The organism is Rhodococcus sp. C26F, assembly GCF_053345925.1.
Genome location: NZ_JBKFBA010000001.1, coordinates 332,443 through 388,522, shown reverse-complemented (window position 1 = coordinate 388,522; position 56,080 = coordinate 332,443). Strand labels below are relative to the sequence as shown.

The 56,080-nt window shown below is 67.8% G+C and carries 57 protein-coding genes and 1 pseudogene (1 of these 58 cut by a window edge); 29 read left to right on the top strand and 29 right to left on the bottom strand.

Translation table 11 applies throughout. The features are described from left to right. From dnaB to rpsF, 5 genes are all read right to left on the bottom strand, one after another. Positions 1–650, bottom strand: partial view of a replicative DNA helicase gene (dnaB, locus tag ACLBYD_RS01790; protein WP_447815172.1) — the 5' portion only. The gene continues 2,551 nt to the left of window position 1, outside the view; 650 of the gene's 3,201 nt are visible here — the first part of the coding sequence; it begins with the start codon at positions 648–650; the stop codon falls past the left edge of the window. Between the two features lie 493 nt (positions 651–1,143). After that, positions 1,144–1,599 (bottom strand): 50S ribosomal protein L9, encoded by a 456-nt coding sequence (rplI, locus tag ACLBYD_RS01785; RefSeq protein WP_026061132.1) that lies wholly within the window; start codon positions 1,597–1,599, stop codon positions 1,144–1,146. 17 nt (positions 1,600–1,616) lie between these two features. Beyond that, positions 1,617–1,859, bottom strand: a complete 243-nt coding sequence (rpsR, locus tag ACLBYD_RS01780) for a 30S ribosomal protein S18 (protein ID WP_006550800.1) — start codon at positions 1,857–1,859, stop codon at positions 1,617–1,619. 41 nt (positions 1,860–1,900) lie between these two features. After that, a complete protein-coding gene (locus ACLBYD_RS01775; RefSeq protein WP_006550801.1) occupies positions 1,901–2,419 on the bottom strand; it encodes a single-stranded DNA-binding protein in 519 nt (172 codons plus the stop codon). Positions 2,420–2,483: 64 nt separating this feature from the next. Continuing rightward, positions 2,484–2,771, bottom strand: a complete 288-nt coding sequence (gene rpsF, locus ACLBYD_RS01770; protein WP_006550802.1) for a 30S ribosomal protein S6 — start codon at positions 2,769–2,771, stop codon at positions 2,484–2,486. A 154-nt stretch (positions 2,772–2,925) separates the two neighbouring features. On the opposite strand from rpsF, the gene ACLBYD_RS01765 reads away from it, so the two are divergent. Genes ACLBYD_RS01765 through ACLBYD_RS01755 form a run of 3 tightly spaced genes read left to right on the top strand, consistent with a single transcriptional unit; the run spans position 2,926 to position 5,260 of the window. Then, positions 2,926–4,266 (top strand): glycosyltransferase 87 family protein, encoded by a 1,341-nt coding sequence (locus ACLBYD_RS01765; RefSeq protein ID WP_447815170.1) that lies wholly within the window; start codon positions 2,926–2,928, stop codon positions 4,264–4,266. After that, positions 4,266–4,853, top strand: a complete 588-nt coding sequence (locus tag ACLBYD_RS01760) for a GNAT family N-acetyltransferase (protein ID WP_447815169.1) — start codon at positions 4,266–4,268, stop codon at positions 4,851–4,853. Before ACLBYD_RS01765 ends, ACLBYD_RS01760 begins: the two co-directional genes overlap by 1 nt. 26 nt (positions 4,854–4,879) lie before the next feature. Then, positions 4,880–5,260: a DUF2752 domain-containing protein gene (locus ACLBYD_RS01755; protein ID WP_447815356.1), complete on the top strand. Its 381-nt coding sequence runs from the start codon at positions 4,880–4,882 to the stop codon at positions 5,258–5,260. A 3-nt stretch (positions 5,261–5,263) separates the two neighbouring features. On the opposite strand, the gene ACLBYD_RS01750 is transcribed toward ACLBYD_RS01755, so the two are convergent. The 3 genes and pseudogenes from ACLBYD_RS01750 to ACLBYD_RS01740 all read right to left on the bottom strand — a co-directional run. After that, positions 5,264–5,821 (bottom strand): hypothetical protein, encoded by a 558-nt coding sequence (locus ACLBYD_RS01750; protein ID WP_447815168.1) that lies wholly within the window; start codon positions 5,819–5,821, stop codon positions 5,264–5,266. Positions 5,822–5,942: 121 nt separating this feature from the next. After that, positions 5,943–7,559 (bottom strand): WD40 repeat domain-containing protein, encoded by a 1,617-nt coding sequence (locus tag ACLBYD_RS01745; protein ID WP_447815167.1) that lies wholly within the window; start codon positions 7,557–7,559, stop codon positions 5,943–5,945. Between the two features lie 790 nt (positions 7,560–8,349). Continuing rightward, a pseudogene (locus ACLBYD_RS01740) lies at positions 8,350–9,561 on the bottom strand (nSTAND1 domain-containing NTPase); the annotation flags it as partial. 305 nt (positions 9,562–9,866) lie between these two features. Between ACLBYD_RS01740 and ACLBYD_RS01735 the strand changes: the two are divergent. Then, positions 9,867–10,148 carry a LuxR C-terminal-related transcriptional regulator gene (locus ACLBYD_RS01735; protein WP_447815166.1) on the top strand — a complete coding sequence of 94 codons (282 nt, stop codon included), beginning with the start codon at positions 9,867–9,869 and terminating at the stop codon, positions 10,146–10,148. Positions 10,149–10,363: 215 nt separating this feature from the next. Here the strand turns inward: ACLBYD_RS01735 and ACLBYD_RS01730 are convergent, their stop codons facing one another. The 5 genes from ACLBYD_RS01730 to ACLBYD_RS01710 form a co-directional block, all read right to left on the bottom strand. After that, on the bottom strand, positions 10,364–10,846 hold the full coding sequence (locus ACLBYD_RS01730; protein ID WP_258260033.1) for an RNA polymerase subunit sigma-24: 483 nt from the start codon (positions 10,844–10,846) through the stop codon (positions 10,364–10,366). Between the two features lie 27 nt (positions 10,847–10,873). Next, positions 10,874–12,466 carry a glycosyltransferase family 87 protein gene (locus ACLBYD_RS01725; RefSeq protein WP_447815165.1) on the bottom strand — a complete coding sequence of 531 codons (1,593 nt, stop codon included), beginning with the start codon at positions 12,464–12,466 and terminating at the stop codon, positions 10,874–10,876. 9 nt (positions 12,467–12,475) lie between these two features. Next, positions 12,476–15,178: a transglycosylase domain-containing protein gene (locus ACLBYD_RS01720; RefSeq protein WP_447815355.1), complete on the bottom strand. Its 2,703-nt coding sequence runs from the start codon at positions 15,176–15,178 to the stop codon at positions 12,476–12,478. A gap of 547 nt (positions 15,179–15,725) precedes the next feature. Then, positions 15,726–15,884 (bottom strand): hypothetical protein, encoded by a 159-nt coding sequence (locus ACLBYD_RS01715; RefSeq protein WP_301848211.1) that lies wholly within the window; start codon positions 15,882–15,884, stop codon positions 15,726–15,728. Between the two features lie 33 nt (positions 15,885–15,917). Further along, positions 15,918–16,340: a DUF5318 domain-containing protein gene (locus ACLBYD_RS01710; RefSeq protein WP_172414849.1), complete on the bottom strand. Its 423-nt coding sequence runs from the start codon at positions 16,338–16,340 to the stop codon at positions 15,918–15,920. 232 nt (positions 16,341–16,572) lie between these two features. Between ACLBYD_RS01710 and ACLBYD_RS01705 the strand changes: the two genes are divergently transcribed. Together ACLBYD_RS01705 and ACLBYD_RS01700 are read left to right on the top strand one after the other, a co-directional pair. Beyond that, entirely contained in the window at positions 16,573–17,130 is a 558-nt protein-coding gene (locus ACLBYD_RS01705) for a PadR family transcriptional regulator (RefSeq protein ID WP_016694961.1), read from the top strand. After that, complete coding sequence (locus ACLBYD_RS01700) at positions 17,123–18,223, top strand: inositol-3-phosphate synthase (protein WP_447815164.1); 1,101 nt, start codon at positions 17,123–17,125, stop codon at positions 18,221–18,223. Before ACLBYD_RS01705 ends, ACLBYD_RS01700 begins: the two co-directional genes overlap by 8 nt. A gap of 74 nt (positions 18,224–18,297) precedes the next feature. Here the strand turns inward: ACLBYD_RS01700 and ACLBYD_RS01695 are convergent, their stop codons facing one another. The 3 genes from ACLBYD_RS01695 to ACLBYD_RS01685 are packed head-to-tail and all read right to left on the bottom strand — an operon-like array spanning position 18,298 to position 21,375. Then, positions 18,298–19,056 carry an SDR family oxidoreductase gene (locus tag ACLBYD_RS01695; protein ID WP_447815163.1) on the bottom strand — a complete coding sequence of 253 codons (759 nt, stop codon included), beginning with the start codon at positions 19,054–19,056 and terminating at the stop codon, positions 18,298–18,300. Beyond that, complete coding sequence (locus tag ACLBYD_RS01690; RefSeq protein WP_447815162.1) at positions 19,053–20,126, bottom strand: phosphotransferase family protein; 1,074 nt, start codon at positions 20,124–20,126, stop codon at positions 19,053–19,055. Before ACLBYD_RS01690 ends, ACLBYD_RS01695 begins: the two co-directional genes overlap by 4 nt. A 16-nt stretch (positions 20,127–20,142) precedes the next feature. After that, positions 20,143–21,375, bottom strand: a complete 1,233-nt coding sequence (locus tag ACLBYD_RS01685) for an acyl-CoA dehydrogenase family protein (protein WP_447815161.1) — start codon at positions 21,373–21,375, stop codon at positions 20,143–20,145. A gap of 153 nt (positions 21,376–21,528) precedes the next feature. On the opposite strand from ACLBYD_RS01685, the gene ACLBYD_RS01680 reads away from it, so the two are divergent. Continuing rightward, positions 21,529–22,044 carry a TetR/AcrR family transcriptional regulator gene (locus ACLBYD_RS01680; protein WP_447815353.1) on the top strand — a complete coding sequence of 172 codons (516 nt, stop codon included), beginning with the start codon at positions 21,529–21,531 and terminating at the stop codon, positions 22,042–22,044. Positions 22,045–22,137: 93 nt separating this feature from the next. Here the strand turns inward: ACLBYD_RS01680 and ACLBYD_RS01675 are convergent, their stop codons facing one another. From ACLBYD_RS01675 to ACLBYD_RS01645, 7 genes are all read right to left on the bottom strand, one after another. Next, positions 22,138–24,270, bottom strand: coding sequence for a transglycosylase domain-containing protein (locus ACLBYD_RS01675; protein ID WP_447815160.1), 2,133 nt, complete (start codon positions 24,268–24,270; stop codon positions 22,138–22,140). A gap of 142 nt (positions 24,271–24,412) precedes the next feature. After that, complete coding sequence (locus ACLBYD_RS01670; RefSeq protein ID WP_006550829.1) at positions 24,413–24,604, bottom strand: hypothetical protein; 192 nt, start codon at positions 24,602–24,604, stop codon at positions 24,413–24,415. Beyond that, positions 24,601–25,422 (bottom strand): carbohydrate ABC transporter permease, encoded by an 822-nt coding sequence (locus tag ACLBYD_RS01665; RefSeq protein WP_033098494.1) that lies wholly within the window; start codon positions 25,420–25,422, stop codon positions 24,601–24,603. Before ACLBYD_RS01665 ends, ACLBYD_RS01670 begins: the two co-directional genes overlap by 4 nt. Before the next feature lie 83 nt (positions 25,423–25,505). Next, positions 25,506–26,423, bottom strand: a complete 918-nt coding sequence (locus ACLBYD_RS01660) for a carbohydrate ABC transporter permease (protein ID WP_064851656.1) — start codon at positions 26,421–26,423, stop codon at positions 25,506–25,508. Positions 26,424–26,568: 145 nt separating this feature from the next. Continuing rightward, positions 26,569–27,852: an ABC transporter substrate-binding protein gene (locus tag ACLBYD_RS01655; RefSeq protein ID WP_447815159.1), complete on the bottom strand. Its 1,284-nt coding sequence runs from the start codon at positions 27,850–27,852 to the stop codon at positions 26,569–26,571. Positions 27,853–28,009: 157 nt separating this feature from the next. Further along, positions 28,010–29,083: an ABC transporter ATP-binding protein gene (locus ACLBYD_RS01650; RefSeq protein ID WP_060652503.1), complete on the bottom strand. Its 1,074-nt coding sequence runs from the start codon at positions 29,081–29,083 to the stop codon at positions 28,010–28,012. 47 nt (positions 29,084–29,130) lie between these two features. Further along, a complete protein-coding gene (locus tag ACLBYD_RS01645; protein ID WP_447815158.1) occupies positions 29,131–30,585 on the bottom strand; it encodes an alanine/glycine:cation symporter family protein in 1,455 nt (484 codons plus the stop codon). Between the two features lie 97 nt (positions 30,586–30,682). Here ACLBYD_RS01645 and ACLBYD_RS01640 point away from each other — a divergent pair, with 97 nt between their 5' ends. The 12 genes from ACLBYD_RS01640 (at position 30,683) to ACLBYD_RS01585 (ending at position 37,825) form a co-directional block, all read left to right on the top strand. Next, the gene (locus ACLBYD_RS01640) at positions 30,683–31,492 is read left to right on the top strand and encodes a DUF2786 domain-containing protein (protein WP_447815157.1); all 810 of its coding nucleotides are present in this window, start codon (positions 30,683–30,685) and stop codon (positions 31,490–31,492) included. Continuing rightward, entirely contained in the window at positions 31,489–32,016 is a 528-nt protein-coding gene (locus ACLBYD_RS01635) for a TIGR04338 family metallohydrolase (protein WP_447815156.1), read from the top strand. The genes ACLBYD_RS01640 and ACLBYD_RS01635 overlap by 4 nt, the downstream gene beginning before the upstream one ends. Before the next feature lie 297 nt (positions 32,017–32,313). After that, on the top strand, positions 32,314–32,994 hold the full coding sequence (locus ACLBYD_RS01630) for a hypothetical protein (RefSeq protein WP_447815155.1): 681 nt from the start codon (positions 32,314–32,316) through the stop codon (positions 32,992–32,994). Positions 32,995–32,999: 5 nt separating this feature from the next. Beyond that, positions 33,000–34,358: an SRPBCC family protein gene (locus ACLBYD_RS01625; protein ID WP_447815154.1), complete on the top strand. Its 1,359-nt coding sequence runs from the start codon at positions 33,000–33,002 to the stop codon at positions 34,356–34,358. Beyond that, positions 34,355–34,765, top strand: a complete 411-nt coding sequence (gvpJ, locus tag ACLBYD_RS01620; RefSeq protein ID WP_024102484.1) for a gas vesicle protein GvpJ — start codon at positions 34,355–34,357, stop codon at positions 34,763–34,765. Before ACLBYD_RS01625 ends, gvpJ (ACLBYD_RS01620) begins: the two co-directional genes overlap by 4 nt. After that, complete coding sequence (locus ACLBYD_RS01615; protein WP_447815152.1) at positions 34,765–35,577, top strand: GvpL/GvpF family gas vesicle protein; 813 nt, start codon at positions 34,765–34,767, stop codon at positions 35,575–35,577. The genes gvpJ (ACLBYD_RS01620) and ACLBYD_RS01615 overlap by 1 nt, the downstream gene beginning before the upstream one ends. Positions 35,578–35,579: 2 nt before the next feature. After that, positions 35,580–35,834, top strand: coding sequence for a gas vesicle protein GvpG (locus ACLBYD_RS01610; RefSeq protein WP_016693989.1), 255 nt, complete (start codon positions 35,580–35,582; stop codon positions 35,832–35,834). 4 nt (positions 35,835–35,838) lie between these two features. Beyond that, positions 35,839–36,135 carry a gas vesicle protein GvpO gene (gene gvpO, locus ACLBYD_RS01605; RefSeq protein ID WP_060652497.1) on the top strand — a complete coding sequence of 99 codons (297 nt, stop codon included), beginning with the start codon at positions 35,839–35,841 and terminating at the stop codon, positions 36,133–36,135. Beyond that, positions 36,132–36,530, top strand: a complete 399-nt coding sequence (gene gvpJ / locus ACLBYD_RS01600; RefSeq protein WP_060652496.1) for a gas vesicle protein GvpJ — start codon at positions 36,132–36,134, stop codon at positions 36,528–36,530. The genes gvpO and gvpJ (ACLBYD_RS01600) overlap by 4 nt, the downstream gene beginning before the upstream one ends. Next, positions 36,523–37,311, top strand: coding sequence for a GvpL/GvpF family gas vesicle protein (locus ACLBYD_RS01595; protein WP_447815151.1), 789 nt, complete (start codon positions 36,523–36,525; stop codon positions 37,309–37,311). Before gvpJ (ACLBYD_RS01600) ends, ACLBYD_RS01595 begins: the two co-directional genes overlap by 8 nt. Continuing rightward, entirely contained in the window at positions 37,308–37,535 is a 228-nt protein-coding gene (locus ACLBYD_RS01590) for a gas vesicle protein (RefSeq protein WP_447815149.1), read from the top strand. Before ACLBYD_RS01595 ends, ACLBYD_RS01590 begins: the two co-directional genes overlap by 4 nt. Further along, positions 37,532–37,825 carry a gas vesicle protein K gene (locus ACLBYD_RS01585; protein ID WP_016693994.1) on the top strand — a complete coding sequence of 98 codons (294 nt, stop codon included), beginning with the start codon at positions 37,532–37,534 and terminating at the stop codon, positions 37,823–37,825. The genes ACLBYD_RS01590 and ACLBYD_RS01585 overlap by 4 nt, the downstream gene beginning before the upstream one ends. A 10-nt stretch (positions 37,826–37,835) precedes the next feature. Here ACLBYD_RS01585 and ACLBYD_RS01580 read toward each other — a convergent pair whose 3' ends face one another. Both ACLBYD_RS01580 and ACLBYD_RS01575 read right to left on the bottom strand, forming a co-directional pair. Then, a complete protein-coding gene (locus ACLBYD_RS01580; RefSeq protein ID WP_447815148.1) occupies positions 37,836–38,972 on the bottom strand; it encodes an acyl-CoA dehydrogenase family protein in 1,137 nt (378 codons plus the stop codon). A 10-nt stretch (positions 38,973–38,982) separates the two neighbouring features. Further along, the gene (locus ACLBYD_RS01575; protein WP_088896931.1) at positions 38,983–40,152 is read right to left on the bottom strand and encodes an acyl-CoA dehydrogenase family protein; all 1,170 of its coding nucleotides are present in this window, start codon (positions 40,150–40,152) and stop codon (positions 38,983–38,985) included. 102 nt (positions 40,153–40,254) lie between these two features. On the opposite strand from ACLBYD_RS01575, the gene ACLBYD_RS01570 reads away from it, so the two are divergent. The 4 genes from ACLBYD_RS01570 (at position 40,255) to ACLBYD_RS01555 (ending at position 45,191) form a co-directional block, all read left to right on the top strand. Further along, positions 40,255–40,881, top strand: coding sequence for a TetR/AcrR family transcriptional regulator (locus ACLBYD_RS01570; protein WP_159417147.1), 627 nt, complete (start codon positions 40,255–40,257; stop codon positions 40,879–40,881). 10 nt (positions 40,882–40,891) lie between these two features. Next, positions 40,892–41,686: an LLM class F420-dependent oxidoreductase gene (locus tag ACLBYD_RS01565; RefSeq protein ID WP_447815147.1), complete on the top strand. Its 795-nt coding sequence runs from the start codon at positions 40,892–40,894 to the stop codon at positions 41,684–41,686. A 63-nt stretch (positions 41,687–41,749) separates the two neighbouring features. Beyond that, positions 41,750–42,982: an alpha/beta fold hydrolase gene (locus ACLBYD_RS01560; protein WP_447815146.1), complete on the top strand. Its 1,233-nt coding sequence runs from the start codon at positions 41,750–41,752 to the stop codon at positions 42,980–42,982. A 130-nt stretch (positions 42,983–43,112) separates the two neighbouring features. Then, complete coding sequence (locus tag ACLBYD_RS01555; protein ID WP_447815145.1) at positions 43,113–45,191, top strand: PhoX family protein; 2,079 nt, start codon at positions 43,113–43,115, stop codon at positions 45,189–45,191. 49 nt (positions 45,192–45,240) lie between these two features. On the opposite strand, the gene ggh is transcribed toward ACLBYD_RS01555, so the two are convergent. Next, positions 45,241–46,578, bottom strand: coding sequence for a glucosylglycerate hydrolase (gene ggh / locus ACLBYD_RS01550; protein WP_447815144.1), 1,338 nt, complete (start codon positions 46,576–46,578; stop codon positions 45,241–45,243). Between the two features lie 120 nt (positions 46,579–46,698). Continuing rightward, on the bottom strand, positions 46,699–47,868 hold the full coding sequence (locus ACLBYD_RS01545; protein WP_447815143.1) for an LLM class flavin-dependent oxidoreductase: 1,170 nt from the start codon (positions 47,866–47,868) through the stop codon (positions 46,699–46,701). Positions 47,869–48,034: 166 nt separating this feature from the next. Between ACLBYD_RS01545 and ACLBYD_RS01540 the strand changes: the two genes are divergently transcribed. The 4 genes from ACLBYD_RS01540 to ACLBYD_RS01525 all read left to right on the top strand — a co-directional run bounded on the left by ACLBYD_RS01540 (position 48,035) and on the right by ACLBYD_RS01525 (position 52,020). Beyond that, positions 48,035–49,351 carry an MFS transporter gene (locus ACLBYD_RS01540; RefSeq protein ID WP_447815142.1) on the top strand — a complete coding sequence of 439 codons (1,317 nt, stop codon included), beginning with the start codon at positions 48,035–48,037 and terminating at the stop codon, positions 49,349–49,351. Between the two features lie 34 nt (positions 49,352–49,385). Then, positions 49,386–50,285, top strand: a complete 900-nt coding sequence (locus ACLBYD_RS01535; RefSeq protein WP_447815141.1) for a spermidine synthase — start codon at positions 49,386–49,388, stop codon at positions 50,283–50,285. 59 nt (positions 50,286–50,344) lie between these two features. Next, positions 50,345–51,325 (top strand): pirin family protein, encoded by a 981-nt coding sequence (locus tag ACLBYD_RS01530; protein ID WP_447815352.1) that lies wholly within the window; start codon positions 50,345–50,347, stop codon positions 51,323–51,325. 74 nt (positions 51,326–51,399) lie between these two features. Continuing rightward, a complete protein-coding gene (locus ACLBYD_RS01525; protein WP_447815140.1) occupies positions 51,400–52,020 on the top strand; it encodes a class I SAM-dependent methyltransferase in 621 nt (206 codons plus the stop codon). A gap of 4 nt (positions 52,021–52,024) precedes the next feature. Here the strand turns inward: ACLBYD_RS01525 and ACLBYD_RS01520 are convergent, their stop codons facing one another. Then, positions 52,025–53,467: a flavin-containing monooxygenase gene (locus ACLBYD_RS01520; RefSeq protein WP_447815139.1), complete on the bottom strand. Its 1,443-nt coding sequence runs from the start codon at positions 53,465–53,467 to the stop codon at positions 52,025–52,027. A gap of 3 nt (positions 53,468–53,470) precedes the next feature. Beyond that, complete coding sequence (locus tag ACLBYD_RS01515) at positions 53,471–54,481, bottom strand: PHP domain-containing protein (RefSeq protein ID WP_447815138.1); 1,011 nt, start codon at positions 54,479–54,481, stop codon at positions 53,471–53,473. A gap of 40 nt (positions 54,482–54,521) precedes the next feature. Here ACLBYD_RS01515 and ACLBYD_RS01510 point away from each other — a divergent pair, with 40 nt between their 5' ends. Both ACLBYD_RS01510 and ACLBYD_RS01505 read left to right on the top strand, forming a co-directional pair. After that, the gene (locus ACLBYD_RS01510; protein WP_447815137.1) at positions 54,522–55,226 is read left to right on the top strand and encodes a SanA/YdcF family protein; all 705 of its coding nucleotides are present in this window, start codon (positions 54,522–54,524) and stop codon (positions 55,224–55,226) included. Positions 55,227–55,236: 10 nt separating this feature from the next. Continuing rightward, positions 55,237–55,908, top strand: coding sequence for an SDR family oxidoreductase (locus ACLBYD_RS01505; RefSeq protein WP_120283808.1), 672 nt, complete (start codon positions 55,237–55,239; stop codon positions 55,906–55,908). Positions 55,909–56,080 lie beyond the last annotated feature (172 nt).

The following is a 56,080-nucleotide window of genomic DNA, read 5'->3' as shown; positions in this document are numbered from 1 at the left end:
TTGGTGAGCTCGTCGAGTTCGGCGAAGCCGGTGGGCACGCCGAGGGAGATACCGCCGCGGCTGGCGATGGAGTCGATCTCGTCCATCGTGGGCTGCAGGAGTTCTTCGAGCGGCACGAAGTCTTCGGTGGTGCGTCGTTCGGCGACCTCGAAGACCTCCGCCTGCGCGCGGTCGACGATCTCGGCGACGTCCTGGCCGTCGGCGCCGGCGTAGCCGTACTGGACGATGCGCGTGCCCGCCTCGACGAGACGACGCAGGACGGCCTTCTCGGCGACGATCTCGGCGTAGTAGCCGGCATTGGCCGCGGTGGGGACGGTCTGGGTGAGCGTGACGAGATAGGCGGCTCCGCCGAGACGCTTGAGTTCGCCGCGCCGGTCGAGCTCGGCCGACACGGTGACCGGGTCGGCGGGTTCGCCACGGCTGTAGAGATCGAGGATCGCGTCGTACACGGCCTGGTGGGCCGGACGGTAGAAGTCGCCGGGCCTCAGCACTTCGAGGACGTCGGCGATGGCGTCCTTGCTCAGCAGCATGCCGCCGAGCACGGACTGCTCGGCCACGAGATCCTGAGGGGGCTGTCGACCGAAGTCTCCACTCGGTTCCTCGGGAGGTCCCGAATATTCGGGATTTCCACGATCGTCAACGACGGCCACTGCAGTGCCTGCCTTCCTCCACATGTCCCCGTCCGGCGCGCTGTGCTCCGGCGGATACCTGCACGCACTCCCGGTGTCGGTACCCGGGGTTTCGTGTCCGGTTCTACTCGCCCCTACCGACATCCTGTGTGTGGAGTCGTGCGCCCGACGTTAGGGATCCGGATGACCCTCCACAACTCGGGTTGTGCACACAGTTGGGGATGAATTGTGGAAAGAGGAGGACAGCCTTGTGCACCGGATGTGCACAACCTGGGGACAACACATCTCACATCTCCCATAACTGCAGGTAGGAGCAGAAAAATGTCTGTTCACACCTGTGGAGAAAAAGAATTTCGGCGTGTCGGAGGGCCGGGCGTGTTCACCCATTCGTTCCCCGAACGACATTCCGAGGAGTCACAACGGTGTGGTTTACCCCCCGGTTTATCCACAGGCTGTGCACAGACGACGAGGAGCCCCACGCCGACCAGGCGCGGGGCTCCTCGAGGGGCCGGAATCAGGCAGCCACGACGTTCAGCGTGAACTTCGCGGTGACATCCGGGTGCAGCTTCACGACGATCTGGTGCTTGCCGGTCGCCTTGATGTGAGCCTTGGGCAGCTCGACGATGCGCTTGTCGACAACCGGGCCACCGGCAGCCTTGAGAGCACCGGCGACATCGGCAGCGGTGACCGAGCCGAACAGCTTGCCCGAGTCGCTCGAGGTCTTGACGCTCAGCGAGACGTCCTCGAGGCCCTCGATGGCGGCCTTGAGCTCCTGGGCATGCTCGAGGCCACGCACGGCGCGAGCCTCCTGAGCACGGCGGATGCCCTCGACCTGCTTCTGGGCACCACGGGTGGCGACGATCGCCAGGCCGCGGGGCAGCAGGTAGTTGCGGCCGTAGCCGTCCTTGACCTCAACGGTGTCGCCAGGCGCACCGAGGTTGTCCACGTCAGCAGTAAGGATGAGCTTCATCGTGTCCCTCCCTTTCCTCAGCGAGTCGTCGAGACGTAAGGGAGCAGAGCCACCTCACGAGAGTTCTTGACAGCAACAGCGACGTCGCGCTGGTGCTGCACGCAGTTGCCGGTGACGCGGCGAGCGCGGATCTTGCCGCGATCGCTGACGTACTTGCGCAGCAGCGTCGTGTCCTTGTAATCGATCTGCACGTTCTTTTCCTTGCAGAAGGTGCAGACCTTCTTCTTCAAAACCTTCTCGCGCGCGGGCGACTTAGGCATGGTCGTTCTCCGTAATTTTGGATGTTCCGATCGAGGTCGGATCAGAACGGAGGCTCGTCGTCCCCGGAACCACCGAAGGAGCCCGACTGCGGGGCGTCGCCCCACGGGTCGTCTCCGCCGACGTTCGTGTTCTGAGCGGGACGGCCACCGCCCGATCCACCGGAGGAACCACCGAAGCCTCCGCCACCGCCACCGCGACCGGCCTTGGTGACCTTGGCCGTGGCGTAACGGAGCGAGGGGCCGATCTCGTCGACCTCGAGCTCCACGACAGTGCGCTTCTCGCCTTCACGCGTCTCGTAGCTGCGCTGCTTGAGCCGGCCCTGCACGATCACACGCGAGCCGCGAGTCAAGCTCTCGGCCACGTTCTCCGCTGCCTCACGCCAGATGTTGCAGCGCAGGAACAGAGCCTCGCCGTCCTTCCATTCGTTGGACTGACGGTCGAACACGCGGGGCGTGGATGCAACGGTGAAGTTCGCAACCGCAGCACCCGCGGGGGTGAAACGCAGTTCGGGGTCGGCGGTCAGATTGCCGACCACGGTGATGACGGTGTCGCCTGCCATGTGGTTCCTCCTGCAGTGTGGGGAGTCCTGATGCGCCAGAGCCTACGGCCCGGCGCCGACAGGCTCACTTGCCGTGGCGCAGAACCTTGGTGCGGAGCACCGACTCGTTCAGGCCGAGCTGGCGATCCAGCTCTGCAACGGCAGCAGGCGTCGCGCTGATGTCGATCACCGCGTAGATGCCTTCGCTGTTCTTGGCGATCTCGTAGGCGAGACGGCGCTTACCCCACACGTCGACCTTGTCGACCTTGCCGCCTTCCTGGCGAATGACGTTGAGGAACGTCTCCAGCGAGGGAGCGACGGTGCGCTCGTCCAGGCTGGGGTCCAGGATGATCATCAATTCGTAATGACGCATAAGACCTCATCACCTCCTATGGACTGTGAACGGTCACGGACGTTCCGTGACAGGAGGGTCGTTGCGTCAGCAACCCATGAAGGGTACACGACGGCCGGGCGGCCAGCGAAATCGCCGACCGTCGCGGGCAGGGGTTTTGTCCTAGGGTGAGGACATGCGCACGAGCTCCGGGACCGTCTCGCTCGTCGCCGTCCTGACGTGCGCGGTGATGATGTGGTTCGGCTACCTGAACAAGGCCCGGTGCGCCGGCCCCACCTTCGACGCCGAGGGCCGCACGCTGCGGTTCGAGGACATCAAGGACGCCGACGTCTGCTATTCCGACATCCAGCAGTTGTGGATCGGCCGCGGCATCAACCTCCACGTCTTCCCCTTCGTCGACGGGGGCATCACCTCGTCGGGAGCGCTGACCGGGGGCACCGTCGAGTACCCCGTGCTCAGCGGGGTGCTCATGTGGATCGGGGCCATCGGCGCCCACACCGATGCGGAGTTCCTCCTGCAGTCGGCGTTGTTGCTCGCCCCCTTCGGGCTGATCACCGCGTGGTTGCTCGCCCGGATGGCCGGATGGGCCGCGCTGTTGTGGTCGCTCACGCCGCCGCTCGTGCTCTACGCCTTCCTCAACTGGGACCTGCCGGTCGTGGCGGTCACCGTCGCCGCCGTCGCGGTGCTGACGATCGAACGCTGGTCGCTGCGGACTCGAGGAGTGGTCGCGGCGGTGCTGCTGGGCGTGGGTTTCTGTCTCAAGCTCTATCCGGGCATCTTCGTGCTGCCGCTCATGGCCTATGTCCTCACCGGCGGGAGCTCACCCGACCGGAAGCGGGACGTCCCCGGCGCCCTCGCCGTCGCGGGCACGGCGGCAGCGACGGTCGCCGCGATCAACCTGCCCTTCGCGATCCTCGGCTACGAGGGCTGGCGGGCGTCGTTCGCCTTCCAACAGAACCGGGAAGCGGACGGGACCAGCAACTCCATCTGGTACTGGGGTCTGCGGCCGTTGATGGGCGGCTACCAGGAATACGAGAACACTCCCCAGTACAACGAGCTGGTGGCCCAGTTGTCGCCGACGCTGGTCGCGCTGTCGTTCGCGCTCGCCCTGTGGCTCGGATGGCGCCGATACCTCCGCGACGGCATCTATCCGTGGCTCGGTACCGGGGCCGCGATGCTGTGCGGGTTCATGCTCTTCCACAAGGTGCACTCACCGCAGTACACGCTGTGGCTGTTGCCGCTGCTGATCCTGCTGCGCGTGCCGTGGGGTCTCGTCGCGGCCTATCTCCTCGCCGATCTCGCCATCGGCATCGGCATCTTCCGGTGGTTCGCCGCGACCGCCGGCGAAACGGACATGGCCCTGCCGCTCACGCTCGTCCACATCGGAGTATGGGGACGCGCGGTCCTGCTGGTCGTGCTGTTCTTCGTCTTCCTGCGCGTCCCGCCCCGAACTCCGTGGCAGCAGACGGAACGGACGGACTACGCTCGCCGTCCGACGACGACCGGGAGAGCGTGATGAACGACAACTGGACGGAACATCCCGTCCTCGAGGGTCCCCGTATCCGACTCGAGCCCCTCGCCGACGCGCACGCCGGAGGGTTGCTGAAGGCCGCCGACGATCCTGACACGATCTTCGCCTGGGCGCACCTCGTGATCCGCGACCTCGACGACGCGCGCACCTTCGTGCACGAGGCCGTGGCCGATCCGTCCCGGCTGCCCTACGCGATCGTCGACAGGGCGACCGGCGAGGTGCTGGGGTCGACGTCCTACTACCTGCTCGAACCGGCCCACCGCACGCTGGTGATCGGCTACACCTGGTTGTCGACGCGAGTGCAGCGGACCCACGTGAACAGCGAGTCGAAACTGCTTCTGCTGCAGCGCGCCTTCGACGACCTCGGGGCCGTGCGCGTGACCTGGCACGCCGACGAACGCAACACCCGTTCGCGCGACGCCCTGCGCCGGCTCGGCGCCACCGAGGAGGGCCTGCTCCGCAAGCACCGCAGGCGCCGCGACGGCAGCTGGCGGACCACCGCGCTGTTCTCCCTCACCGACGACGAGTGGCCCGGGGTACGCGCCCGGCTCGAGGAGCGCACGGTGCGATGAGGACGAGGCGCGCGCTCGCAGCCCCCATGGCGATCGCCGTGGGTGCGGTCGCGGTGTGCGCCGCGGTGGCGTGGGCCGACCCGACCACGCCGGGCGGGGTCATTCCGCCGTGCCCCACCTACTCACTGTTCGGAATCCTGTGTCCCGGTTGCGGTTCGTCGCGGATGTTGTATTCGCTCGTCCATCTCGACGTGCCGGCAGCGTTGCACTACAACGCCCTCGGTCTCGTCGCGCTGGCCGTGCTCACCGTGGCCTTCGGTCTGTGGACGTGGAGCAGGGCGCGGGGCACATCGATGCCGCGATGGACGCGATACCGGTGGACCCCGCACCTCGTGCTGGTCCTGACGACGGCGTGGTTCGTCGTGCGCAACATCCCGGTCGCGCCGTTCACCGCCCTACGGATCTGACCGTCAGAGGATCGGGCAGTTGACCAGGTAGTCCCAGTCCGTCCCGGGATCACCGGTCACTCGGACGAGAATCGAGGATGCGCTACCTGCCGGCACATTCACCACTGCCGATCCGGTGCCTTCGTTGATGCTGTCACCGATACGGCCGGTGTCGTAGATCCGGGAACCCCCGTAGAACACCTGGATCCGGTCGGGAACGTCGTAGGTCTCCCATTCGAGCAGGAACGACGTGGGACCGCTGCGACCCAACTCGTGGTAGGTGCCGGTGACACCTTCTCCTCCCGACTGCCGCGACTGGTTGCACTGCTGGGTCGTCGGCAGCGATGATCCGTTGCCCAGGATCGCACTGCCCAGATCGATCGCCCGTCCACCCAGATCCACCACGCTGCCGGGCAGTTCGGACACGCTGCCGGGCAGATCGGCGACACTGCCCGGCAGATCGTTGCTGCCGGCGCTGCCGGTGGGAGCGGCCGAGGCGGTAACGGGCGCACCGAATGCGACCGCCGCCACCGTGACGGTCGTCAGAACCGCGCGCAGACCCGAACTGCGAATACGAGACATGCTTCCTCCGATGATCGATGCGTCGAATCCCCCACGAGGGACGTTCCCACACCGTGCGACGCGTGCGTATCCTGCAATCGGATGAATCCGGCTCGGTCGGAACATCTTCCGCTCCCTCGATTCACGCCGTGTCGCCGCACGGCGGCCGGTAGGGCACGCCCGGCAGGTGCCGTTCCCATTCGTCCTCGGTCACCGGAGTGCCGACGGTGGAACACAGTGCCGCCGCGACGGTCTCGGGATCGAGCTGCCACAGCCGCACGGAACGGTCCGGACCACCTCCGACGAGCACCGCTCCGTCGTGCGCGAAGGTAGCGTCGTAGACCCGGCTTCCGTAGGCGGTGAGCACCGCGTGGGTGGTGGGGGAGTCCGGGCGGGTGACGTCCCAGATCCACGCCGACCCGTCGCCGACGCCGGCCGCGAGACGATCTCCGTCGGGGGAGAAGTGCAGCGAGTACACCGCGTCCGCCGGCCCGGTGATCCGCGCCAGTTCGCGTGGGGCAGCAGGGTCCGCGACATCCCACAGGCGCACACTGCGGTCGGCGCTCGCCGCGGCCAGGATCTCTCCGTCGCGACCGAACGCGACCGTCTGCGCCTGACTCTCGAAGCCGGACAGCTCGGAGGTCCGGGTCGGGTCTGCCGGATCGGAAAGATCCCACAGTTCGACGAGACCGCCGGCACTCGCTACGGCCACGATGTCGGCAGTGGGATGCCACGACAGCACGTATGGATAGTTGTCGGCTTCGAAGGTGCCGACGACGCGCGGAGCAGCGAAATCGGAGGCGTCGACGATCGCGACTTTCGCGTCCTCCGTCGCCGTTACCGCCACGGCGGGTCGGTCGGGAGCGAACTCGACCACTCCGACGACACCCGTGACGATGCCCTCGGTTGTCCCGGCGAACTGCGGCGCTGCAGGGTCCGCCAGATCCCACAGGTGCACGGATCCGCCGGATGTTCCTGCTGCAGCGAGTGATCCGGTCTTCGACAGTGCCGCGGTACCGCTGAACCGATCCTCGACGGGTGGGCTCAGGGACGGCAGTTCCACCGCCGCACCGGGATCGACGATGTCCCACAGCGGCAAAGCATTCGACCGTCCCTGGCCGAAGAGGACGAGGGTGCCGTCCGCATCGACGGGAGTGACGTAGACGGCCTCGTCCGCGGGCAGGACCGGGCCGGGCACCGGCCACCACCCCACGGTGCCGTCCAGGGCCGCGGTGAGCACTGCGCGACCCTCGTCGGCGAAGACGACCGAGGTCACGGGATTCGAACCGGGCAGTGTCGTGATCGATTCCGTGGCGTCGGGAGTCATTCCGTCCGCCCAGATACGGACGGTGTTGTCGGAGCTGCCCGCAACCAGGCGACGACCGTCCGGAGCGAACGCGACGGTGTTGACATAGCTGGTGAATCCTTCGAGGGCGGCCAGGGGCACGGGTGCCGCGGGATCGGCCATGTCCCAACGCAGTACGTGACGTCCGGTGGTGCCGGCCGCGACCGTGCGGCCGTCGGACGAGAACGCCACCGACAGAAGATTCTCGGTTCCGCCGTCCGGCAGCGTCTCGAACACCGGTCGCGTGCCGGCATCCTGCGCCTGCGCGTCCCACATCCGCAGCGACATCTGCCTGCCGGCCACGACGAGCCACCGACTGTCGGGCGAGAAGGCCGGGTACACAGCACCTTCGACCGAATGGTCGAGTGAGGGCAGTTCTCTCACCTCGTCGGCATTCGTGTTCCATCGCAGCACCGTGCCGGAGCCCGTTCCTGCTACGAGTTGCCCTCCGTCCGGCGAGAATTCGAGTGAATATGCCGTGTGATCGGAGTTCGCGAGCACCGCCCGCTGCCGCGGGGCGACACCGCGACCGCATAGAGTTCGGCGGCGCCGTCTCCCGCACCGAATTCCACGGTGGGGGTGGTCGACGGTCCGGTCTCACCCCCGCCCACAACCGCACCGTGCCGTCGGATGCGGCACTGACCACAGTGCTCCCGTCGGGTGTGCTGCGTGCCTGGAGGGGGCCGGCCGGTCCCGTCAGACGCACGGGGGTACGCACACCGGTGGTGTCCAGCAGCGCCGAGCGCGCCTCCACGGTGTCGGCGACGCGGTAGCCGGCCAGCGCGAACTGGGCGGCAAGGGCGGGTTCGGTGGCCGACAACTGCGACGAGACGGTCGCGATCTGGCGCGACATCGCGTCGTCGCGTGCGCGCTGGGCGTCGGCGCGTTCGGTGCGCGCGCTGATTCCGGCTGTGGTGGCGACGACCACCAGTACGAGGGCGATCACCGCCGTCACGGTGAGGGCGCCGACGAGCCGCCGGAGCACCCTGGTCCGGCGGCNGCGCTCCGCCTCGACTTCGGCGTCCCGGTGCGCGACGCTCCGGGCGAGGAACTCCCGTTCGGTGTCGTTGAGCGCGTCGGCGTTGTCGTCGACGCGACTCCAGTCGTCGTGGAGGACGAGCCGGCCACCGCCGAGCAGGGTGGTGTCGTCGCGGTCGCTGTCCTCCCACACCTGCGCGGCGCGGGCGAGTTCGCGATGGACCGCGAGGCCCGCCCGGTCGGCGTCGATCCATCCGCGCAGCCGGTCCCACGCGGTGAGGAGAACCTCGTGACTCGGCTGGACGGAATCCTCGTCGACCGTCAGGAGCCGGGCGTCGGCGAAACGGTCGACGATCTCGTCCACGGCGTCGACGTCCCCGAACGCCAGTTCGCCGCGGGGAGTGCGTCGTCGCGTCTGGGTGTCGTCGTCGACGTTGACGAGACGCAGGAACACCCGGCGCGTGAGGCGCTGCTGTTCGGGGGCCAGTTCCGAGTACAACTCCTCGGCGGTCTGCTGGACAGCGCCGGAGATACCGTCGACCGCGGTGTAGTCGGCGACGGTGAGCGTCCGGCGCTCGGCCCGCTGCCACAACCGCAGCAACGCGTGGGACAGCAGGGGGAGTGTGCCGGGCTCGTCCTTCGTCCGCGACGCGCGGGGAGCGAGATCGGTCAGCAGCACCTTCACCAGTTCCGGTGGAACGGCCACCCCCGCCTTGGCCGCCGGTTGCACGATGACGGATTCGAGTTCGGCCGCCGACATGGGACCGACGACGACGGGCCCGGACTCCAGGATCGGTACGAGGTGCGGTTCCCGCGCGGCGTGCCCGTAGAAGTCGGCCCGGAGTCCGAGGACGACGACGATGTCGTCGGGCGGCTGTGCGAGGTGTTCGAGGAAGTCGTGGCGGTCCTCTTCCTCGCCGGCGGTCCACAATTCCTCGAACTGGTCGACCACGAGAACGGTCGGGTGATCGACGTCGAGGGCACCGGCGAGCTTGTCCGGTCCTGCCGACGCGGGGGTCAGGACGACGGGTTTCCAGTCGCGGAGGTCGGTCTCGTCGGAACCGACGGCGGCGGCGACACCGGTCCGCAGCAGAGACGACTTGCCCGCGCCGGAAGGACCGACGACGAGGATCACCCTCGGCCCCTGCCCGGCGACCGCGGCGCGGATCCGGCGGAGAACGTCCTCGGTGATGTCGTCGCGGCCGAAGAACCACTCGGCGTCATCCGCCTCGAAGGAGGACAGACCGCGATAGGGGATCGGGCCGGTGTCCCGGCGCTCGGTCCGTGCCTGCCGGGCGCGACGCGCAGCCGCGATCCAGGTGTCCGCCTCGGTCTCGTCGGCGACCCCGCACGCCGTGAGTACGGCGCGGAAGGCCGGCTCGCTGGCGCGGGTCGGCAGGTGCTGTCCGGAGAACCATCCGGCGACCGTGCCGTGCAATGCGCCGGACGCGTCGACGACATCGCGGATCGACAGTCCTGCTCGGGTTCGCAGGGCGGTCAGGGCCCGGCCGAACTCGGCCCGGGAGGTGATGGAGGTCGGATCGGCCGCTCCACGGTTGTTTCCGTCATCTACGGTTCCCTCGGGAAGAATCTACGTTTCCGCAGGTCATCGATGTATGACTGGACGGATTTCGTACGGGATCACGCGCGGGCGTAGGTCTTGGCACCGACGGCGACGAGGATTCGGGGTGGCGCATTCGCGCCGGCTCCCCAGACTCTTCGTCAGCCGAGAGGCGGTTCGCCGTGAGCGCTCGGCACCGTTCGTCCTCGTTCCACGAAATGCGTGTCGGCGGCCTCGTGCGGCCTCTGCTCAGCGCCCGCGAGAAGGAAGTTCTGCTCACCTGGCTGGCAGCGGACTCGAAGACCGACGCGGCGAGGCGGCTGTTCATCTCGGTGGGCACGCTGAACACACATCTGCAGCGGATCCGCCTCAAGTACGCGGCAGCCGGACGGGATGCCTCGACGAAGGCGAGTCTGCTGGCACGCGCGCTCCAGGACGGTCTGACGACGCTGGACGAATGGTGACACCGCACGAAGGTGACGCCGCGCGCACGGTGACGCGCCGGCGCGTGAGGTCAGGGATCGTCGGAAGTGCAGGGCACGGCGAACCTCCAAGGCGCGGTCGACAGGGTCCCCGACAGTCCCGTAGCAACGAAGTGACGAATCGGATATAGCGACAAAACGCCCGGAGATGTGTGGTTCGTCCATTCACCCGTGGATGTGGACTCCGTCCACCCGGTTCAGGCCGCGCGCAGGGAACTCAACGCCGCGTGCTGCTCGACACCGACCCGTCCCGGCGCCACGGCGAGCGCCACCGCGGTCTGCCGCGAGTCGAGGCCCACGATGGTGCGCAGGATGAGGATCTCCTGCTGGAGTCGGGTCAGCGGGAAGGCCCGCGGGCTCGCGAACTCGGCATCGGCCGCGTCGGCGACCAGCGTGTAGGCCAACCGCAGGAAAGGCCGGTCGGCTCCGGACGGCGCGGTGAGCTCGGCGAGAATCGCACGGCAGGCGGCCAGGGCGAGACGATCGGCGTCGGCGAAGGTACCTCCGGCGGCTTTCGCACGGGCCCGGAAGTAGGCGATCACGAGCGGATGCAGGTCGCGCAGGAGTCGTGGGATCGCGGTGGCGTCGCCGGCCGCGACCGTCCACGCCAACTCACACGTCGTGAACTGTGATGCGGTGACATCCGTCCCCGCTCCGAATCCCCGTCCGCCGCTCGCCATTCTCCCCCCTCGTGCTCGTTCCCGAGCCTAGGGGGCCGACGAAGTCTCCGACATCCATCGTTCGGATGATTCTTCTCTCGTGACCCGATGGTGAGCGGGTCGCAACCTGGCGGGCAGCCATCGTGGCGGACGGTCGGGAGCCTGGTCGAGCACACCACCGACGGGATCGTCGACGAAGCCGTACCGCACGGGATCCCGCACCGGACGCCGGATCTGCCACAGCACGACCGCGCACAGTGCCACGACGGCGACATCGCGCAGGAAGACCGTGGCGGTGAACCACTGCTCCGGCAGCCCCTTCCGATCGGGACCGAGGTAGTAGTACATGCGCGGAACCCACACCAGCGCATCGATCGTCATCCAGGCGACCAGTGCGCGCCGGTGGGGCACGGCCAGCACGGCGAGCGGCACGAGCCACAGCGAGTACTGCGGACTCCACACCTTGTTCGTGAGCAGGAAGGCCGCGACGAGGAGGAAACACAGCTGCGCGAGGCGGGGACGGCGCGGTGCGGTAAGCCCGATCCACCCGATCGCGACGCAGGCCGCGGCGAACAACACGAGCGAGACGCCGTTGAAGGACGAGGCCGACCAGGCCGGCCAGCCCACGAACGAGTGCAGCACGTTGTAGATCGAATCCGGGTCTGCTCCGCGGTCGGAGTTGAGCCGGAAGAACTCCGCCCATCCGCGCGGGTACAGCACCATGATCGGCAGATTCACGACCAGCCATGCCGCGGCGGCCGCTCCCGCGGTGCGGGCGAACGACCGCAGGTGGCCGGTCCGCAGGCACAACACCAACAGCGGACCGAGCAACAGCAAGGGATACAACTTCGTCGCGGCACCGAGGCCGAGCAGGACACCGGCGAGAACCGGTCGACGGCGCGCCCACGCCAGCAGGCCACCGGCGGCGAAGGCCGTGGCCAAGGCATCGAAGTTCGTGAAGGCGTGCACCACGACCAGCGGTGACGCGGCGACGAGCGCGGCGTCCCAGATCCTGCGACCCGCCGACATCGCGGTGGCCCACACCGTGACGAGCCAGGCGAGCGCGAGACCGATTGCGACGACGGCGAAATAGATCGCGACCTGCAGCGCATCGGGGAGCCACGGTGTGGCGTCCCACGCCTTCGCGATGCGCATCGAGCCGTACTGGTAGAGCCCCGCGAGCACCGGATACTCCATGTACCGGGTCTGCATCTGCCCGTCGGGACCGGGTTCCTCCCACGACGTCCGGTACGGGAAGGCACCCTCGGCGAGCCGTTCGGCACCGTAGAGCGGAACGATGTCGGAATAACACATCGCCACGTACTGCCGGTTGCCGCTCCAGTCCAGGCCGAGCGCACCGTCGGGACCGACGGGTCCCTGCTGGACGCAGGCCGCCTTCGTGAACCAGCCGAAGGCGAGGAAGACGACCGCGAGCAGCAACATCGCCCGCAGGGGAGTGAAGAAGCGGGTGCGCCCGAGCACGGCGTGCCGGCCCACCGGACCGCCGATGACGGCGGTCAGGCGCGACACCGTCGGGTCGGTACGCCCGGGGGTGTCGCGCCAGTCCAGGGAACGACGATCCTCGGCCGGTGGTGCAGCGGACACCACCGGCCGGGCGTCGGATCCCCGGTCGTCGCTCACGCGGCGAGGCTACCCGGCCGGAGCGTATTCGAACGCGCCCTGGGGGCTACCGCCCTGCGCGCCCTGGAATCCGCCTCCCTGCGCGCCCGGGATCGCGGGGCTCTCGAGTCCCGGGATGCGGTTCTGCGGAGGCGATCCACCCTCGTCGGAGTCGTCGCCGGTACCACCGCCGGTTCCGCCGCCGGTGTCCTCGCTCTCCTCATCCTGACCGCCGTTGCCGGGACGAGAGGGCGCGTTCTGGGTGGTCGTCTGCGGGGCGACACCCGGAACGGGGATGGTGACGCCGGGGAAGATCTCCACGTTCTGCGTTGTGATCTCCGGAACCTCGGGAAGACTCGGCACGACACGCGAAGTGGTGGTCTGCTCACGGGTGGCCGGAGCCGTCGTCGACGCGGTCCACGCCGGCACGCCGGAGACACCGGCGATCGGTTCCGGCGTCGGGAACGACTCGACCTCGGTGCCCTCGAGAGCACCGTCCATCGTGTCCTTCCAGATGTCCGACGGGATACCCGAGCCGTAGATCATGCCGCCCCAGCTGTTCTCGAGGGGCAGGCCCTCCTCGGTGCCGACCCACACCGCGGTCGAGAGCGACGGCGTGTAGCCGACCATCCACGCGTCCTTGTTGGAGCCGGTGTCGCCGAGCTGAGCGGTACCGGTCTTCGCCGCGGACGGGCGGCCGCCGGCCAGGGCGTGGCCGTTCGAATACGCGGCGATCGGGGTCATCGCGGAAGTGGTGTTGTCGGCCACCGCCGCGTCGACGACCTGCTCACCGGCAGAGGTTCCACGGTCGAGGAGCACCTCGCCGTCCGACGTCACGACCTTCTGCACGAAATACGGCTCGTGATAACGGCCGGACGCCGCGAGCGTGGCGTACGCCGAGGCCATGTCGAGCACGCGCGACTGGTACTGGCCCAGCACGATGCCGTAGTTGGGGCCGATGCCGCCCGGCTCGGTGAGCGTCTCACCGATGCCCGGCAGTTCCTTCGCGACACCCAGCTTGTGCGCCATGTCGGCGATGGCCTGCGGGCCGTTGTCCATCTCGAGCATCATCCGGTAGAAGCTCGTGTTCAGCGACCGCTTGAGCGCTTCGGCGATGGTGCACTGCCCGCACGACTCGCCCTCGACGTTGCCGATCTTGATGCCGTTGACCGTCAGCGGACCGCTGTCGTAGGTCTGCGACAACGGCACGCCCTGGTCGAGGTTGGCGGCCAGGCCGAACACCTTGAACGACGAACCCGTCTGCAGACCGGACTGGGCGAAGTCGTAACCGACACCGCTCTCACCGCCGTAGTAGGCGCGGATCGCCCCGGACCGGGGATCGACCGACACCACCGCGGTACGCAACTCCTCGGGTTCGCCCTCGAGATTGCTCTGCGCCGCCTCGACCGCCGACTGCTGGGCCTGGGGGTCGATCGTCGTGGTGATCTGGAGACCGGCCGTATTGAGGAGGTTCTCGTCGATGCCCTCGCGGGACAACTCGGCGAGCACCTGGTTCTTGATCAGACCTTCGGGGCCGGACGACTGGTCGCCGTTGTCGAGCTCAGCGATCGGCATGTAGGCCGGGTACTTCATTCCCGACCGTTCGGCGGTATCGAGCGTGCCGGCGGCGACCATGCCGTCGAGCACGTAGTTCCAGCGCGCCTCCGCACCCTCGGGGTTCTGCTCGGGATCGAGCAGCGACGGCAACTGGATCGACGACGCGAGCACGGCGCCCTCCTCGACGGTGAGCTCACCGACGGGCTTGCCGAAGTACGCGTTCGACGCCGCTGCGATGCCGTAGGCACCGCGACCGAAGTAGATGGTGTTGAGGTAGGCCGCGAGGATGTCGTCCTTGGCCCACTGGTTCGCCATCTTCGTCGACAGCACCAGCTCCTTGAGCTTTCGCGTCAACGTCCGCTCGGAACCGACGACGGCGACCTTCACGTACTGCTGGGTGATGGTCGAACCACCACCGGCGCTGTCGCGGCCGAGCACGTTGTCGCGGGCGGCACGCGCGAAGCCGGTGACCGAGAAGCCGGGATTGCTGTAGAAATCGCGGTCCTCGGCGGCGAGCACGGCATTGCGGACGTGCACGGGGATCGCGTCGAGTTCGACCTCGGTGCGGTTGCCCTCCGGCGGGATCACCTTCGTGATGACGCCCTGGCCGTCGGAGTTGAAGATGGTCGCGGCCTGGTTCGTCTGCAGCTCACCGGGGCGCGGCACGTCCTGGACGATGTACGCCAGCATGAACATGAGGATCGGGACGAGGATGCCGGCGGCGACCACGCCGTAACCGATCCGGCGGATCGTGCGCCAGCGGTTGCTCTTGCCGCCGCCCTTTCCACCGCCGGCGCCGCCACCCGAACCGCCACCGGGCGGAACGGTGGGAGGTCCGCCTGCGGGCGGGCCGCCGGCGACGCGCGTCGTGGGTGCATCGTTCGCAGCACCCGCAGTCCCTGCAGCACCCGCTGCAGCGCTCGCACCCATCGCAGCGGAGACCCGCTGCGTCGGGGCGTCGGCTCCGGGACGCTGTGCAGCTGATGCGTCCGCTCCGGGACGCTGTGCACCTGCCGCGTCCGCTCCGGGACGCTGTGCACCTGCCGCGTCCGCTCCGGGACGCTGCGCACCTGCCGCGTCCGCTCCGGGACGCATGGCGACGGTCGGATCGGCCTGCGGCGTGCGCTGGACGGGAGGCACCGCGCCGGGCGGCAACGTGCCGGGACGCGGCGGCATCGACTGGTTGGGGTTGCGCGGCTGGTTGGCGCCTGGGGCGGGCACCGGTCCGCGCGGTGGGTACGGCTGTCCCGGTCGGCCCTGCTGGGGGCCCGGTCCCTGCCCCTGACCGGGAGCCGGAGGACGCTGTCCCTGGCCGGGGGACTGAGGGCGCTGTCCCTGGACGGGCCCCTGAGGACGCTGACCCTGGCCGGGGGCTTGAGGACGCTGCCCCTGACCGGGAGCCTGGGGCGGGTACGGCGGCCGGCCGGGGCGCGGCGGTTGCTGACCTGCGGGACCACCGGGCTGTCCGCCCGGTCGGCCCGGCTGACCCTGTGCTCCCGGCTGACCCTGCGGGCGCGGTTGCGGCGGCAACGGACGACCCTGCACCGGGCCCTGGGCAGGGCGCTGCTGTCCCGGAGCGGGCTGTCCCGGACCGGGCTGTCCCTGACCGGCACCGGCAGGAGGACCGGGACGTTGCTGTCCGGGCTGCGGTCCGGCGGGACCGCTGCGCTGGGGCGGGACGGCCTTGTTGTCCTCGGGTTCGTTGTCGGGGGAACTCACGTACTCATCTCCAACTGTTCTCGCGACGCATCACGCCGCGGCCTCGACACTGCTCCACGAAGAGCCGATCGGCGATGCCGGCGGACGGCAGCCGATCGACGATGTGCGCAGCGGACGACGCGACGATCAGGTCGTGCGGGTCGGACCCAGGAGCGAACTCCACGAGAAAGCGTACGGGCACGTTGCCGGTACCCCTTCACTCGCTGGCGGTACGACGGCTCGATCCCGTCGACCGGCGACGCGGGCTCTTGGGGGCGGGTTGCGATCCCAGGACGTACGACTGCACCAGGTGATTCCAGCTGCAGGTACGGCACACCTCGACCACGTGAACCGAGAATTCCTCCTGGCTGGCGGCCAGACGCACCAACTCTTCGGGAGTGCGCGCCGATCCGGACACCGGACCGAGTTTGTCGCCGAAGACCCACGAGACGAGGGTCAACTGCTCCTTACGGCAGATGGGGCACATCACATCGCTGCCCCGTCCGTGAAATTTCGCCGCCCGCAGCAGATAGGGGCTCGCGTCGCAGACCTCGCTGACTCCGCGTCGCCCCGAGTAGACCTCGGCGAGCAGCGAGCGCCGCTGCAACGCGTAGTCCACCACCTGCCGCTGAATTCGCACGGCTTCCAGAGTACGTGCGGGCGATGCAGCGATGGGCGAGGAGTGGCCCACCGGACATCGAAGACGGGTGGTCGAGGCGGCACCGACGCATTTCCGATCGGGTCCGGAGAAGGGTGCCCGCCCGCAACCGGACGTGACACGAACCGTGTGGGGCGTATCGTCGTATATATCGGCGCGATATAGTTCCGTGTCGTATCAATCGGTTGGTTCGAACGGAAACAGGAGGTGACCCGTGCTGGAACTGGCGATACTCGGGCTCCTCCTCGAATCGCCCATGCACGGCTACGAGCTGCGCAAGCGTCTGACCGGGCTCCTCGGAGCCTTCCGCGCCTTCTCCTACGGGTCGCTCTATCCGACTCTGCGGAGAATGCAGGCGGACGGCCTCATCGAGGAGGATCCGGGAACTCCCGGTCCCGTGAAACGACGTGCCCGCCGCGTCTATCAGCTCACCCCGAAGGGTCGAGAACGCTTCACCGAGCTGGTCGCCGACACGGGACCGCAGAACTACACCGATGACGGATTCGGCGTGCACCTCGCCTTCTTCGGTCGCACTCCCGCCGAAGCGCGGATGCGAATTCTCGAAGGCAGGCGCCGCCAGGTCGAGGAGCGCAGAGAAGCGCTCCGCGATGCGATCGGACGGGCCAGCGGCACACTCGATCGTTACACCCGTCAGCTCCATCAGCTCGGCCTCGAGTCCAGCGAGCGCGAAGTGCGCTGGCTCAACGAACTCATCGCCGCCGAGCAGTCGTCAGCAGCACGCAACAAAGAAGGAGAACCCGACCATGGGTGAGAACAGCACCGCGGTGCGCGTGGCCATTGTGGGCGTGGGGAACTGTGCCTCTTCCCTGGTCCAGGGCGTCGAGTACTACAAGGATGCGGACGCCGAGACCACCGTCCCCGGCCTGATGCACGTCGAATTCGGTCCCTACCACGTGCGCGACGTCCAGTTCGTCGCCGCGTTCGACGTGGATGCCAAGAAGGTCGGCTTCGACCTGTCCGAGGCGATCCTCGCGAGCGAGAACAACACCATCAAGATCGCCGACGTGCCGCCGCTCGGTGTGCCCGTCCAGCGCGGTCACACGCTCGACGGCATCGGCAAGTACTACTCCGAGACCATCGAGCTGTCCGACGCCGAGCCCGTCGACGTCGTTCAGGCACTGAAGGACGCCGAGGTCGACGTTCTCGTCTCCTACCTCCCCGTGGGTTCCGAAGAGGCCGACAAGTTCTACGCGCAGTGCGCCATCGATGCGGGCGTCGCCTTCGTCAACGCTCTCCCCGTGTTCATCGCCTCCGACCCCGAGTGGGCGCAGAAGTTCACCGACGCCGGTGTCCCGATCGTCGGCGACGACATCAAGTCGCAGGTCGGCGCCACCATCACCCACCGCGTGATGGCGAAGCTGTTCGAGGACCGCGGTGTCGTGCTCGACCGCACGTACCAGCTCAACGTCGGCGGCAACATGGACTTCAAGAACATGCTCGAGCGCGAGCGTCTGGAGTCGAAGAAGGTCTCCAAGACCCAGGCCGTCACGTCGAACCTCAACGGCCCCCTCGCCGGCAAGGTCCACGACCGCGACGTGCACATCGGCCCCTCCGACTACGTGCAGTGGCTCGACGACCGCAAGTGGGCATACGTCCGCCTCGAGGGTCGCGCCTTCGGTGACGCCCCGCTGAACCTCGAGTACAAGCTCGAGGTCTGGGACTCCCCGAACTCGGCCGGCATCATCATCGACGCCATCCGCGCGGCGAAGATCGCCAAGGACCGCGGCATCGGCGGCCCGATCCTCCCGGCTTCGGCATACCTGATGAAGTCCCCGCCGGTCCAGATGGCCGACGATTCCGCTCGTGCCCAGCTCGAGGCGTTCATCATCGGAGCCGACGCGTAAGTCGTTCTCCGGCAGTATTTCCGGCGAAGGNGGGATGCGGCCTTCGTCGTTGCCGCTGTGGGTTCCGGACCCGCCTACGCCATCTTCCGGATCACCGACAGCGGCAGCACCTTCATCGCGTAGCCGAGCGGAATCCACGGCCAGCCCGGCACGTACGCCTTGGCCGGTTCCTTCTCGATCGCAGCCACCAGTGCGCGACAACCTGTTTCGGTGTCGACGATGAACGGGACCTTCTTCACCTTCTCGTTGATCTCCGACCGGATGTATCCCGGGAAGATCGTGCTCACCGAGATGTCGGTGTCGGCGAGGTCGGCCCGCATCCCCTCACCGAGCGAGGCGACGGCGGCCTTCGACGCGGCGTAGGTCGTCAGGTTGCGCGGCATGCCCCGCACCGCGCTCATGGACGAGATGAGGACGACGTGCCCGTGCCCACGGGGCCGCATGAGCTCGAGGGCCGCTTCGCTCTGCGCCAGTGCACCGAGGAAGTTGGTGTTCGCCGTCTGGGCGTTCGCGCGGAAGTAGCCGGTACCGAGCGGTTGTCCCTTGCCGAGGCCGGCGTTGACGATCACCCGGTCGAGACCACCGAGCTCCTCGTCGAACTCGCGGAAGACGGTGAACACGTCGTCGTGCTTGTTCACATCGAGAGCGCGCACGCTCACGGTGATGCCCGGGTGCGCGGCGAGCAGTTCGTCCCGCAGCTCCTCGAGCCGTTCGACGCGCCGAGCGGCGAGCGCGAGATTCCTTCCTCGCGCGGCGAATTCACGTGCCATTCCGGCACCGAGGCCGGAACTCGCACCGGTGATGAGGATGTTCCGTCGCTGCGGGCGGCTCATCGGCTCTCCTTCTCGTATCGATCGATCAATGCACTGCAACGGGATTCGAGATAGCCGACCACGATCCAGAAGTCCTTGAAGGCAGGATTGGTGGTGTGGCCGTGGTGGTAGCGGTAGTAGATCTGCTGGGCGATCACGGCGAGGCGGAACAGTCCGAACACCTCGTAGAATCCCCAACCGTCCACCGGCAGTCCGGTTCGCTCGGAATAGTATTCGACGATCTCCTGACGAGTGAGCATGCCGGGGAGATCGGACGGCTGTCGCTTCGTCAGCAGCAGCATGTCGTCGTCGTCCGCCTGGACCCAGTAGGCGAGCGACGAGCCGAGGTCCATCAGGGGGTCGCCGATGGTGGCCAGCTCCCAGTCGAGGACCGCGACCGGATTCAGCGGATCGTTCTCGTCGAGGACGATGTTGTCGAGCCGGAAGTCGCCGTGGATCACGCTCTGCGCGACGTCCTGCGGCTGCCGAGCCGCCAACCACTCGGTGACGCGGGCGAAGTCGGGGACGTTGTCGGTGCGGGCCTTGGCGTAGCGCGACGTCCAGCCCGCGACCTGCCGTGCGACGTAACCGGATCCGCGACCCAGCCCGGACAGTCCTGCGGACTCCGGATCGATGCCGTGCAGTTCGACGAGCAGGTCGACGATGCGCAGGCACAGGGTGCGGGTGTCCGCTTCGGAAAGGTCGAGTTGCGTGGGCGGATTCGTCCGCAGGATGGTTCCGGGAACGCGGTCCATGACGTAGAAGTCGCTGCCGAGCACGCTGTGATCGGTGCACAGGCCGATCATGGTGGGCACGTAGGGGTAGACCGGTGCGAGCATCGACTGGATGCGGTACTCACGTGCCATGTCGTGACCGGACGACGGCTTCGCCCCGGCCGGCGGCCGGCGCAGCACGAGATCGCGATCCGGATAGCGCAACAGGTAGGTCAGATTGGATGCGCCGCCGGAGAACTGGCGGACCTCCGGCACTCCGATGATGCCGGCGTGCTCGGCGAGCCAGGCCGCGACCGCGTCGACGTCGAAGGCGTCCTCCTCGCGAACGGTGCGGGCGTTGTCGGGAAGTGTGGTCATCGTCGAAATCTCCCTCTCACGCGTACTTGCCGAGTTCGAACCGGGCGACGAGCCCCTGGTGCACCTCGTCGGGTCCGTCGGCGAGACGCAGTGCTCGCGCCGCCGTCCACGCACCGGCAAGGGGGAAGTCGTCGGAAAGCCCGCCACCACCGTGGATCTGGATAGCGAAGTCGACGATCTGCTGGGTGACGCGCGGTGCGACGACCTTGATCTCCGAGACCGCCGAGCGCGCTCCGGCGAGTCCCTGCGTGTCGAGCAGCCAGGCCGCGTGCAGGACGAGCAGTCGCAGTTGGTTGATCGCGATGCGGGCGTCGGCGATGCGTTCGCGGTTGCCGCCGAGGTTGATGATCGGCTTGCCGAAGGCGGTGCGCTCGAGGCCGCGGCGACACGCGAGTTCGAGGGTGTGCTCGGCCAGCCCGACGAGGCGCATGCAGTGGTGGATGCGACCGGGACCGAGCCGGCCCTGGGCGATCTCGAATCCTCGTCCGGGACCGGCGATGACGGCATCGAGCGGCAGTCGCACGTCGGTGAACGACACCTCGCCGTGGCCGCTGGGCTCGTCGAAGAAGCCCATCGTCGGGAGCATGCGTTCGACCTTCACACCGGGGGTGTCGAAGGGCACGAGGACCATCGAATGTCGCTGGTACTTGTGGGCTTCCGGGTCGGTCAGGCCCATGAAGATGAGCACCTTGCAGTCGGGATGGCCGACGCCGGTGCTCCACCACTTGCGGCCGTTGAGCACGATCTCGTCGCCCTCGACCACGGCGGTCGCGGCCATGTTCGTCGCGTCCGACGACGCGACCTCGGGTTCGGTCATGCAGAAGGCCGAACGGATCTCACCGTCGAGGAGCGGGCGCAGCCACTGTTCCTTCTGCGCCTCGCTGCCGTAGTGGTAGAGGACCTCCATGTTGCCGGTGTCGGGGGCGTCGCAGTTGAACACCGCGGAGGCGAACTGCGAGCGGCCCATCTCCTCGGCGAGCGGGGCGTATTCGATATTCGACAGTCCGGCACCGAGTTCGGCGTCGGGCAGGAAGAGGTTCCACAGGCCCTCGGCGCGGGCCTTGCGCTGCAGCTCGCGGAATTCGGGGAAGACGGCCCACCTCTCGGCGGCGTCGATGTCGCGTCGTCCCTCGCCCGCGGTGCGTCGCTCGGCCCGCAGTTGCTGTTCGACGGGCGTGACCTCGGCGGCGATGAACGCTCGGAGGCGTTCGAGATAGTCGCGACTGCGCTCGGACTGTGCGAAATCCATCGGGTGCCTTCCGTCGAGTTCGACCGGGAATCTGCCCGGTCGGGCGGTCGTAACTGAGCGATGCTCAGTTAGGCTATCGGTGTGAGCACCCCGCGACAAGAGGCGTCCAAAGGACGGCGTCGTCTGCCACCCGAGGAACGTCGACGGCAACTCGTGGCGATCGGGCTGCAGGAGCTGTCGACGCGCCCGATCCACGCCCTGTCGATCGACCGCGTCGCCGAGATCGCCGGCATCTCCCGCGGTCTGCTGTTCCGCTACTTCCCCACGAAGCAGGACTTCTACGTCGCCGTCGTCGGCGCCGCGTCACGCCGGTTGCTCCGCGCGGCGGATCCCGATCCGGACGAGCAGGATCCCCTCCGGGCGGTGCTGCACCCGTTCGTGTCGTTCATCGACCGCCACGGCGACAACTACCAGGCGTTCTTCCACAGCGGCGTCGGCTCCGACCCCCAGATCCGCGACATCCACGACTCGATGCGCGACACCATGGTCGAGCGGGTCGTCGCGGCGCTGGGCTGCGATGACACCCCCGTCACCCGCATGCGGCTGCGGGCGTGGTGGGCGTTCGTGGAGTCGCTGGCCATCGACCGGTTCCGCGAAGGCACACCGACCGTCGACGAGGTCGTCGACTGTTCGGCCGCGCTGCTGCCGACGGTGCTGGCCGGGCCGTAGACCCGAACCGCCTCGACAACGAAGGGGGAGGTTGTGTGCGTCCCCGGGCGGGAACACGCACACGACCTCCCCCTCGATGGGTGGAGTACGGATCTACAAGCCGGGGATCTGGATCGTCACGCCGGGGAACACCTCGATCTGCGAAGGCACCGGGACGGGCAGATCGACCGGCGGCGCGGGAATCGTGATCGGCGGCAGGTTCGACAGGTCGGGCAGCTGGAAGGTCGGCGCCGGGGGAGCGGTGGTGGTGGTCTCGATGCCGGCGTCCTTCGGGACACCCGCCTGACCACCGATCGGCGCCGGCCACGGGAAGCTCTCGACGGGCGTGCCTTCGAGGGCGCCGTCCATCGTTCCCTTCCAGATGTCCGACGGCAGTCCGGAACCATAGATCGACCCACCCCAGCTGTTGGTGATCGCCCCGGCATCGGGGGTGCCCATCCACACGGCCGTCGACAGCGACGGCGTGTACCCGACCATCCAGGCGTCCTTGTTCAACCCGGTGTCGCCGAGCTGCGTGGTGCCGGTCTTCGACGCCGACGGCCGGCCACCGGCGAGCGCGTGCCCGCGCGAGTAGGCGGCGATCGGCATCATGGCCTGGGTTGCGTTGTCGGCGACCGCGGCGTCGAAGCGCTGCTCGCCGGGTGACGGCGGACGATCGAGGAGTACGACACCGTCGGCCGTGACGACCTTCTGCACGAAGTACGGCTCGTGGAAGACACCGGACGCGGCGATCGTCGCGTAGGCGGAGGCCATGTCGATGACCCGTGCCTGGTACTGGCCGAGGACGATGCCGCCCTCCGGCGGACCGCCGTTCTCGCTCAGCGTCTGCCCCTCGACCCCGGGGATCGTCAGCGGGATCCCCGCCGCATGCGCGGCGTCGGCGATCTTCTGCGGGCCGTTCGACATGGACATCATGAGCCGGTAGAAGCTCGTGTTCAGCGACCGCTTGAGCGCCTCGGCGATCGTGCAACGTCCGCACGACTCACCCTCGACGTTGCCGATGCGGATATTGCCCACCGTGAGCGGGGAGCTGTCGAAACGCGCGTTGAGGCCGATCCCGTCGTCGAGCGCGGCGAGCAGGCCGAACACCTTGAACGCCGAACCCGTCTGGACGGGGGCCTGTGCGAAGTCGAAACCGGCGCCGTCCTCACCGCCGTAGTAGGCGCGCACGGCACCGGAGCGGGGATCGACCGAGACCACGGCGGTGCGCAGTTCCCCGGGTTCGCCGGACAGCGTGGACCGGGCGGCGTCGATCGCCGCCTGCTGGGCCTTCAGGTCGATGGTGGTAGTGATGCGCAGACCTTCGGTGTTGAGGGCCTGTTCGCTGATCCCCGCCGCGGACAGCTCGCGCAGCACCTGGGTACGGATGTGACCTTCCGGTCCGGTCGCCTCGGTGGCCAGCACGAGGGTGTCCGACGGCACCGTCGAGGGGAACACCTGGTCCGACCGCTCGGCCGGGTCGAGGACCTTCATCTCGACCATGCCGTCGAGCACGTAGTTCCAGCGCTCCTCGATGGCCGGCAGGTTGTACTCGGGGTCGAGCGACGACGGTGTCTGGATCACCCCGGCCAGGACGGCGCCCTCGGAGACCGACAGTTCCTCGACGGGCTTGCCGAAGTACGCCTGGGACGCCGCGCCGATACCGTAGGCGCCGCGACCGAAGTAGATGGTGTTGAGGTACGCCTCGAGGATCTCGTCCTTCGACCACTGCCGCGCCATCTTGGTGGAGATGACGAGTTCGCGCATCTTGCGTTCGAGCGTGCGATCGGAGCCGACGAGCACGTTCTTGACGTACTGCTGCGTGATCGTGGAACCGCCGCCGGCGGTGTCCTTGCCCATGACGTTGTCGCGGGCTGCGCGTGCGAAACCGGTGATCGAGAAGCCCGGGTTGCTGTAGAAGTTGCGGTCCTCCGCCGACAGCACGGCGTTGCGGACGTGCTCGGGGATCTGCGCGATCCCGACCTCGACACGGTTGCCCTCCGGCGGGACCACCCGGGTGATCTCGGTGGCGTCGTCGGATGCGTAGACCCGCGCGAGCTGGTTCGTCTTCATGTCTGCCGGGGTCGGCACCTCCGCCGAGTAGTAGGCGGTGGCGAAGATCCCGAGCGGGACGAGCACGGCGAGAACGAACGCGACGAGTACGGCGTAGCGAACGATGCGTCCCCTGCGCTTCTTCGCTGCGGCCGCGGCGGCGCGCGAGGATGTCGACCTTTTGGGGCTCGTCACTCGTTCCACTTTCTCGGTACCGGAAATCCGGACGGGAGGGTCTCCCGCCCACCGTATGGTACGGAAACGACCACGGGACGCCTCCGGAACACCGGTACGGTGCTCCTTCTCACGTCACGGCGGGGCCATCGTCACGACAGGGTCAGCCCGATCGGCGCCACGCGCGGAACGCGAACCCCCACATCACGACGAATGCGAGCAGCACGAGGGACGGCACGATGCCGGGTTGCGGCGACGTCAGCTCGGCGACCGCGGAGATCACAGCCATCACCGTGAACACCGTGAGCAGGCCGAGCAGCATCTCGAGTCGGTTCCGGCGCGGAACCTTCCTCACGACTTGACGCCACCCGCGGTCAGACCCGAGATGATGCGTCGCTGGAAGAGCAGCACCATCACCACGAGCGGCACCATGACGAGCGTGCCGCCGGCCATGATCGACGCGTACGGGGTGACGTACGGGTCGGTGCCGGTGAACCGTGCCATCGCCACCGTCACCGGGGCCGTGCTCTCGCTCGACAGCTGCGACATCAGCAGGTACTCGTTGACGGTCGCGATGAAGGCGAGGATCGCCGTGGTGAACAGCGCGGGTGCCGCGAGCGGCAGCATGACCAGGCGGAACGCCTGCCCGCGGGTCGCGCCGTCCATGCGGGCGGCCTCCTCGAGTTCCCACGGCAGTTCGGAGAAGAACGAGGTGAGCGTGTAGACGGTCAGCGGCAGCACGAACGAGATGTTCGGGATGATCAACGCCTGGTACTTGCCGATCCAGCCGATGTCGGTGAACAGCTGGAACAGCGGCGTCACGAGCGCGACGACCGGAAACATCGACGCGCCGAGGATGATGCCGGTGACGAAGTACTTACCGCGGAACTCGAACCGCGACAGGGCGTAGGCGGTGAACACGCCGAGCAGCAGCGCGACCGCCGTGGTGGCGCCGGCGATGATGACGCTGTTGAGCAGCGCCCGCGAGAAGTTGACCTTGGCGTCGGGGTCGAGCGCGTCGGCGAAGTTCTGCAGTGTCGGGTTCGACGGCCACAGGGTCGTGCTGAACGTCTCCGACGGGTCGCGCAGGGCCGTGACGATCATCCAGTAGCAGGGGGCCAGGCCCCACACGACGATCAGCGCGACACCCAGATAGGTGCCGACCGTGCTCATCCTGCGCTTGAACGGCACCTTGCGGGTCTGCACCGGCGTGGGCTCCGGCTCCGGCCGGCTCCGAGGAATCTCGGTGGTGACGGTCATACGACCTCCCCCTTACGCTGCTTCTCCTGCGTACTCACCGCGTTGGCGCCGAGGAACCGCACCAGCACGAAGGCGACGGCGAAGATGAGCAGGAAGGTGATCGTCGACAGGGCGGACGCGGAGTTCGAACCCTGACGCATCTGGTCGACGACGAGCACCGAGATCGTGGACGTCGCCGGATTGGACCCCATCATGATCGCGGGCAGGTCGTACATGCGCAGCGCGTCCATGGTGCGGAACAGGATCGCCACCATGAGGGCGGGCTTGACCAGCGGCAGCGTGATCATCTTGAACCGCTGCCAGGCGTTCGCGCCGTCGACCTTCGCGGCCTCGTAGACGTCCTGCGGGATCATCTGCAGGCCGGCGAGGATGAGCAGCGCCATGAACGGTGCCGTCTTCCACACGTCGGCGACGATGATCGCGAAGCGCGCGGGCCACGGATCGGCGGTCCACAGGTAGTCGGTGCCGAGCAGTTTGTTGGCGGCACCGTCGTTGGCGAAGATGAAGAACCACAGCTTGGCGGTGACGGCGGTGGGGATCGCCCACGGCACCAGCACCGAGGCGCGCAGCAGGCCGCGACCCCGGAACGACTTGGCCATCACGATCGCCATCGCGAAACCGATCACCGTCTCGAGCGAGACCGTGACGACGGTGAAGAAGAAGGTGTTGAAGATCGACTGCCAGAACTGGGAGCCGAGGGTGCCCGGAGGGCACGGGATCGAACCGGTGGCGGTGTTGCAGGTCTGGGTGATCCAACGCGTGTAGTTCTCGATCCCCACGAAACCGCCGGTGACGAATCGGCCCGTCTCGGGGTCGAGTCGCTTCGAGTCACCGTGCAGCGACATCCACACCGCTCGTCCGAGCGGGTACAGGATGATCACGGCCAGGACGAGCATCGACGGGGCGACGAACATCCACACCGGGATCTTGCGCCGCTTCTTCACCGCCGTGACGGGAGGTGCGGGCACGCGGTGACGTCCGCCGACACGTCCGCGGGGGCGTGTGGCGGATCCGCGGGATTGTCGACCTGCGGGTCAGCCATGTACTGCTCCTAGAGCATCAGTTGCCGGCGGTCTCGATGCCGGCCTGGGTGTCGTCCAGCGCCTGCTGGACGGTCTTCTCGCCACGGATCGCAGCGTAGGCGTTGTCGGCGATCGCCTTCGACACGGCCGAGTAGTACGGCGACGCCGGACGCGGCTTGGCGGCCTCGAGGGCCTCCTTCAGCGTCGAGAAGTAGGGGTACTGCTCGAGGATCGAGGCGTCGTCGTAGACCTCGGCGAGAACCGGGGCGCCGCCCGCTTCCGCGTAGTACATCTGCGCCTGGCGGGTCTGCATGAACTCGAGGAAGTCGCGCGCGGTGGCGGGAGCATCCGAGAACGCGCTGATGCCGACGTTGTAACCGCCGAGCGTCGAGACGCCGGGGCCGTCGACGCCGGGCAGGACGGCGATGCCGTAGTTGCCGGCGACCGATGAGGTCTCACCGTCGGTGTAGAAGCCGGGCCACGTGCGCAGGAACAGTGCCTCGCCGTTGCCGAAGGCGGTCTGCGACTCGCCCTCGGTGTAGGTCTGCGCGGCGGCCGGGATGATGCCGTCCTCGAAGTTGTCGACGATGAACTGCAGGCCCTCGGCCGTCTTGTCGTCGACGGCCGGGGTCAGGCCGTCCTCGGCGACGAAGGAGCCACCGAAGGCGTTGACGATCTCGGTGACGTTGACCGTCAGGCCCTCGTAGTTCTTGAACTGACCGATGTAGCAGGCGATACCCGCCTCCTCGGCCTTCGGGCACTCGGCCTTCAGGTCGTCCCAGGTCGCGGGGGCCTCGTCGACGAGGTCGGTGCGGTAGTAGAGGAACGCGCCGTTGGTGTTCTTCGGGGCGGCGTACAGGGTGCCGTTGTAGGTGCCCGACTCGACGGTCGCGGGCAGCAGGCCCTCGGTGTCGATCGCCAGGTCGTCCTCGAGGGGGAGCAGCCAGCCGTTCGCGGCGAACTCCGCCGTGTTGGTGACGTCCACGGCGATGAGGTCGTACTCGTCGCTGCGGGCCTGCATCCGCTGGGCGATGTCGTCGTACTGGTCGTTGGCCTCCTTGGCCAGCGGCTTGAACGTCACCTGCTCGTCGGGATGCTCGGCGTTCCAGTCGGCGATGATGCTCTCGAGCGCCGCGTTCAGGGGATCCTGCCCCTCGACGATCGTGATCGGGCCGCGGCCCTCACCGGAAGCAGCGGTACCCTCGCCGCCGGTCGAGGTGTCGTCGCCACCGTTGTCCGACGAGCAGCCCGCGAGAACGAGCGCGGTCGCGGCCGTAGCGGCGATCGCAGCCCTCCGCATCGCCTTCGTATTCAGAACCATCAACAACTCCCCATTTCGAGGTCGAAAAACACACGTCGGTGACCCAGGTGCACCGACACCGGCCACTACTGTGGCACGCAGCACCGGTAAAAGTCGGCATTCCGCCCATCCTGAATCGGTCGAGTGTCGACTCCCCAGACCGATCCCGGAGCGGTGATCAGCCGATCCGCTTCCCGTCGGACGTTCCGAAGACGTGCACGTGCTCGGGGTCGAAGCGCAGGTACAGCCGGTCGCCCTTCTGCGGAGGGTTGCGCCAGTCGCTGCGGGCGACGATCTGCTGGACGATCCCGCCGACGTCGGCCCGGCCGTAGACGTAGGCCTCCGAGCCGAGCTCCTCGACCACGTCGACGTCCATGGCCAGACCCTCGTTCGAGATCTCGAGGTGTTCGGGCCGGATCCCGAGCACGACCTCCTTCTCGGTGACCTGGCCGACCACGTCGCGCGGCACCGGTACGTGGGTGTCGCCGATCATCGCGCCGCGGTCGAAGACCGGGAGGCGGAACAGGTTCATCGCGGGCGAGCCCATGAAACCGGCGACGAAGACGTTCGCGGGCTTGTTGTAGAGCACGCGCGGCGACGCGCACTGCTGCAGGATGCCCTTCTCGAGCACAGCGACGCGGTCGCCCATCGTCATGGCCTCGACCTGGTCGTGGGTGACGTAGACGGTGGTGGTGCCGAGGCGGCGCTGCAGCTGCGCGATCTGCGTGCGGGTCTGCACGCGGAGTTTGGCGTCGAGGTTCGACAGCGGCTCGTCCATGAGGAAGACCTGCGGCTGGCGGACGATGGCGCGCCCCATCGCGACGCGCTGACGCTGACCGCCGGACAGCGCCTTGGGCTTGCGGTCGAGGAACTGCTCGAGGTCGAGCATCTTCGCGACCTCGACGACCCGTTCGCGGATCTCGTTCTTGGGTGTCTTGGCCAGCTTCAGCGCGAAGCCCATGTTCTCCGCGACCGACATGTGCGGGTAGAGGGCGTAGTTCTGGAACACCATCGCGATGTCGCGTTCCTTCGGATCCTGCCCGGTGACGTCCTGGTCGCCGATGAGGATGCGTCCGCTGTGCACCTCCTCGAGACCGGCGAGCATGCGCAGCGAGGTCGACTTGCCGCAGCCCGACGGTCCGACCAGGACGAGGAACTCGCCGTCCTCGATCTCGAGGTCGAGCGCGTCGACCGCGGGCGTACTCGAGCCGGGGAACAGGCACGTGGCCTTGTCGAAGGTCACCGACGCCATCTCGAAGATCCTTTCCGAAGCGGTACACGCTCGTGCGGAAGGGGAATCTACCGTGCGCCGCTCGATCGGCTCTCGACCGGCGTGACGTCGTCGTCGTTCCACACCTGGATTCCGCGGACGCCCGGGACGTCACCGGCGCGGAAGACGGGGTCGCGACCCTGCTTGCGTTGCGCGCTGTAGTGATGGAACAACGCGTAGGCGATACCCGACAGCGGGATCAGGGCGATGAGGTTGACGGTGGCCATGATCCCCATGGCGAGGTCGGCCAGCGCCCACACCAGCGGCAGCGAGCCGATGGCCCCGAGGAAGACGCACAGCACGACCGCCGAGCGCAGGTAGGGCAGAATGCGGCGCGATCCGGTGAGGAACTCCATGTTGGATTCGCTGTAGTAGTAGTTGCCGATCACCGAGGTGAACGCGAGGAAGAAGATCAGCACGGCGAGGAAGTGCACCGTCCAGTCACCGAGTTGCAGCGCAAGCGCGTTCTGCGTCAGAGCGGCGCCCTCGAGACCGCTGCCGAATTCGGGTTCCGACAGCAGGATGATGAAAGCCGTGATCGAGCAGACCAGCAGGGTGTCGAAGTAGACGCCGAGGCTCTGGACCAGGCCCTGCTTGACCGGGTGGGAAACCGCGGCGGCGGCGCCGGCGTTGGGCGCCGAGCCCATGCCGGCCTCGTTCGAGAAGAGACCTCGGCGGATGCCGTTCATGAAGGCAGCGCCGAAACCACCACCGATGACCTCCTCGAGACCGAAGGCGTTCTCGACGATGAGGCGGAACATGGTCGGAACCTCGCCGATGTTGAGGACCACGACGATGATGCCGATGACCAGGTAGACGAACGCCAGGACCGGCACGACGATCTGGGAGACGCCGGAGATGCGGCGGATTCCGCCGAAGATCACCACGCCGACGATGAGGGCGACGGCCAGCCCCACGATCACCTGGAGTGCCATGGTCTTCTCGCCGACGGAACTCGAGACGGCGTCGACGATCGAGTTGGTCTGCACCGCGTTGAACACGAATCCGTAGGTGATCGTGATGATGACCGCGAAGATCATGCCCATCCAGCGTTTCCGCAGCCCGTACTGCATGTAGTAGGCCGGGCCACCGCGGAAGCTGCCGTCCTCGTCGCGCACCTTGTACAGCTGGGCGAGCGTGGACTCGAGGAAGGCGGTCGCCGCACCGACCAGGGCCATCGCCCACATCCAGAACACCGCGCCGGGACCACCGAGGCTGATCGCGATCGCGACACCGGCAACGTTGCCCGTTCCCACGCGGGAGGCCGCCGAGACGGAGAAGGCCCGGAAGGCGGACAGGCCCGGTTCTCCGTTGGGTTGTCTCTCGGGTTTCTCCACGATGGAACGCAGCATGTCGGGCAGGAGCCGGATCTGGATGAACCGGGAGCGGATCGTGTAGTACAGGCCCGAACCGATGAGCAGTGCGATCACCGCATACCAGAACGTGTCGTTGATATCGGTGACGAAATCGACCGCAGTGTCCATCTGCACGATCTTGGTGGGTCGCGGGCGGTTTCGCAGGAATTTCGTGCGTGTTCCCGGTCTCGTGGGCGGAGTCGGTGCCAGGCTCTACGCTCGCTGGGTGAGTTCGGACAAGATGTTGAGTCGTATCGGCGGGTTGCTCCGCCAGGCGGAGTCCACCGACAACCCTCACGAGGCCGACGCCTTCCTCGCCGCGGCGCAGCGACTCGCGACGTCCTCCTCGATCGATCTGGCGGTCGCGCGCAGTCACACGGCGGCGAAGGAACGCCGCGCGACTCCCGTGCAGCGACTGATCACCATCGGCGAGACGGGCAAGAAGGGACTGCGCACCTACGCCCAGTTGTTCATCGCGATCGCCGGGGCCAACGACGTGCAGTGCGACATCACCGCGAACTCCACCGTCATCTACGCCTACGGCTTCGCCGACGACATCGACGTGTGCGAGGCGCTGTACTCCTCTCTGCTCGTGCAGATGGTGCGGGCGTCCGACGCATATCTGCGCGAGGGCACCTACCGGAACGAGACCACGGTGCGCACCGTCGTCGAGGAACGCGGCGGTCGCCGTGTGCGCACACGCGTGCGCAAGCCCGTTGCCGCGGTGACGGCCCGGCTGAACTTCCAGTCGGCGTTCGCCGCCCGGATCGGCGCCCGGCTGGCCGAGGCGAAGCAGGAGATCGAACGCGAGGTGGAAACATCCGCGCCCGGTACGGCGTTGGTGTTGCGTGGGAAGAGTCTGGAACTCCAGGACTTCTACCGCAGTACGTCGCAGGCACGGGGCAGTTGGCGGGGAAGCCGGGCCCCGTCGGCGCGCTCGGCCGATGCCCGGCGCGCGGGCGACCGCGCCGGACGCGCGGCCCGACTGGGAACGGCACCCGAACTGCCGTCGGCTCCGAGGAGGCTGGAACGGTGACCAAGGTGCGCGACACCCGCAGAACCGCTGTGTACGAAGCGGAGTCGATCGTACGGAAGATGCTCGACCGCGCCGACGAGCGCGGTCTGCGGACCGTCGAGGTCGCCGGTTCCCACGTCACGCTCCCGGTGGAGAGACGGTTCGCCTCCATCGCCTCGGTCCAGGACTATATCGACGCCGTGCTTGCCCTCGACTGGGTACGCGCCCGGTGGGAGCGCGCCGCCGTGCCGGTGTGCGTGCGGGCCCGTGCGGGCAACGCGGCCGCACATTACGAACGCGACTGCGCGACCATCGCCCTTCCCGAGCACCGGGCGAACACCGCGTGGGCGTTCCGCGAGATGGTGGTGCTGCACGAACTCGCGCACCATCTCGATCCGCAGGATCCCGACGACGCCACCGAGGGGGCCCACGGGCCGGCCTTCGTCGAACGTTTCCTCGCACTCGTCGGCGAAATCATCGGCCCGGAAGCAGCATTCGCGTTGCAGGCGACAGGGATCGCCGCCCCGGTGCATCCGCGTCGATAGCCTCCGGTTTCCGAAATCCTTACCGGCTCGAGAACCTTTCTTTTGCATGCCCGCGGACGGCCGGGCGAGATCTGTAGCAAGCCTCGTATCCTGCTGCATAACATACTGATTGGTACTTTCCGAGCCCGTCGTTCACTCCGGGATCCGCATGCCGACGAAGCATGCGAATCAAGGTCTCGAGTGACGTACTGTGGTTTGCATCACACAAAGACGCGCGTCGGCTGCGTACCGTACCGAGACCTCCCCGGCCCCTTCCGAGCACGCCACACGACGCGCGGCATACGAAGGAGAACGGTGATGAAACCCGGAGCACGAGTCGCCCTCGGTGTGGGCATCGGATATTTCCTCGGCCGTACCAAGAAGATGCGGGTGGCCATGATGCTCGCCGGTGCCGGAATGACCGGCAAACTGCCCAGCAATCCGCAGGAACTCCTGCAGCGCAGCGCCTCGATGCTCGGCTCGTCTCCCGAGATCAACAAGATCACCGAATCCGTTCGCGGAGAGCTCATGCATGCGGCTCGTGCCGCTGCCGTGACCGCGGCCAGCAACCGGATCGACTCCCTCAACGAACGTCTGCAGTCCCGTGCGAGCGGTGGCGGGCGATCGGAGGAACCCGAGGACGCCGAATACGAGGACGAATACGACGAATCGCGCGACGAGGACGAAGGTCGCGGCAGCAAGCGTCGCGGCAGCCGGAGTCGCGACGAGGAGCCGGATTACGACGAGACGGACGAAGAGGGTTCCGACGAGGAGGATTCGGGCGACGAAGAGGAGCCGGAACCCGAGCGTCCCGCACCGCGGCGCCGTGCAGCTCGGGCCACATCCCGTCCGCGGACTTCCCGCAGCAAGAAGACGGCCGACAGCGAAGACTCGGACGACTCGGAGGAGGCACCTCCGAAGCCGCGCAAGCGCGCAGCGCGTAGCACTGCGTCGTCCTCCTCCTCCGGTCGTGCGCCCGTACGTCGAACGAAGCGGTGAGAGCGATGGCCAGGTTGAGCGATGTATCGGGCGGAGTCGCCGACGCGGTGGGCAAGGCCGGAAAGACCGCGACCGATACCGCCGGTAAGGCGGGCCGCACCGCCTCGGACACGGCGGGGAAGGCCACGGGCGGATTGACCGGCGGTCTGCAGCAGTCGTTGCAGGGCCTCGCAGGAACCGTCGCGCAGAATGCGTTGTCGAGCCTGTCGGACAGGGTCACCGGCACGGCGGGACGATTACAGGATTACTCCGAGGGCAAGGGCGGAAATCTGGCCAGTGCGCTGACCGGCGTCGACAAGCTCGCTCAGGGCGAGTCGCCGCTGAAGGCGGCGGCGAGCTCGGGGTTCGAGAACCTGAAGAACACCGCGAAGGACAAGTTCGAGGACGTCAAGGAGGCCGTCACCGGCGGGGGCAAGGGGGGCGGCGGCGGCAACAAGAAGATCAAGCTCACCAACATCGTCGAGAGCATCGACGTGGGGGTGCCGGTCGATCTGGCCTACGACCTGTGGACGCAATTCGCCGACTGGCCGAAGTTCATGAAGAAGGTCGAACAGGTCGAGCAGGTCCAGGACGAGAAACTCCATTGGACGGGCAAGGTTTTCTGGTCGCGTCGGAACTGGGAGTCCACGATCCTCGAACAGGTGCCGTTCGAACGGATCGTGTGGCGTTCCAAGGGGGGAAAGGGTTACATCGACGGCGCGGTGACCTTCCATGAACTCACATCGGATCTCACCCGGATACTCCTGGTACTCGAGTACCACCCCCGGGGCCTGTTCGAACGCACAGCGAATCTGTGGCGGGCGGTCGGTCGCCGGTCACGCCTGGAACTCAAGCATTTCCGGCGCCACGTCATGACCGAAGCCGTGCTGCATCCCGACGACGTCGTCGGCTGGCACGGCGAGATCCGCGACAGCGAGGTCGTCAAGGACGACGAGACCGCGCGCCGGGAGGAAGAGGAGCGGGAGCAGGAGGACACCGGCGAGAACGGCGAGGAGGGGGAGACCGACACCTCCGGTGACGAGGACGAGATCCGTGACGAAGACGAGGATTTCGAGGAGAGTGAGCCGTCCGAGGACGAATACGAGGACGAGGATCTGCGGGACGAGGACGAAGGCGACGAAGAGTCGGCCGAGGACACAGGCGACGAGGAGTCACCCGAGGACACAGGCGACGAGGAGTCGGCCGAGGATGAGGAGGATCTCGAGGACGAGTATCCCGATGAGGAGGACGAGTCCTCCGACGAAGAACCCGACGACGAAGAGGAAGAGCCCGAACCGCCTCGGAAACGTGCGCCCGCCAAGCGGACCCGGGCGACGAAGAGCACCGGTACGCGCTCGTCCCGCTCGAGAGGATCCCGGTCATGACCATCCAACCTGCAGGGGGCGGCGGTGGAGGCGGCGGGGGCGGTATGGCCCGTCCCAATTCGTCCGGCCTCGCCGACGTCATCGACACCATCCTCGACAAGGGTCTCGTCATCGACGCGTTCGTACGCGTCTCGCTCGTCGGTATCGAACTGCTCACCATCGACGCCCGCGTCGTCGTGGCCAGTGTCGACACCTATCTGCGTTTCGCGGAAGCGGTGAACCGGCTCGAGATCTCCGACAACGAGCCGAAGGGCCTTCCGGATCTCGTCGGCGACATCACCTCCGGCGGTTCCAAGCACAAGACGAAGGGCGCGCTCGAGGCTGCGGGGGAGAAGGTCAGCGAGTTCCTCGGGGACGTCCAGGAGCAGCGGCAGCCCGCTCGACGATCACGCAGGGGTGAGGACTGATGTCCACCGAACAGACCGAACGACCCGAGCAGGGCGACAGCGACGAAACCGCCACGACCACTGCGGTCTACGTCTACGGCATCGTCCCGTCGGATGTGGAACCGGAGGAGCATGCGGAAGGGGTGGGCAATCCGCCGGCCGAGGTGTCGGTGGTCAAGTCCGGTCGCATCGCTGCGCTGGTGAGCGAGATCCCGACCGATCGCGCTCTCGGCACACCGGACGATCTCAAGGCGCACGCCGCGTTGCTCGACGGGACCGTGGCGGTCGCCCCCGTGCTCCCGCTGAGATTCGGTGCCGTCCTCACCGACCGGGACGCGGTGGCCGCGGAGTTGCTCGAGGGGAACGAGGACGAACTCGCCTCGGCCCTCGACCAACTCGACGGTCTCGCACAGTTCGTCGTGAAGGGACGGTACGACGAGAGGGTGATCCTGCAGGAGATCCTCGAGGAGAACTCCGAGGCGGCGCAGTTGCGGGAGCAGATCCGTGGGCAGTCCGAGGACGCGACCCGCGAGGCGCGGATGGCGCTCGGGGAGATCATCAACGCGACGATCGAGGCCAAACGGAACGAGGACACGCGCCGCACGGTCGAGGCTCTGTCCTCTCTCGACCCGATGGTCAACGAGCGGCAACCCACGCACGAGCAGGATGCCGTGCACATCGCCGTCCTCGTCGAACTCGAGCGGCAGGACGAACTCGAACAGGCCCTGCAGGAACTGGGTCGGGAATGGGAGGACCGGGTCGAGATCTCGTTGCTCGGCCCGATGGCGGCCTACGACTTCGTGGCGAAATCCGATCCTGGCGAAGGAGGTTGACGATGGGTCTGCTGACCTCCCTGCTCACGCTGCCCCTCGCTCCCGTCAAGGGAGTGATGTGGCTCGGAGAGATCATCCAGGAGCAGGTCGAACAGCAACTGCACGATCCCGCCAACGTGCGGCGCGAACTCGAGCAGATCGAGGAAGCGGCGGAGGCGGGCGAGCTGACGCCCGAGGAGAAGGACGAGGCGCAGCAGGCCGTGCTGAACCGGATGATCTCCCGGGGTGGATCCGGCCCCGCCGAGGGAAAGGAGTGATCCCGTGGCGCAGGACACCGGCCCGCCCGCGATCTCGGCGGCCGAGGCCGCATCGGCGGCCCTCACACATCTGAAGGAACTGACCTCGAAGGAGGCTCAGGGGGTCACCTCCGTCGAACCCACCGAGGACGGATGGGTCGTCGAGGTGGAGGTCGTGGAGGACAGGCGGATCCCGTCGTCGGCCGACATGCTCGCGCTCTACGAGGTGGAGGTCGACCTGGACGGGAATCTGCTCGCGTACCGGCGGACCCGGCGTTACGGACGCGGCAGCAGCGACATCGGTGCGAGGACCGGGTCATGACGGTGGTCGGTGGGGGAGGCGGAACGTCGTCGCCGCAGCCCTACGGGGGTGGAGGCCGGTCGACCAATCTCGGCGACATCCTCGAGCGTGTCCTCGACAAGGGATTGGTCATCGCCGGCGACATCCAGGTGAATCTGCTCGACATCGAACTGCTCACGATCAAGCTCCGTCTCGTCATCGCATCGCTCGAGACGGCCAAGGCCGTCGGGATCGACTGGTGGGAGAGCGATCCGTGGTTGACGAGCAAGGCTCGCGCACCCGAGGTCGATTCGAGCCGGGCGGAACTCGAGTTGGAGAACCGGCAGCTGCGCGAGCGGTTGGCCGCACTCGAGGCCCGAGCGGAGGAACTGGAGCCGGAACCGGCGGAGATCGTGGACGAGGAGGACCGTGACTGACACGACCGGGATCTGGATGTACGCCGTGACCGACGGGACGCTCGTCGGCCACGAGACCGAGGGCGCCTCCGGTGTCGCCGGCGAGCCGGTCCGCACGGTGCAGGAGGGCGGACTGACCGCCGTCGTCGGAACGGTGCCCCTGGGCGATTTCGGCGAGGCCGCACTGGCTCGCAATCTCGAGGACCTGGACTGGCTGGAAAGAGTGGCCCGCGCCCATGATTCGGTCGTCGCCGGATTGGCACGGCACGCCTCCGTGGTACCCCTTCGACTCGCGACCGTCTGCCTCGACGACGAACGGGTCCGGGCCCTGCTCACCGAGCACCGGGAGCAGTTCGCGTCTGCGCTCGCCCTCGTGACCGGTCGTACCGAATGGGGGGTCAAGGCGTTCGCCGATCGCAAGGCGCTGACCGCGGCCGCCGCCGAAGCGCATGCGGAGGGGGCGGGTTCCGGTGCGGGCACAGCCTATCTGCTGCGCCGGCGTGCGCAATTGGCGGCGCAGGAGAGCGTCGAACGCGACGCCGCCGAACGCGCCGCCGAGATCCACGAGCGACTGCTGCGCGTATCCGCTGCGGGTCGCCGGAGCGCGCCGACCGATCCGGCACTGAGCGGCAGCCACGAGTGGATGCTGCTCAACGGGACGTATCTCGTCGACGACGACAGGACGGACGAATTCCGTTCCGAGGTGGAGGAACTCGGTGGCCTGCATCCGGGGATCAGGCTCGAGACGAGCGGTCCGTGGCCGCCCTATTCGTTCGCGGGAGCAGAACGGATCTCGCCGTGAGGTACGCCGACGGATCGGTGGACGAGGAACGGCGGATCGCCCTGATCGATCTGCTGGATCGGGTGCTGTCCGGGGGCGTGGTCATCACCGGCGACATCACGTTGTCGATCGCGGAGATCGACCTGGTGCGGATCTCGTTGCGCGCGTTGATCTCGTCGATCAGTACCCTGTCGCTGACCGGAGTCGACGTCCCCGTTCCCCGTGGGGCCCGGGAGGTTTCGTGAGCGAGCCGGTGAACTTCCCGTCGCGTATCGACGCCGATCCCGAATCCGTGGAGCGGGGTCTGGTGACGCTGGTGCTCACGCTCGTCGAACTGCTCCGGCAACTGATGGAGCGTCAGGCCCTGCACCGCATGGACGCGGGGGATCTCAGCGACGAGCAGATCGAACGGCTCGGCACGACACTGATGCTGCTCGAGCAGCGCATGGGCGAACTGCGCGACCATTTCGGGCTCACCCCCGAGGATCTCAACATCGATCTCGGTCCGCTGGGGACACTGCTGCCCCGGGAGTGAGCCCGATCGGTCACATTCCGGCGATCTCCACGAGCTCGTAGTCCTTCACACCGCCGGCGAGCACCCGCAGGTGGTCGTCCATGGTGCCGAGGGTGTGCTCGATCGCGGTCAGGCGGCTCAGGTAGTGGCCGATGGAATGCTCGGCCGTGACACCGATACCGCCGTGCATCTGCACGGACTCCTGGCCGATCTTCCGAGCGGACCGGCCGACCTGCAGCTTGGCACGCGAGGCGATGGTCGGGTCGACGATGCCGTCGGCGAGGGCCATGGTCGCGTACAGGCTCATGCTCGACGCCAGCTCGTACAGCACGTACATGTCGGCCGCACGGTGGGTGAGCGCCTGGAACATCGACAGCGGCACACCGAACTGCTTGCGCTGCTTGAGATAGCTCGTCGTCAGCTGCACCGAGGAGTCGAGGGCACCGACCGCCTCGGCGCACAGCGCCGCCTGCGCGTGCACCTGCGCCGCGGTGATCGCAGCGGACGCGTCGGCCGCCTCACCGAGCGGGGTGGCCGCGACGTCGTCGAGCACGAGCTGCGCACCGCGACGCTCGTCGTGGGTGCGGTACGGCGTGCGGACCAGACCATCGGCCGATGCGTCGACGACGAACAGTCCGACGCCGCCCTCCGGGAGCTTCGCGGAGACGATGAAGGTGTCGGCGCAATCACCGTGCAGCACAGGGTTCTTGCGACCGGAGACGGTCCAGGAGTCGCCGTCGCGCGCCGCGGTGGTGGCCACCTCGGTGTGCGGCCAGCGGCTGCCCGGCTCGTCGTGCGCGAACGCGAGGAGCGCGGTGCCCTCGGACAGTCGCGGCAGGAGGTCGGAGCGCTGCGCGTCGGTGCCGACCTCGGCGACGAGCCGGCCGGGCAGGTAGACGCAGTCGAGCACGGGCTCGGGTGCGAGGGCGCGGCCGATCTCGGTCATGACGGCCATGACCTCCACCGGTCCGGCTCCCATGCCGCCGTGCTCCTCCGCGAAGGGCAGGCCGAGCACGCCGAGTTCGCCGAGTTGCTTCCACACGTCGCGGTTCCAGCCCAGGTCACCTTCGGCCACCCGGTTGCGCGACTCGACGTCGTACGCGCCGGAGAGCAGGTCGCGGACGGTCGCGCGGAGCATGTCCTGTTCGGTGTCGAGTTCGAAATTCATGTCCGGGGCCTCACAGTCCGAGAATCGAGGAAGCGATGATCGAACGCTGGACCTCGTTCGATCCGCCGTAGATGGTGACCTTGCGGTTGTTGAGGTAGGTCGGCATCGTCAGCTGCGCCCAGTCGGGCGAGTCGATGTCGGCCTCGCCGGCGGGCAGCGAATCGGGGCCGGCGATGTCGACGAGCAGTTCGGTCGCGGCCTGCTGCAGCTCGGAGCCGCGCATCTTGAGCAGCGACGATGCCGGGTTGGGCTTGCCGTCGGCCGAGCCGGCGACGACGCGCAGCTGGGTGAGCTCGAGAGCGAGCAGCTCGTTCTCGAGTTCGGCCAGGCGTGCCGCGAAGATCGGGTCGTCGAGCAGCGAGCCGCTGCCGTAGCGGGTCTCGGCCGCGAGGGACTTCGCCCGCGCGAGCTTGACCTTGGTGGCGCCGACCCGGGCGATGCCGGTGCGCTCGTTGCCGAGCAGGAACTTCGCCTGAGTCCAGCCGGTGTTCTCCTCACCGACGAGGTTCTCGGCGGGAACGCGCACGTCCTCGAAGAAGACCTCGTTGACCTCGTAGCCACCGTCGATCAGCTTGATCGGACGGCGGGTGACGCCCGGGGTGTCCATCGGGAAGAGCAGCATCGAGATGCCGGCCTGCTTCTTCGCGTTCGGATCGGTGCGGACGAGGCAGAAGATCCAGTCGGCGTGCTGCGCGAGCGTCGTCCACGTCTTCTGTCCGTTGACGATGTAGTCGTCACCGTCGCGGACGGCGCGGGTCTTGAGGGACGCGAGGTCGGAGCCGGCCTCGGGCTCGGAGAAACCCTGGCACCACCAGATGTCGAGGTTGGCGGTGGCGGGGAGGAAGCGTTCCTTCATCTCCTGCGAACCGAACTGCGCGATGACCGGCCCGATCATGGACGCGTTGAACGGCAGCGGGTCGGGCACCGACGCGAGCTGCAGCTCGCTGAGCCAGATGTTGCGCTGCATCGGCGTCCAGTCCTGACCGCCCCATTCGACGGGCCAGTTGGGAACGGCGAGGCCGCGCGAATGCAGGATGCGCTGGACGGCGACGTAGTCGTCCTTGCCCAGCGGGGTGCCGGAGGCGGTCTTCGCACGCACTTCGGCGGGGATCTCGGTGGTGAAGAAGGTGCGCAGTTCGTCGCGGAACGCACGCTCCTCCTCGGTGAGCTTCAGGTTCATGGAGGGGCCTTCCAGGGATGCCGGCGCCGTAGCGCTTCTCGCGATTCCAAACTAACCTTACATTGTTAGCTCGTCCAGGCCGGGCCGGAAGGAGGACGATGGATGGCGCGCCCGCGCACGCCTCTGCTCAGCCGTGAACTCATCCGCGACGTCACGCTGCGACTCGTCGACGAGCACGGCCTCGACGCCGTCTCGATGCGTCGGATCGCCGCCGAACTGGGTGTTCGCGCCCCGTCGCTGTACAGCCACTACGCCACCAAGGAAGAACTGCTCGACGACATCGCCGACGCCATCGGCGAATCGGTCGACGTCAGCGGGTTCGCCGAGGACGACTGGCAGGAAGCGCTCCGACGTTGGGCCCGCACCTACCGGGACGCGCTCGCCGCGCACCCGAACATGGTGCCCTTCCTCGCCGCGAGCCCCGGCACCCGGCCCGTCTCCCTCCAGGCGTCCGACGCCATCCACGGGGGCCTCACCCGCGCCGGCTGGCCGCCCCGCTTCGCGACGATGATCGGCGCCTCGATCAAGTACATCGTCATCGGCTCCGCGATCACCTCGTTCGCGGGCGGATTCGACGATCACATCGACACCTACAACGAGCGGTATCCGCATCTGTCGCAGGCGCATCGGCTTCGCGAGTACGCCGCCGAGATCGACGCCGAGAGCTTCGACCTCGTTCTCGAGTCCTTCCTGCGGGAACTCGGGCGACGATACGAGATGTTGCCTTAACGTGGACTCCATGACGCGCCCCATTCGCATCGGACTCCAACTACAGCCCCAGCAGCAACCCGACTACGGCGTCATCCGCGACACCGTGCTCCGCGCCGAGGACGCAGGCGCCGACATCGTGTTCAACTGGGACCACTTCTACCCGCTCTACGGCGACCCCGACGGCGCCCACTTCGAGTGCTGGACGATGCTCGGCGCCTGGGCGGAGCAGACCGAACGCGTGGAGATCGGTGCACTGGTCACCGGTGGCGGCTACCGCAATCCCGACCTGCTCGCCGACATGGCCCGCACCGTCGACCACATCAGCGGCGGCCGTCTCATCCTCGGCATCGGCTCGGGCTGGTTCGAACGGGACTACGACGAGTACGGTTACGAATTCGGCACCAAGGGCTCCCGCCTCGACCTGCTCGCCGAGTACATGCCCCGCATCGTGAACCGACTCGGCAAGTTGAACCCGCAGCCCACCCGGCACATTCCCATCCTCATCGGTGGCGGAGGCCCGAAGAAGACGCTGCCGATGGTCGCGAAGTACGCCGACATCTGGCACAGCTTCGGCGAGATGGAGACCCACGCCGAGAAGTCCGAGATCCTCGCGCAGCGCTGCGCTGAGGCCGGTCGTCGACCCGAGGACATCGAACGGTCCACCTCGTGGCCCGGCGCCGACGCGGCCCCGTCCTATGTCGAGCTGGGGATCACGCAGTTCACGGTGGGTGTCGGTGGTCCCGACTACGACCTCACCGAACTGCGCGAAGCCATCGCGTGGCGCGACGACAACTCCGCGCCCCCGCTGACGGGGCTGAGCTGAGCACAGCCCGTGCCGCAACGGGCCCTGAGCCGAGCTACAGTGCGTCGGTAGCATCGGTGGTGCATGTCGAACGCACCATGGCTACCGCCCTGCACCGCCGACGACTGGGACGACAGTCGTCGGCGGCGACGTCTCCGCGATACCCGCACCGGTCATCACTGGGTGCGGTTCGGTCGGCTCCGACGAGTCCTCGCGCGCACGGCCGTCGCGGCGCTCCCGCTCGTCGCCCTGTTCACCCAGTACTGGGCGTGGGACGTCGCGCCGGTCCGTGAGCGACTCGCTCTCACGCAGCCGCAGCTACATCCGATCCACGACGCGGCGACGCGGGAGGACCGCGACACGGCGGTCGTCGACCTGGTGGGCCTGGGCAACCTCGACGCGACCGAGACCGCCACGGCACTGCCCGCACTGAGCGAACTCGGGCAGGTGTGGGCGGTCGAGTACGACAACAGCGGTCTCGACACCGCCGTCGTCAGCCGCCTGATCCACGAGCGTGCCGCGTGGTCCGGGATCGAGAACATCGTGCTCACCGGGCACAGCATGGGTGGGATCATCGCCCTCGAGGTCGCCCAGCACCTGTATCAGGACACCGATCTCGAGGTGACCGGCGTGATCCTGGACTGCACGCCGCTCGACCTGCACGCCGTGCGGGCCGACGCGCGCGACGCCGGTGAGGACCTGTTGCGCTGGATCGGCTGGCTGCCCGGCGCACGGGAGAGCCGCAGCATGCGCATGCTCGTCGAGGTCGTCGCCCGCATGGACCGTTTCGTGCTCCCCTCGGACCGGTGGTACCGCCGTATCGACACCGAAGAGTTGCACGACGTCGCGGTCGAGGTGCTCCACGACAAGATCTTCTCGACCGACGCCGCGAGCAACGGACTGATCGAATCGCAGTTCCGGGCGATCGTCGCCTCCGGTGCGATCGACAACCTGCGGGCACTCGCCGACGAACGCGACGACAAGATCCGTCCCGCCATAGCGCTCCTCCGGCCACGGAACGCCATGAACGACAACGTCGTCGACGTCGAGTACAGCCACCGGATCCTGATCGACCAGTCCGGCGGTGTCGACGGCACGCTGCTGGTGTCGAAACTCGACCGCACCGGACATGCCAATCCGATCCAGGCTCCCGCGGAATACAACACCGCCATCACGAACCGGGTGGTGCCCTTCGTCGACGGCAGGCCCGGCGAGGTCGAGGACGACGAGGAGGGGTCGCCGGACGACGAGTTCTTCGATGACGACCGTCCCGGTGTCCGGCCGATCGTGGATCTCGACCGCATCGCCCCGGGCTGACCTCGGCCCGTTCTGTGACCGCCGTCTCACGGCCGCCGAATGCTCATCGGGTGTTCACCTTCTCGTTCCGTCCGACTCGCCTGACGCTCCTACGGTTCCGGCGTCGAAACCGATTTCCGAGGAGAACGTTGTGGCCCGTAGAGTCCTGCCCTTGTTCGTCACGCACGACGGCATATCGTCGCGCTCGAACATCACGTGCAAGTACAAGTGCGGGGATGCCTGTTCGCACGCCGTCCCGAACACCTCCCGCAGTGAATACTTCGGTGACATCGTGCGCGCGGCCGTCTCGCGTCGCGGGGTCCTGCGGGGCGGTGCCATGGCCGTGCTCGCCGTCGGCGCCGGTGGCGTTCTGACGGCCTGTGCGGACGATTCCGCTGCCGCGGCCGGCAGTGACGCGGGGGCTGCAGGCGATCTCGGGCCGGTGCCCGACGGCACGAACTTCACGGCGGTCGCGCCGAACACCGATGACGCGGTGACGGTTCCGGAGGGATACGAGAACGACGTCGTCATCCGGTGGGGCGATCCGGTGCTGCCCGATGCACCGGCCTTCGACATCGGTAACCAGACGGCGACCGCGCAGGAGAAGCAGTTCGGGTTCAACAACGACTTCGCCGGTCTGCTCCCGGTGGACGGCCGACCCGACACCTACCTGCTCGTCGTCAATCACGAATACACCACCGAGCCCTTCATGTTCGCCGACTACGACGCGGACGACCCGACCGAGGAACAGGTACGCATCGGCATCGCCGGGCACGGGCTGTCGGTCGTCCAGGTGAAGGGCGAGCCCGGGACCGGGCGCCTGACACCGGAATTCGGCGAATACAACCGTCGTATCACCGGAACAACCGAGTTCTTCCTCACCGGACCGGCCGCGGGCAGCGACCTGCTGAAGACCACCGCCGACCCGACCGGTACGCGGGTCGCGGGGACGTTCAACAACTGCGCCGGTGGCCTCACGCCGTGGGGCACCGTGCTGTCGGGCGAGGAGAACTTCAACCAGTACTTCGCCAACGCCGAGAGCGTGACGGACCCGGTCGTCGCCGAACGCCTCGCCCGGTACGGACTCGAGGGCGCAGAAACCGAACGGAAGTGGGAACGATTCGACCGGCGCTTCGACATCGCCGCGGAACCCAACGAGGTCAACCGGTTCGGGTGGATCGTCGAGATCGATCCGTGGGATCCGAACTCGGTGCCCGTCAAGCACACCGCACTGGGACGGTTCAAGCACGAGGCGGCCACCGTCCACATTACCGATGACGGCACCGTCGTGTCCTACAGCGGTGACGACGAACGCTTCGACTACATGTACAAGTTCGTCTCGTCGCGGAAGATGCAGCCCGGGAACTCGCGAGCGGCGGTGCGGCACAACATGACCCTGCTCGACGCCGGCACGCTCTACGTCGCCAAGCTCAGGGGGGACCATCCGGACGAGATCGACGGATCCGGAACGCTTCCCGAGGCCGGCGAGTTCCGCGGCAGCGGCGAGTGGATCCCGTTGTTGCGTTCGAACGAGGACGGCAGCGCCGAGTCGCTGGTCGACGGTATGAGCGCCGAGGAGGTCGCGGTGTTCACCCGCCTCGCGGGCGACAGGGTCGGCGCGACGAAGATGGATCGTCCCGAGGACTTCGAACCGAATCCGGTCACCGGCAAGGTCTACGTCGCACTCACCAACAACACCAAGCGCGGCGTCGACGGCGCCGCGCCGGCCGACGAGGCGAATCCACGCGAGAACAACAAGAACGGTCAGGTCCTCGAGATCGACGACGACCACGCGGGTACGTCCTTCACGTGGACGCTGCTGCTCGTGTGCGGGGACCCGAACGAGGCCGATACCTACTTCGGCGGCTTCGACAAGTCGCAGGTCAGTCCGATCTCGTGCCCCGACAACCTGGCCTTCGATTCGTACGGCAACCTGTGGATCTCCACCGACGGCAACGCACTCGGCTCCAACGACGGGTTGTTCAGCGTCGTCCTCGACGGTCCGCGCCGCGGTGAGACGAAGCAGTTCCTCACCGTGCCGATCGGTGCCGAGACGTGCGGTCCGATCGTGCAGGACGGCCGGGTCGTGGTGTGCGTGCAGCATCCCGGGGAGACGGACGACGCGTCGTGGGCATCGCCGGCTTCGCACTGGCCCGACGGAGGCGACTCCCAGCCGCGTCCCGCCGTGGTCGCGGCATGGAAGTCGGACGGCGGACGCATCGGGGTCTGACACCTCGTGCGTGGTTCCGGTCGCGCTCGCTACCGGAACCACGCACGGGTCATCCGAGCCAGTCCAATACCGCTGCGGCGGTCCACGACTGCTGCATGCTGCCGAGCGGGTCGCCGGTGAACGGTTCGTAGTACTCGGCGAAAGTGCCGTCGCTTGCCTGCCGGAGTCCTTCTGCGCGAAGCACGTTCGCCCGTTCGGCCCAGCCACGACGGGCGAACGCCCACGAGAACAACCACGTCATCACGGGCCACACCGGTCCGCGCCAGTACTCGCGGGGACGGAAGTCGCCCGAGACGGGAGACGTCGACGGCGGTACCGCATAGCGAAGATCCGGATGCCCGCAGAACTTCGGCCCTTCGAAGGTGCGCAGCAGCGCCCGCTCGGCCTGCCGGTCGAGGCCACCGCACAGCAGCGGCGCGAACATCGCGAGAGTGTCGGTGGCGACCCACTTCCCGCTGCGCAGGTCGAAGTCCTTCGCCGCGCCCGTGCGCGGGTCGGTCGTGGCGATCACGCCCTTCCGGAACCGTTCGGACCACGAATAGAGCTCGCGCACATCCGCGTTGGGACGGGCATGTTCCTCACCGATGGTCGCGAGCACCTCGCACGACAGTGAGAAGACCGCGCTGACGAAGACGTCCTCGACCGCGAAGCTCATGGCCTTCGCGAGCACGCTGTCCTCGTAGCGCGCCGTCTTCATCTCCTCGAGCAACCACAGATAACGCGCGTATTCACGGTCGGTGGGTCGCTGGGTGGCGTCGGCGACGTGCTCGAGATCCTCGCGATGGAAGGGCGGCACCGGACCGGCGATGACGTTGGCGTACGCCGTATCCCAGCGCGGGGAGTTGTCCATGCCCGACTCCCACCCGTGGTACAGCGCGATGCGGCCGTTGCCGTCGAGATCGCGCGCGTGCGCGAGCCAGCGGTGCCAGCGCACGAGATCCGCCCACCGGCGATCCAGGAACTCCTCGGCGACAGCACGTGTCGAGCGGCCGTGCCGCCGTGAATGCTCGAGGATGCGCTGCACGGCGATGGCGTGCACGGGAGGCTGGGTGATGCCCGAAGTCTGCACCTGCGCCGGTGCGTGCGCGGCCAATTCGGAGACCGCCCAGCGTGCCGGGCCGGGGAAGTAGCCGTCGACACCGTTGGCGAAGACGATGTGCGGGATCATCCCGTTCTTCCACTGCGCCGAGAGCAGGGTGTCGAGTTCGACCACCGCCCGTTCGACACTGAGCGGCGCGAGCCCCACGGCGACGAACGCCGCATCCCAACTCCACATGTGTGGATAAAGCTTGGGAGCGGCACTCGTCATGGTGCCCAGGTCGTTCCCACGCAACAGGTACGCCGCGCGTGCGGCGAGCTGTGTGGAGGTGAATCCTCGGTCCGGCATGGCCCCCATTCTCTGTGCTGCGGACGGATCCGCACGACGAGGGCCGCAGCTGTAACAGCGCCGACACATTTCGTGCCGGCGCTGTGTCGAGCTGTGCTGTATCGAATTGTCAGGGGATGGTCAGTGCGCGGAGGGCAGGAAGGCCGTCGAACCCGACAGGTCGCCCGGACGGTGGGAGGCCGGGGCGAGCAGGCCGCGACGCTCGAGGATCGGGCGCACGCCCTCACCGAAGCGGTAGGCCTCCTCGAGATGCGGGTAGCCCGACAGCACGAAGTGGTCGAGTCCGATCTCGGCGTACTCGGCGATGCGGTCGGCGACCTCCTGGTGGGAACCCACGAGCGCGGTGCCTGCGCCACCACGGACGAGTCCGACGCCCGCCCACAGGTTGGGGGAGACCTCGAGGCTGCGGGCGTCCTTGCTCGCGGCGTAGGCGCTGCCGCCGCCGTGCAGCTCGACCATCCGGCGCTGCCCCTCGGAACCGGAGCGGGACAGGCTCTGCTGGGCCTTCTCGATGGTCGCGGGGTCGAGCGCGGAGAGCAGGCGGTCGGCCTCGGCCCAGGCCTCCTCGGAGGTGTCGCGGCTGATGACGTGCAGGCGGATGCCGTAGTCGAGGGTGCGTCCCTGGATGTCGGCGAGGCCGCGGATCCACGCGATCTTGTCGGCGACGGCGGCCGGCGGCTCACCCCACGTGAGGTAGGTGTCGCAGAACTGCGACGCGACGGTGCCGGCAGCGGGAGAGGACCCGCCGAAGAAGAGCGGCGGCACCGGATCGGGGATGCGCTGGAGCTGGGCGTTCTCGACCTGGATGTACTCGCCCTTGAAGTCGACCGGGCCGTTGCCCGCCCACAGACGCTTGATCACGTCGAGGTACTCGCCGCAGCGCGCGTAGCGCTGGTTCTTGTCGAGGAAGTCGCCGAAGGTGCGCTGTTCGTGGTCCTCTCCGCCGGTGACGACGTTGAGAAGCAGGCGTCCCTGCGACTGCCACTGGAAGGTCGCGGCCATCTGCGCGGCCAGCGTGGGGCTGATGAGCCCGGGGCGCAGCGCGACGAGGAACTTGAGGGTCTCGGTGGTGTCGATCAGCATCGCCGTCGTCAGCCACGCGTCCTCGCACCACGCACCGGTGGGGGTGAGGACCGATTCGAAGCCGCTCGACTCCGCAGCGGCGGCGATCTGGTTCAGGTAGCGCAGCGTCGCCGGACGATCGCCCGACATCGAACTGCCGTGGCCTCCTGCCATGAGGTTTCGCGAGTCGCCGTAGGTGGGCAGGAACCAGTGCATATGCAGAGACAAGACGAAGTCCTCGAGTCGACGACAGGCAAGCGTGACATCCAGGAGAACAGCCGTCGAGGGGGCCCGGCAACATTTGCAATCAGCATGATCGGAACCCGTGCGTCAATGTGTCGGACGTGGTTAGCGTCGCCGGGTTGCACGCTGTCCACCACCGGGAATCGAGTCCATGACCACGCTGTCACAGCCCAGTTCCGCACCCGAGTCCGATCTCGATCGTCGCAGGAGACTACGCACCGTGGTCGCGGCGAGCCTGCTCGGCACCACGGTGGAGTGGTACGACTTCTTCCTCTACGCGACGGCTGCGGGCCTGGTGTTCAACCAGCTGTTCTTCCCCGACCAGAGTTCGTTCGTCGGCACGATGCTGGCCTTCGCGACCTTCGCCGTGGGTTTCGTGGTCCGACCCATCGGCGGTGTCGTCTTCGGCCACATCGGCGACCGGATCGGACGCAAGAAGACCCTCGCGCTGACGATGTTCATCATGGGCGTCGCCACCGCGTTGATGGGCGTCCTGCCCACCCACGCGCAGGTGGGTGTGGTCGCACCGATCCTGCTGCTCCTGCTGCGCATCCTGCAGGGTTTCGCCCTCGGTGGCGAATGGGCCGGGGCCGTCCTGCTCGCCGTCGAGCACAGCCCGGAGAAGAAGCGCGGCCTGTTCGGCAGCATCCCCCAGGTGGGTCTCGCGCTCGGTCTCGCGTTGGGCACCGCGGTATTCGCGGCGCTGCAGGTGATCTTCGACGAGCAGCAGTTCCTGTCGTACGGCTGGCGGATCGCGTTCCTGCTCAGCCTCGTCCTCGTCGCCGTCGGTTTCGTCGTGCGACTGAAAGTTGACGAGACCCCCGCCTTCCGGGAGGTGCAGGAGCTCGCGAAGAAGTCGTCGGCGCCGCTCGTGGACGTCTTCCGGCCCGGCGCGCGCCGCAGCACCGTTCTGGGCCTGCTGTCGCGGTGGGGCGAGGGCGCGGCATTCAACACGTGGGGTGTCTTCGCCATCACCTACGCCACCAGGGACCTGGACTTCGAGAAGGTGCCGGTGCTCCTCGTCGTCACCCTCGCGGCTCTGGTCATGGCCGTACTGCTCCCGGTGTCGGGTCTGCTGGTGGACCGGTTCGGTGCGAAGCAGGTCTACACCGTCGGCATCGCCGCCTACGGCATCGCGGTGTTCCCGACCTTCGCCCTGTTCGGCACGAACGACCTGTTCTGGTTCGCCACCGCGATGATCCTGGTGTTCGGCATCGTCCACGCCCTGTTCTACGGCGCGCAGGGAACGCTGTACGCGAGCCTGTACCCGGCGGAGATCCGCTACACGGGCCTGTCGGTGGTCTACCAGTTCTCCGGCATCTACGCGTCGGGCATCACCCCGATGATCCTCACCGCGCTCATCGCCGTCGCCGGTGGTCCGTGGCTCGCCTGCGGCTATCTCGTCCTTACGGCCGTGATCAGCGTCGTTGCCACCTCGATGATGCGCAGGGAGGACCTCCACCTCTGATCCGAGGCAAACGAGCCGGTACTAGGCTCGTCGTATGAGCAGGCAACGAGGTGGCCGCGCCGCATCGTCGCCGCGCAAGGAGAAGACGGGTGCACCGGGCGGCCCGGTCGAGGGGTTGTACGACATCGACACGGGTACGTGCGAGCTCGTCAAGGACCGCTATCTCGCCGACGGATGGGTCCTCGAGATCAACGGGGTGCCCAGCTCGCACATCGACCTGAGCGACCCGGCCCTGCTCGAGTTCGAGTACATGCGGTGGATCGCGATGCTCGTCGAGAGCAAGTTCGAACACGACTCGAGATTGCGCGTGCTGCACCTCGGTGGGGGTGCGTGCACGATGGCGCGCTACTTCGCCGCGGTCTACCCCGACGCTCGGCAGGTCGTCGTCGAGATCGACGGTCGCCTCGCCGAACTCGTCCGCCACTGGTTCGATCTACCCCGTGCCCCGTTGCTGCGTATCCGGGTGGGGGAGGCCCGTCAGGTCCTCACCTCGCTCTCCGACGCGAGCCGCGACGTGATCGTGCGGGATGTCTTCGCCTACAACCGCACTCCCGTCGCACTCACGACCCTCCAGTTCACACAGCACGCCCGACGCGTGCTCGCGCCCGGCGGTCTCTACGTCGTCAACTGCGGCGACTTCCGCGACCTGACCGTCGCGAAACGCGAGGCCGCGACGATCGGTGAGGTCTTCGAGCACACCGTGATCATCGCCGACCCCGCGATGCTCAAGGGACGCCGCTACGGCAACGTCGTCATCGCCGGCAGCGACCTGCCGCTCGGTGACTCCCCGGCCCTGGCCCGCGACCTGCTCGGCGGGGCCGTCCCCGCGCAGATCCGGCTGGGTGACCAGGTCGAGAAGTTCGCCGCCGGGGCGCGCGTGCTCGACGACAGCGAGGCCACCACACCGCCCGGAACAAAGAGCACGGGCACGTAGTTGCACGGGTCATGACGTCAGCAGCCCCTACTCCGGTACTCCAGGTCTTCCGGCTCGGTATGCCCTGGCAGACGATCGATCCCTTCCTGTTCGTCGCACACCACGTCGACGCGTATCCGGCGGGCAACGACGAGCTCGGACCCGACGCGTCGCTCGACGGCCGCCCGCTCGGCCAGGACTTCGGCAACCCGGCGGGCTGGAGCATGTACCACGGCACCACCGTCCCGGGGTTCCCCGGCCACCCGCACCGCGGCTTCGAGACGGTGACCTTCGTGCGCTCGGGTTTCGTCGACCACTCCGATTCGGTGGGCGCGGCGGCGCGTTTCGGTGAGGGCGACACGCAGTGGCTCACCGCCGGCAACGGGGTCGTCCACAGCGAGATGTTTCCTCTGCTGAACAAGGATTCGGACAATCCGCTCGAGTTGTTCCAGATCTGGCTGAACCTGCCCGCCGAGTCGAAAACCGTCGATCCGCACTTCTCGATGCTGTGGAACGAGGACACCCCCACCGTGACCGTCTCGGACAAGGACGGACGCACCGTCTCCGTCCGCGTCATCGCCGGTGAGCTCGACGACGTGACTCCGCCGCCGCCCCCGCCGAATTCGTGGGCGTCCCGACCCGGCACCGACGTGGCGATCTGGAACATCGACCTTTCGTCCGGTGCGCGCTGGGAACTGCCGGCCGCGCGCGGTGAGCAGACGCAACGGGTCCTGTACGTGTACAACGGTTCCCCCGTGCGGATCGGTGACCGGACGATCGAGTCCGGGCACGGGGTCGTCGTCGACGCGTCGGTACCGGTGCACCTCACCGGCGGCGACGAGGGCACGCAGATCCTGATGCTGCAGGGTCGCCCGATCGGCGAACCCGTCGTCTCGTACGGCCCGTTCGTGCTCAACGACGAGGCGGGTGTCCGCCAGGCGTTCGAGGACTACCGCCGCACCGGATTCGGCGGATGGCCCTGGGACAGCGACGGTCCCGTGCACGAACGTGACGCCGGCCGGTTCGCGCGGTATCCCGACGAGAAGCTCGAGCAACGCTGACGGCGTGCGCAGATCCTGTCGATTTCCGGCGGGATCGTCGACAGGATCTGCACGCCCGGCGATAGCATGCCGGGGTGACCCAGCCCGGATACGATGCCCTCGCGGATCTGTACGTCGAGCTGTTCCCCGATCCGTACCTGACGCCGCTCGAACGCCACACCGTCGCCGCCTTCGCCGAGATGGTGCAGCAGAGCCCGGTGGAGGGTGTCGTGCTGGACGTGGGCTGCGGACCCGGATACGTGGCCGCAGGCCTCGCCGAACGCGGACTCGACGTGATCGGCCTCGATCCCAGCACCCAGATGCTGCGCATCGCGCGGGGCGCCTACCCTGCCCTGCGATTCGTCCGGGACGATGCGCGACTCGGGTCCGACGAACTCCGCGGAGTGGTCCCGAGCGCGATCATCGCGCGGTGCAGCCTCATCCACGTTCCGCCGTCCGAGATCCCCGGGATCCTCGACGGGTGGGCGGAGAGGATCCCGTCCGGGGGCGTGGTGCTCATCGTGGGCCAGACAACCGACATCCCGGGCGAGGTGGTCGAGTTCGATCACGCGGTGGCGCCGGCGTGGCGGTGGCACCCGGATCGTCTCGCCGCGGCGTTGTCCGACGCCGGTTTCGACGAGGTGTGGCGGACGGTCAGCCGTCCCGATGCCGATCATCGCTTCCCCGACGTCCACCTGGCGGCGCGTCGGCGCTGACGGGTCAGGGCGTGAACTGCATCGATTCGTCGATACGACCGAACCTCATGGTGGGCACGTCGAGGAGATAGTTCTGCCGCATCAGCCACGGGCTGCGCGCACCCTGTTTGGGCAGAGCACCTTCCGCGCGGTGGATGTACCCGGCGTCGAGACCGAGCAGCGGGCGGGTACGTCCGTCGCCCGAATATCTCGGCACCGCCGAACGGTAGCCGTTGCGTCGCATGTACCGCAGCAACCGGCACACGTAGAGGGACGCGAGATCGGCACGCAGGGTCCACGACGCGTTGGTGTAGCCGAGACACATCGCGGCATTGGGCAGGCCGTCGAGCATCATGCCACGGTAGATGAACCGGGTGGAGAGGTCGATCCTTTCCCCGTCGACGACGAACTCGATTCCGCCGGCAGGCACCAGTTGCAGACCCGTTGCGGGGATCAGGATCTCGGCCTCGAGTTCGCGGCCGGACTCGAGGCGGACACTCTTCTCGGTGACGGTGTCGATCCGGTCGGTGACGATCTCGGCCTTCTCCGCGCGCAGGGTGCGGAACAGGTCGGAGTCGGGGACCACGCACAGTCGCTGATCCCACGGGTCGTAGCGCGGTGAGAAGTGGGGATCGACCGGGATCCTGCCGCGCAGGCGACGTTCGGTGAGGGTGCACAGCACGCGTTTCGCGGCCGAGGGGAACCGCTGGCAGAACTGGTAGAAGCCGAGATTGACCACGACGTTCTTCGTCCGCACCGCGCGGTGGGCCACCCTGTCCGGCAACAGGCGTCGAATCCGCGTCGCGATCGGGTCTCGCGCGGGCAGCGACATCACGTAGGTGGGGGAGCGCTGCAGCATCGTCACGTGCTCGGCCTTCTCCGCCAGGGCGGGCACGAGCGTGACGGCCGTGGCGCCACTGCCGATCACCACGATCTTCTTCCCCTCGTAGTCGAGGTTCTCGGGCCAGAACTGCGGATGCACGACCGTGCCCGCGAAGTCCTGCAGGCCGGGGATGTCGGGGAGATAACCCGACTCGTAGCTGTAGTAGCCGCTGCAGAGATAGAGGAAGGAACAGGACATCTCGACGGTTCCCTGCCCGGTCGAGGCACGCACCGTCCACCGGGCGTCCTCCGACGACCACGAAGCGTCGATCACCTTGTGGCCGAATCGGATCCGTCGGTCGATGCCGAATTCGGCGGCGGTGTCGCGGATGTACTGCAGGATGTCGGGGCCGTCGGCGATGGACTTCTCGCCCTGCCACGGACGGAACGGGAAGCCGAGCGTGTACATGTCGCTGTCCGACCGGACCCCCGGATAGCGGAACAGATCCCACGTACCACCGATCGCGTCACGACTCTCGAGGATGGCGTACCCGAGATCCGGGCACTGTGTCTGCAACCGGTAACCGGCATCGATGCCGGACAGTCCGGCTCCCACGATCAGTACGTCGACGTGTTCCACGCGCATCCCCTACCTGTCGGCCCACGCCAGCAGGTCGTCGACCTCCCAGGTGTTGATCACCTGTTCGGGTTCGACACCCCGCTCGACGGCACGTTCGCAACCGTACCCGAGCCAGTCGAGCTGCCCGGGTGCGTGCGCATCGGTGTCGATGGAGAACAGGCAGTCCGTCTCGAGCGCGAGGTCGATGAGACGCGACGGCGGGTCGCGGCGTTCGGGCCGGCAGTTGATCTCGACGGCGGTGTCGTGGTCGCGACACGCGGCGAAGACCTTCTCGGCGTCGAACTTCGACTCGGGACGGTTTCCGCGTCCCCCGGCGACGAGCCGGCCGGTGCAGTGCCCGAGGACGTCGACGTGGGGATTCGCCGCCGCACGCAGCATGCGTTTCGTCATCGTCGACCGGTCGGCCCGCAGGTTCGAGTGCACGCTCGCGACGACGACGTCGAGTTCGGCGAGCAGCCCCTCGTCCTGGTCGAGCGACCCGTCGTCGAGGATGTCGACCTCGATACCCGTGAGAATCCTTGCACCACTGCCGTTCTCGTTGATATCCGCGACGACGGCGAGCTGCGAGCGCAACCGCTCCGCGGTGAGCCCGTTCGCGACCTTCAGGCGAGGGGAGTGGTCGGTGAGGGCGAAGTACTCGTGCCCGATCATCGTCGACGCGACGCGGTGCATCTCGTCGATCGGGCTGCCGCCGTCGGACCAGTTCGAGTGGGTGTGCAGGTCGCCGCGCAGGGACTCGAGCAGGTCGCGGCCGCCGCGCCCGATCGGGTCGGCCTCCTCGCGCAACTGCTCGAGATAGGCGGGCACTCCGTCGAACGACTCGCGGACGACCGTCGCGGTCTTCTTCCCGACGCCCGGCAGATCGGTCCACGAGTCGGTCTTCCGCAGCACCTCCCGCTTGTGGTCGCTCACCTCGGCGAGCACCTCCGCCGCGCGTCGATAGGCCTGCACGCGGTAGGTGTCGGCGTGTTCGCGTTCGAGCCAGAAGGCGACTTCGCGGAGTGCGTCGACGGGGTCCACCCCTCCATTGTGGCCGCCGGGCGTCCGTAATCTGGGACGCATGCTCGAATCCGTCCGGTCGTCGTCCCCCCTCGGCGCGGTCTCCGCACTGGTCGTCGGTGCGGTGTCCGCGCTGACACTCGTCTCCGCCCGCGTGGCATCCGAGGCGAAGGACCTCATGTACGAGGTGGACGACGCACCGCCCGCCCCGGTGGTGATCGTGCCGGGCGCGCGGGTGCACGAGGGCCGTCCGATGCGGGTGCTCCGCAGCCGCCTCGACGTCGCGGTCGCGTTGATGGAACGGGGACGGGTGCAAGCCGTGCTCGTCTCGGGCGACGGGGCCGGAACCTCGGGCGACGAGATCGAGGCGATGATCGCGTATCTCGTCGAGCAGGGTGTGAACCGGGAACGGATCGTCGCCGACCCGTACGGTCTCGACACCTACGACACCGCCCGGCGTGCGGTGGCCACCTACGGCGTGCGGCAGGCGCTGATCACGACCCAGGCCTTCCACCTTCCGCGCGCAGTGGCGTTGTGCCGGCGGGCGGGCATCGACATCGCCGGAGTCCGAGCCGCGAACGAAGTGCGGCTGCGCACGCGGCTGAGGAATCTGGCGCGCGAGTACGTGCTGTCGCGACCCAAGGCGTTCCTCGAACTCCGGTTCCCGCGCGACCCGGCGGTGGAGACCCCACCGGACGACCGGCTCGCCGAGATCCTGGCCGGTCTCGAGCACGGTGCGGTGGCCGCCCCACCGTCTGCTTCCTAGGCTCGTGATCATGCGCCCCACAGCTCTCGTCACCGGAGGGGGTCGCGGTCTCGGCGCCGCGATCGCCCACGAACTCGCTCCCACCCACGATCTGCTCCTCGGCGGCCGACGTCGCGAGTCGCTCGATGCGATCCTCGAGGAACTGCCCGACGCCACGCCGTGGCCCGTGGACCTGCTCGATCACGACGCCGTCGCCGCGGCCGCCGCCGACATCGATCGGCTCGACGTGCTCGTCCACAACGCGGGCGTCGCCGAACTGGGCACGATCGCCGACAGCGAGCCCCGGCAGTGGCGCGAGACGTTCGAGGCGAACGTCGTCGCCGTCGTCGCCCTGACGCAGGTGTTGCTACCGGCCCTGCGGGCCGCGAACGGCCACGTGGTGCTCATCAACTCGGGGGCGGGTCTGCGCGTTCGCCCCGGGTGGGGTGCCTATGCCGCGAGCAAGTTCGCACTGCGGGCGTTCGGCGACGCGCTGCGGGAGGAGGAACCCGCGCTGCGGGTCACCTCGATCCACCCGGGCCGGATCGACACGGACATGCAGCGCGCGATCGTCGCGTCGGAGGGCCGCGAGTACGACCCGTCGCAGTTCCTCAGCCCCGGCACGGTGGCACGTGCGGTGCGGCAGGTCGTCGAGGCGCCGGTCGACGCCCACCCCACCGAGGTCGTTCTGCGTCCTCGCTGACGACTCGAAAGAGCTGACGGCTCGGAACGGCTGACGACTCAGAAGGGCTGACGGCTCAGAACGGCAGGGGGATCACGACCGGGGGAGCGCCCGGAATCTGGATCTGGATCTGCGGAGGCGGAGGCGCGGGAGCCCGCGGCGCCGGCGGGGGTGCCGGTGCCGGAGCCGGAGC

What these genes read in the sequence shown, in the direction of transcription:
- rplI (WP_026061132.1), bottom strand. Translation starts at nt 1,599, where the DNA reads ATGAAGCTCATCCTTACTGCTGACGTGGACAACCTCGGTGCGCCTGGC.
- rpsR (WP_006550800.1), bottom strand. Translation starts at nt 1,859, where the DNA reads ATGCCTAAGTCGCCCGCGCGCGAGAAGGTTTTGAAGAAGAAGGTCTGC.
- ACLBYD_RS01775 (WP_006550801.1), bottom strand. Translation starts at nt 2,419, where the DNA reads ATGGCAGGCGACACCGTCATCACCGTGGTCGGCAATCTGACCGCCGAC.
- rpsF (WP_006550802.1), bottom strand. Translation starts at nt 2,771, where the DNA reads ATGCGTCATTACGAATTGATGATCATCCTGGACCCCAGCCTGGACGAG.
- ACLBYD_RS01765 (WP_447815170.1), top strand. Translation starts at nt 2,926, where the DNA reads ATGCGCACGAGCTCCGGGACCGTCTCGCTCGTCGCCGTCCTGACGTGC.
- ACLBYD_RS01760 (WP_447815169.1), top strand. Translation starts at nt 4,266, where the DNA reads ATGAACGACAACTGGACGGAACATCCCGTCCTCGAGGGTCCCCGTATC.
- ACLBYD_RS01755 (WP_447815356.1), top strand. Translation starts at nt 4,880, where the DNA reads ATGGCGATCGCCGTGGGTGCGGTCGCGGTGTGCGCCGCGGTGGCGTGG.
- ACLBYD_RS01750 (WP_447815168.1), bottom strand. Translation starts at nt 5,821, where the DNA reads ATGTCTCGTATTCGCAGTTCGGGTCTGCGCGCGGTTCTGACGACCGTC.
- ACLBYD_RS01730 (WP_258260033.1), bottom strand. Translation starts at nt 10,846, where the DNA reads ATGGCGAGCGGCGGACGGGGATTCGGAGCGGGGACGGATGTCACCGCA.
- ACLBYD_RS01720 (WP_447815355.1), bottom strand. Translation starts at nt 15,178, where the DNA reads ATGCCGCCGCGTCCCGGCACGTTGCCGCCCGGCGCGGTGCCTCCCGTC.
- ACLBYD_RS01700 (WP_447815164.1), top strand. Translation starts at nt 17,123, where the DNA reads ATGGGTGAGAACAGCACCGCGGTGCGCGTGGCCATTGTGGGCGTGGGG.
- ACLBYD_RS01695 (WP_447815163.1), bottom strand. Translation starts at nt 19,056, where the DNA reads ATGAGCCGCCCGCAGCGACGGAACATCCTCATCACCGGTGCGAGTTCC.
- ACLBYD_RS01690 (WP_447815162.1), bottom strand. Translation starts at nt 20,126, where the DNA reads ATGACCACACTTCCCGACAACGCCCGCACCGTTCGCGAGGAGGACGCC.
- ACLBYD_RS01685 (WP_447815161.1), bottom strand. Translation starts at nt 21,375, where the DNA reads ATGGATTTCGCACAGTCCGAGCGCAGTCGCGACTATCTCGAACGCCTC.
- ACLBYD_RS01665 (WP_033098494.1), bottom strand. Translation starts at nt 25,422, where the DNA reads ATGAGCACGGTCGGCACCTATCTGGGTGTCGCGCTGATCGTCGTGTGG.
- ACLBYD_RS01660 (WP_064851656.1), bottom strand. Translation starts at nt 26,423, where the DNA reads ATGTTCGTCGCCCCGTCGATGCTCGTCCTGGCCGTGATCATCCTGTAC.
- ACLBYD_RS01655 (WP_447815159.1), bottom strand. Translation starts at nt 27,852, where the DNA reads ATGGTTCTGAATACGAAGGCGATGCGGAGGGCTGCGATCGCCGCTACG.
- ACLBYD_RS01650 (WP_060652503.1), bottom strand. Translation starts at nt 29,083, where the DNA reads ATGGCGTCGGTGACCTTCGACAAGGCCACGTGCCTGTTCCCCGGCTCG.
- ACLBYD_RS01645 (WP_447815158.1), bottom strand. Translation starts at nt 30,585, where the DNA reads ATGGACACTGCGGTCGATTTCGTCACCGATATCAACGACACGTTCTGG.
- ACLBYD_RS01630 (WP_447815155.1), top strand. Translation starts at nt 32,314, where the DNA reads ATGAAACCCGGAGCACGAGTCGCCCTCGGTGTGGGCATCGGATATTTC.
- ACLBYD_RS01625 (WP_447815154.1), top strand. Translation starts at nt 33,000, where the DNA reads ATGGCCAGGTTGAGCGATGTATCGGGCGGAGTCGCCGACGCGGTGGGC.
- gvpJ (WP_024102484.1), top strand. Translation starts at nt 34,355, where the DNA reads ATGACCATCCAACCTGCAGGGGGCGGCGGTGGAGGCGGCGGGGGCGGT.
- ACLBYD_RS01615 (WP_447815152.1), top strand. Translation starts at nt 34,765, where the DNA reads ATGTCCACCGAACAGACCGAACGACCCGAGCAGGGCGACAGCGACGAA.
- ACLBYD_RS01610 (WP_016693989.1), top strand. Translation starts at nt 35,580, where the DNA reads ATGGGTCTGCTGACCTCCCTGCTCACGCTGCCCCTCGCTCCCGTCAAG.
- gvpJ (WP_060652496.1), top strand. Translation starts at nt 36,132, where the DNA reads ATGACGGTGGTCGGTGGGGGAGGCGGAACGTCGTCGCCGCAGCCCTAC.
- ACLBYD_RS01580 (WP_447815148.1), bottom strand. Translation starts at nt 38,972, where the DNA reads ATGAATTTCGAACTCGACACCGAACAGGACATGCTCCGCGCGACCGTC.
- ACLBYD_RS01575 (WP_088896931.1), bottom strand. Translation starts at nt 40,152, where the DNA reads ATGAACCTGAAGCTCACCGAGGAGGAGCGTGCGTTCCGCGACGAACTG.
- ACLBYD_RS01570 (WP_159417147.1), top strand. Translation starts at nt 40,255, where the DNA reads ATGGCGCGCCCGCGCACGCCTCTGCTCAGCCGTGAACTCATCCGCGAC.
- ACLBYD_RS01565 (WP_447815147.1), top strand. Translation starts at nt 40,892, where the DNA reads ATGACGCGCCCCATTCGCATCGGACTCCAACTACAGCCCCAGCAGCAA.
- ACLBYD_RS01560 (WP_447815146.1), top strand. Translation starts at nt 41,750, where the DNA reads ATGTCGAACGCACCATGGCTACCGCCCTGCACCGCCGACGACTGGGAC.
- ggh (WP_447815144.1), bottom strand. Translation starts at nt 46,578, where the DNA reads ATGCCGGACCGAGGATTCACCTCCACACAGCTCGCCGCACGCGCGGCG.
- ACLBYD_RS01540 (WP_447815142.1), top strand. Translation starts at nt 48,035, where the DNA reads ATGACCACGCTGTCACAGCCCAGTTCCGCACCCGAGTCCGATCTCGAT.
- ACLBYD_RS01535 (WP_447815141.1), top strand. Translation starts at nt 49,386, where the DNA reads ATGAGCAGGCAACGAGGTGGCCGCGCCGCATCGTCGCCGCGCAAGGAG.
- ACLBYD_RS01530 (WP_447815352.1), top strand. Translation starts at nt 50,345, where the DNA reads ATGCCCTGGCAGACGATCGATCCCTTCCTGTTCGTCGCACACCACGTC.
- ACLBYD_RS01520 (WP_447815139.1), bottom strand. Translation starts at nt 53,467, where the DNA reads ATGCGCGTGGAACACGTCGACGTACTGATCGTGGGAGCCGGACTGTCC.
- ACLBYD_RS01510 (WP_447815137.1), top strand. Translation starts at nt 54,522, where the DNA reads ATGCTCGAATCCGTCCGGTCGTCGTCCCCCCTCGGCGCGGTCTCCGCA.
- ACLBYD_RS01505 (WP_120283808.1), top strand. Translation starts at nt 55,237, where the DNA reads ATGCGCCCCACAGCTCTCGTCACCGGAGGGGGTCGCGGTCTCGGCGCC.